The organism is Roseateles sp. PN1, assembly GCF_038419725.1.
GTDB lineage: Bacteria > Pseudomonadota > Gammaproteobacteria > Burkholderiales > Burkholderiaceae_C > Paucibacter_A.
In genome coordinates, this window is sequence record NZ_JBCARA010000007.1 from 1 (window position 1) to 57,012 (window position 57,012).

Sequence of the window (57,012 nt, forward strand, 5' to 3'; positions counted from 1 at the left end):
CGGAAGGCTTGGCTCGGCTGCCGAAGGACTTGCCGCGATACCAGCGGCAAGGCTGTCACCAACTGATTGAGCGGGTTGTGAGCGACAGACCGCCCGAGTGAGCACAGCGAGCGAATAGCTCTGAGGCTGCACAGCCAAGCCGGAAGACTTGGCTCGGCTGCTGAAGGACTTGCCGCGGTACCAGCGGCAAGGCGGTCACCAACTGATTGAGTGGCTTAAGCGCCCCCCACCACCCGCTGCGCCACCGCCGTGTACAGCGGAATCCCCAGCAAGATATTGAAGGGGAAGGTGATCCCCAGCGACATGCCGAAGTAAAGGCTGGGGTTGGCTTCCGGAATCGCGTGGCGAATCACCGCGGGCACGGCGATGTAAGAAGCACTCGCTACCAGCACCATCAGCAAGGCCGTGTTTCCTGCCGACACGCCGAACAGCAGCGCCAGGCCCAATGCCACGCTGGCATGCACCAGCGGCGCCCCCAGGGCATAGGCGATCAACCAGGGCGACTGCGCCTTGAGCCCGCCCATATTGCGCGCCGCCAGCAAGCCCATGTCCAGCAGGAAGAAGGCCAGCATGCCTTTGAACAGGTCGATGGAGAAGGGCTTCATCGCCGCCTCACCGGCCGAACCGCTGACCAAGCCCACCACCATGGCACCCATCAGCAGCAGCTGCGCACCGTCGGTCAAAGATTCATGCAGGATCTTGCCGAGGCTGGCGTCCTGAGTTTTGGCTGCACCCGCCACTGCGCCCGCGTCCTGGCTGCTGCGCTGCTTTTGCCTGACCCAGTTGGCCAGCAGCACGGCGATGATGATGGCAGGCGACTCCATCAAGGCCATGGCCGCCGCCATATGGCCGCCGTAGTCAATGTCGTGATTGTTCAGGTACTGCGTGGCGGTGATGAAACTCACCGCGCTGACCGAGCCGTAAGTGGCGGCGATGGCCGCGGCGTCGAAGCCCGAGAGAAAGCGCCGCAGGGTCAGATAGCCCATGGCCGGCACCAACACGGCCAGCAGAAGAGCCAGCCCCAGGCTGACGCTGACTTCCATCGTTAGCCCTGATTTGGCCAGCGCAAAGCCGCCCTTCAGGCCCAGGGCCATCAGCAGATACAAAGACAAAAACCTCGAGATCGGGGCGGGGATCTCGAGGTTGGATTTCAATGCTCCGGCGAGGATGCCAAAGATAAAGAAGAGGATGGCGGGGTCGAGGAAATTCTGCATCCTCAGATTATCCAGGCGCCCAAAGTCGTGGCCATGCTGGTCGCGCCAATGCCGGCGAGCAGATGCGCATCGCGGGTGTTTTTGGCGCGGTATTCGCAGACAGCGGCATAAAGAATGGCGACTGCAGTCACGCCAAAGCAAATCATCAAACTAGACATGGCAATCTTTGTATGGGTGTGTGGCGCTGGCCGCTGTGCCATCGCCGTCGTCATCGTCATAGCGGTTCTGGTCCGCTTGCGCCTTGAGTGCGGCGCAATGCGGCGGGTCGATGTGCTTGAGTTCGGACCAGCGCATCAATGCAGCGGCGGCCAGTTCATCGCCACTGCTGTCGAAGCTAAGGAGCTAGGCTTGCTCGCTCTGTCCGGCCAGACCGGTTTCGAATTCGCTGCGCATCTTGCTTGGGCTTGGTGTCAGGCTTGGGTGGTGACCTTGGCGCCGCGCTCAAGCCACAGGCCCGGCAGGGCCTGTGGTTCGCGCAGCTACGGTTTTGCTGGCATCAATCGTTCGAGCTGCCGAAGCCGAACAGGCTCAACAAGCTGGTGAACAAATTGAAGATCGAGACGAACAAGCTCACCGTGGCCAGCACATAGTTGCTCTCGCCACCGTTCACGATGCGGCTGGTCTCGAACATGATCAGGCCGGCCGACAGCAAGGCCACCATGGCGGACACGGCCAAGCTCAGCGCCGGGATTTGCAGGAACACGGCGGCCAGGCCGCACAGCATCGCAATCACCATGCCGGCGAACAGGAAGCCGCCCATGAAGCTGAGGTCGCGCTTGCTCGTCAACACCCAAGCCGACAGGGCCAGGAAGGTGGCGCCGGTGGCCGCCAAGGCCATCATCACCACTTCCGCGCCGTTAGGCAGTGACAAGCTGCGGGTCAGCAGCGGGCCCATGGTGTAACCCATGAAGCCGGTCAAGGCGAACACCACCGGCACTGCCCAGCCGCTGTTTTGCAGCTTGTGCACCGCGAACAGCAGGCCGAAATAGCCCACCAAGGTGATGATGATGCCCGGCGCCGGCAGCTTCATGGCCACGCTGGCGGCGGCGATGGCCGCGCTGAACAGCAGGGTCATGGACAGCAGGGCGTAGGTATTGCGCAGCACGCGGCTGGCGTTGGGCGCCAGGGCGGTCGTGTTGCTGCTGCTTTGGTACTGGCGGTCATCCAGCTCACCAAAGCCCATGTTCTGATTGATGGGGATGGCCCGGGCCGGCTGGCGTGGGTCAGATTGGTTGTTGTAGGAGTTCATGATGTTTGCTATTGCCTTTCGTGATCGGTGTTGGGGCTAAGTGCTTTCAGTCGCTGCTGGGCAGCGGCAGGCGCTTGTTGTTCTTGGGGTGACTGCGGCTTCTTTGCCAGGCCCGGGTCAGGGCGCGGCTGGCGCGGGCCAGGGCGTGCTCAAAAGCCTCGCGCCAGCGGGCGGCGGTGGCGCTGATCACCAGCGTGCCGGCGCCTTCGGTGCGCAGCTCCAGGGTGCAGCGCTTGTCGATGCCGCCGCGCGGGCCGTTGATGTCGGTCAGCTGAACCCGAGCCGTTGGCACATGCAGGGCCACCCGACGCATGGCGAAGCTCAGGCGCTGCAGCACCAAGTCTCGCAACTGAGCGCCGTGGAGATCGTGAGATTCGAAATGAACTTGCATGAACGAATACCTCCTGCTGGTGGGTTGGGCTGCCCCTGCTGGCATCAGCCATTGGGGAGTGCGTACAGCTTAGGGTGGCAAGGCTTTCTAAAAAAGCAGAGAATCGAGTACTAACACTTCCTGAAAACACGGTGAATCACCGGAGGCCCCCATGAGTCTTGAGTTCAGCTATCGCCATCTCTACTACTTCTGGGTGGTGGCCAAGGAGGGCGGCGTGTCCAAGGCCGCCGAGCGTCTGGGCATGGCGGTGCAGACCGTCAGCACCCAGGTGCGCGAGTTGGAAAAGTCGCTAGGCTTTGCCCTGCTCAAGCCTGCGGGGCGCGGTGTGGCGCTGACCGAGGCGGGTGAGGTGGCCTTGCGCCAGGCTGATCTGATTTTTCAGCTGGGTGAGCAATTGCCGGCCAATCTGCGCGAAGCGGTGGGTTCGCGGGTGGTGCGGCTGACGGTGGGGATTTCAGACGGTTTGTCCAAATTGGCGGTGCGCCATTTGCTGCAGCCCATCATCGAGGCCGAACCTGATCTGCGCCTTCTCTGCCACGAGGACCAGTTCGAAGGCCTGCTGGGCGAGTTGGCCCTGCACCGGCTGGACGTGGTGCTGGCCGACCGACCCGCCCCCACCAATCCCAATCTCAAGGTCTACAGCCATTCGCTCGGCTTTTCGGCCATGGCTTGGTATGCGCCCGAGGCGCTGTATGAGGCTGCGGCGGCTGACTTTCCGCGCTCGCTGGGCCAGGTGCCTATTCTGCTGCCCACCACGCAAACTGCGGTGCGCCTGCGCCTGGACCAATGGCTGGAGCGCCAAGGCGTCAAGCCGCGCATCGTCGGTGAGTTTGAGGACAGCGCTTTGCTGGCTACCTTTGGTGCGGGTGGTTTTGGCGTGTTCCCGGCCGCCGAGCTGATGCACGAGAAGCTCACCCATCGCTACGAGCTGCGCCGTGTCGGCCCCTGCGAAGGCGTGGAGGAGCATTTCTACGCCATCGGCACCGCCAAAAAGATCTCCCACCCGCTGGTGCGGCGCCTGCTGCCGGATCGGGTTTGAGGGATGCCAAGCGGCCCCAAGCTCAGCTTAGAATCTGCGCTTGATTGACGTTTACGTAAACGTCACTTGTGCCGCCCGCTGAAATTCCTGAAGCTAGGGGTCGCGAAGCCCTGCGCATGTTTTGTCATGAAGCTTAGGATGAAGCGAGGCGGTGGGCACATAAGAGCACTCGGCCCAAATTAATTGACTCTGACCCCATTATTGGAGACCCGCATCATGACCAACTTGCCCGGCCTGAATTTCCAACTCGGCGAAGACATCGACGCGCTGCGCGATGCGGTGCGCGACTTTGCGCAGGCCGAGATTGCGCCGCGTGCGGCCGAGATTGATCGCAGCGACCAGTTCCCCATGGACCTGTGGCGCAAGATGGGTGATCTGGGCGTGCTGGGCATCACCGTCGGCGAGGAGTACGGCGGCGCGAATATGGGCTATCTGGCCCACATGATCGCGATGGAAGAAATCAGCCGTGCCTCGGCTTCCGTGGGCCTGTCCTACGGCGCGCACAGCAATCTGTGCGTCAACCAGATCAAGCGCAACGGCAATGCCGCGCAAAAAGCCAAGTACCTGCCCAAGCTGATCAGCGGCGAGCATGTCGGCGCGCTGGCCATGAGCGAACCCGGTGCCGGCTCCGATGTGCTGAGCATGAAGTTGAAAGCCGAAGACAAGGGCGGCTACTACCTGCTCAACGGCAACAAGATGTGGATCACCAACGGCCCCGACGCCGACACCCTGGTGGTCTACGCCAAGAGCGAGCCCGAGCTGGGCGCGCGCGGCGTCACCGCTTTCCTGATCGAGAAGGGCATGCCGGGTTTCAGCATCGCGCAAAAGCTCGACAAGCTGGGCATGCGCGGCAGCCACACCGGCGAGCTGGTGTTCCAGAACGTGGAAGTGCCGGCCGAGAACGTGCTGGGTGCCGTCAACGGTGGCGCCAAGGTGTTGATGTCGGGCCTGGACTACGAGCGCGCCGTGCTCACCGGCGGCCCGCTGGGCATCATGCAAAGCGTGATGGACAACGTGATCCCCTACATCCACGACCGCAAGCAGTTCGGCCAAAGCATCGGCGAATTCCAGCTGATCCAGGGCAAGGTCGCGGACATGTACACCGTGCTGCAAGCCGGCCGCTCGTTTGCCTACACCGTGGCCAAGAACCTTGACCTGCTGGGCGCCGAACATGTGCGCCAGGTGCGTAAGGACTGCGCTTCGGTGATCCTTTGGACCGCCGAGAAGGCTACCTGGATGGCCGGCGAAGGCGTGCAGATTTTCGGTGGCAATGGCTATATCAACGAGTACCCGCTGGGCCGCCTCTGGCGCGATGCCAAGCTGTATGAGATCGGCGCCGGCACTTCGGAAATCCGCCGCATGCTGATCGGCCGCGAACTCTTCGCCGAGACCATGTAATGGGCGAGGGTACCGACAACAAGCCGCAGGGCGGCGCCGTTGCGGCGAAGACTCATATCCGCGTTGCGGATGTGAGTCGCAGCCAGACGATGTGATGCGTCTGGACGCGCTGCACCTGAATACCCCGCTGCTGCGCGCGGCGCCGGGTTTGTTTCCTCAGCCCGAGGTCTGGCTGAAGATGGACGCGCTGCAGCCCAGCGGCAGCTTCAAGCTGCGCGGCATCGGCCGGCTGGTGCAGCAAGCCGCCGCCGATGGCGCGCGCGAGATCGTCTGTGCCTCCGGCGGCAACGCTGGTTTTGCGGCTGCCCATGCCGCCGGCGCCCTGGGCCTGGCCTGCACCATCGTGCTGCCTGAGAGCAGCAGCGCGGCCGTGGCCGAGAAGATCGCCGCCCGCGGCGCCAGCGTGCTGCGCCACGGCGCGGTCTTTGATGAGGCGAATGCCTTCGCCCAGGCCCTGGCGGCCGAGCGCGGCGCCACCTACGTCCACCCCTTCGACCACCCGCTGCTCTGGCAGGGGCATTCGACCCTGATCGACGAGGTCCTCGAACAAGGCCTGGCCTTTGACGCCGTCATCACCGCCGTCGGCGGCGGCGGCCTGTTCTGCGGCATCGTTCAAGGCTTGCAGCGCCACGGTCTGCACCATGTGCCCGTGATCGCCGTTGAAACCCTGGGCGCCGACAGCCTCAGCCAGAGCTTGCAATCCGGTCACGCGGTGACCTTGCCCGCCATCACCTCCGTCGCCACCTCGCTGGGCGCACGCCGTGTGGCCGACGAGGCCTTGCGCCTGGCGCAAAGCCATCCGACGCTGAGCCTGACGGTCACAGACGCGCAAGCCACACAGGCCTGCGTGCGCTTCGCCGATGCCATGCGGGTGATGGTGGAGCCCGCCTGCGGCGCGGCCTTGGCCGCGCTCAGCGTGCATGCGCCGGCCTTGGCTGGGTTCAAGCGGCCGCTGGTCGAGGTCTGCGGCGGCATCGGTGTTTCCTTGGCCTTGCTGCAGTCTTGGGCATGAGCCGCAACTTGCCGACCCGCAAGCGGCGTGCCCGAGCAATTTCGGCGGACTAGCTTGAGCCTGCAAGCTCTCAGTCATCCGTTCACCCGACAATGCCGTCATGAGTACAGACCTTCAAGAACTTCTGGATAGCAATAAGCGCTGGGCCGCCGATACCGAAACGCGCCAGCCCGGTTTCTTCACCAGCTTGCTCAAGCAGCAAACGCCGCAGTATTTGTGGATTGGCTGCGCGGACAGCCGGGTGCCGGCTAATGACCTGGTCAACCTGCTGCCGGGCGAGTTGTTCGTGCACCGCAATGTGGCCAATGTGGTGGTGCACTCGGACTTGAATTGCCTGTCGGTGATGCAGTTCGCGGTGGATGCCTTGAAAGTCAAACACATCATCGTGGTGGGCCACAGCAACTGCGGCGGCGTGAAGTCGGCTTTGCTGGATGCGCGGGTTGGTCTGGTCGACAACTGGCTGCGCCATGTGCAAGACGTGCGCAACCATCATCAAGAGTGGCTCGATCAGCTGCAGCCCGATCAGCGCGTCAACGCCCTCTGCGAGCTCAATGTGCTGGAGCAGGCCCGCAACGCCTGCCAAACCACCGTGGTGCAAGACGCCTGGGCGCGTGGCCAAGAGGTGGTGGTGCATGGCTGGGTGTACGGCCTGCACAACGGCTTGCTGGAGGATCTGGCCATCACCGCCGCTGCGGCCGACCAAGTCGGGCCCGCATTTGCCAAGGCCTTGTCCGCCGTCAAGCAGCGCTATGAGCAGGCGCGCTTTACTCAGCTCAGCGCGCAGACCTGAGCCCCGGTTTTGTGAAGTCGATCCGCGCCGTCTAGCCTGGAGAGCCGATGTTCCCGCAAAAGCTGAACGACCCCCGCGCTTTCGAGATTGCCCAAGCCATGCTGGGCGGCTTCAACCGCCATTACCGGCTGTTTCGCGGTACCAGCGCCGGGGCCAAAAAGCGCTTCGAGCAAGCCGACTGGCATGGCCAGCAATTGGCCCAGCGCGAGCGCATCGAGTTCTATGACAAGCGGGTGGACGAGACGGTCGCCAGCCTGGAAGAACGCTTCCAGACCAGCCAGCTGGCGATGGAAGTTTGGCAGCAGGTCAAGCTGCACTACATCGGCTTGCTGGTCGATCACCACCAGCCCGAGCTGGCCGAGACCTTCTTCAACTCGGTCTGCACCCGCATCCTGCACCACAGCTACTTCAATAACGCTTTCATCTTTGTGCGCCCGGCGGTGTCCACCGAGTACATCGAAAACGACGAGCCCGCCGCCAAGCCCACCTTCCGCGCTTACTACCCCACGCGGCAGAACCTGCGCGAGACCCTGCGCCGCATCGTCACCAACTTCCAGCTCGACCTTGAGTTCGAAGACCTGGGCCGCGACATCGACCATGTGATGAACGCCATGCAGGGCCAGATCAGCGAAGGGCGCTGGCGCACCAATTTCCAGATTCAGGTGCTGTCCTCGCTGTTCTTCCGCAACAAGGGCGCCTACATCGTCGGCAAGATCATCAACGGCTTTCAGGAAACGGCTTTTGCTCTGCCCATCTTGCACGGCGAAACCGGCATGCTCTACATCGACGCGGTGCTGTTCGGCGAAGACGATTTGCTGATGCTGTTCAGCTTCGCCCGCGCCTACTTCATGGTCGACATGGAAGTGCCCAGCGCCTATGTGCAGTTCCTGCGCTCGATGATGCCGCGCAAGCCGCGCTCGGAAATCTATTCCGCCATCGGGCTGCAAAAACAGGGCAAGAACCTGTTCTACCGCGACTTCCTCTACCACCTGCGCCACTCCAGCGACAAGTTCCGCATCGCGCCCGGCATCAAGGGCATGGTGATGCTGGTGTTTGACCTGCCGTCCTTCCCCTTTGTGTTCAAGGTCATCAAAGACTTCTACCCGGCGCAAAAAGACACCTCGCGCGAGCTGATCAAAAGCAAGTATTTGCTGGTGAAGCAGCATGACCGCGTCGGCCGCATGGCCGACACGCTGGAATACAGCAACGTTGCCTTCCCGCGCTACCGCTTCGGGGAAGAGCTGCTGGCCGAGCTGCGCCACTTCTGCCCCAGCTTGCTGGACGAAAGCGGCACTGAGGACCTGGTGCTGCGCCATGTCTACATCGAGCGCCGCATGATCCCGCTGAACATCTACCTGCAAGAGGCCAGCCCCGAGCAGATGGAGCATGCCGTTATCGAGTACGGCAACGCCATCAAGGATCTGGTGGCCGCCAACATCTTCCCCGGCGACATGCTGTGGAAGAACTTTGGCATCACCCGCCACGGCAAGGTGGTGTTCTACGACTACGACGAAATCGAATACCTCACCGACTGCAACTTCCGCTACGTGCCCCAGCCGCGCAATGAAGAGGAAGAAATGTCCGCCGAGATTTGGTACAAGGTCGGCCCGCGCGATGTCTTCCCCGAGACTTTCGGCCCCTTCCTGCTGGGCCACCCCGGCGTGCGCGAGCTGTTCATGCGCCACCACGCCGATCTGCTGGACGCCGCCTTCTGGCAGCAGCACAAGGCGCGCATCCAAGCCGGCTATGTGCACGATGTTTTCCCCTACGAGCCGCACAAACGCTTCTATGCCCAGGCGGCGCCGCAGCCGCAGCAACCCATTCCCGCCGTGGATGGCGCGGCGCTGATCGCCGCCAGCCACCACGATCTTTCTGTTCAGTAGTCCTTCAACAAACCCCAAGGAGAGTTTCCATGTCGACCGATTCCATCGTCATCGTTTCCGCCGCCCGCACGCCCATCGGCGGCTTGCTGGGTGACTTCGCCGGCCTGCAAGCCTGGGAGCTGGCAGCCGTGGCCATCAAAGCTGCGGTTGAGCGCTCGGGCATCCCCGGCGACGCCATCAACGAAGCCTTCATCGGCAACTGCCTGATGGCCGGCCAAGGCCAGGCCCCCGCCCGCCAAGCCGTGCTGAAGGCTGGCCTGCCCCAGTCCGTGGGTGCCGTCACGCTGAGCAAGATGTGCGGCGCCGGCATGCGCGCCACCATGTTTGCCCACGACACGCTCAAGGCCGAAAGCGCCGACGTGCTGATCGCCGGTGGCATGGAGAGCATGACCAACGCGCCCCACCTGATGTTCGCCCGCAAAGGCGTGAAGTACGGCGCCACGCAAATGTTCGACCACATGGCCCTGGACGGCCTGGAAGACGCGTACCAGCGCGGCAAGGCCATGGGCGTGTTCGCTGAGCAATGCGTGGCCAAGTACGCCTTCAGCCGCGAAGCGCAAGACGCCTTCGCCGTGGCCTCCACCGAGCGCGCCAAGCGCGCCAATGAAGACGGCAGCTTCGCCTGGGAAATGGCCCCCGTCACCGTCACGAACCGCGGCGTGGACACCATCTTCAGCAAGGACGAACAGCCCTTCAAGGCCAAGCTGGACAAGATCGCCGGCCTCAAGCCCGCGTTCGTGAAGGACGGCACCATCACCGCCGCCACCTCCAGCTCCATCTCCGACGGCGCCGCCGCCCTGGTGCTGATGCGTGAAAGCACCGCCGCCAAGCTGGGCGTCAAGCCCGTGGCCCGCATCGTCGGCCACGCCGTGCATGCCAACGCGCCTGAATGGTTCACCACCGCCCCGGTCGGCGCCATCGAAAAGCTGCTGAAGAAAAACGGCTGGGACGCCAAGAGCGTGGACCTGTGGGAAGTCAACGAAGCCTTCGCTGCCGTCACCATGGCCGCCATGGCCGAGTTCAAGCTCCCGCATGAAATCGTCAACGTCAACGGCGGCGCTGTCGCCCTGGGCCACCCCATCGGCGCCTCCGGCGCCCGCATCTTGGTCACCCTGATCGGCGCCCTGAAGCACCGCGGCCTGAAGCGCGGCGTGGCAGCGCTGTGCATCGGTGGCGGCGAAGCGACGGCCATGGGCGTTGAGCTGATCTGAGCTGCTTGAGCTGCACCTACTCACGCGGCGGGCCGCGCGGGTAGGGCGATGAAGCAAGACGAAAGAGAAAACGGGGACTTGGCGCACGCAGCCAAGCCCCCGTTTTTGTTTGTGACTCGGGCACATCAAGCCGTTCAAGCTGCTTATCATCGGCCGGCCTGCCAAGACGGTCTTGGCATCAGAGCAAGAAGGCGCGCGGGTCCGATGAAGCAAACGATGGTGGGCATTTCCCGCAGGCTGATGATCTGGCTAACGCTCGGCTTGAGCGTCTTCGCTCCGTCCGCACGCAGCGAGCCTTTTCAATGGCCGGGCGGCGCCCGCGCCGCGGTCAGCTTGTCCTACGACGATGCGCTGCCGTCTCAGCTGGACAGCGCTCTTCCTGCACTGAATGCGCTGGGCTTGAAGGCCACGTTCTATCTGACCCTCTCCAGCCCCATCGTCAGCCAGCGCCTGCCCGAATGGCGCCGTGCCGCGGCTGCTGGCCATGAGCTGGGCAATCACACGCTATTCCACCCCTGTTCGCGCTCAGCGCCGGGGCGCGACTGGGTGGCCGCACACCGCGACCTGGATCGCATCAGCGTCACCCAGTTGCGTGAAGAGATCCTGCTCGCCAACGCCTATCTGCACGCCATCGACGGCCAGACCGAACGCACCTACACGGCGCCCTGCACCGACCCACAGGCCGCCGGCCAGCCCTATCTGCCGGCGATCAAGTCAGACTTCGTCGGCATCAAGTCCCGCATCGGCGGCGTGGCACCCGCGATGGCAACACTTGACCCCTTGGACGTTTCCACCGCCGGTCCGGTCGACGCCAGCGGCGCTGCGCTGATCGCCATCGTGCAAGACGCCGCCGCCAAAGGCACGCTGGCCAGCCTCACCTTCCACGGCATCGGCGGCGACTACTTGAGCGTTTCCAAAGAGGCCCACCAAGTGCTGCTGCAGCATCTGGCCGACAACCCCAAGCTGTATTGGGTGGACAGCTTTGTGAAGATTGCGGCGCATGTGCGCCAGCAGCGCGGGCGCGCTGAGGCAAGCGCTGCAGCAAGCGATGTTGAGGCCGCCACTCAGCCCCAGGCACAAGCCGGCGCGGGCCGCCTTGTGTCTTCGGGGCACTGAGACCCTGCCGCGCTGAGGCGCTGAGGCCCCGCGCAGGCCGTAACTTAGGCCTTGGCGCGACGCCGGCGCCCAGCCAGGCATGCCGTGCTCGCAGCCAGGCCAAAGAGGGCCAGTGACGCCGGCTCAGGCACCTTGTTGTTGTCATAGGTATAGGTCACGCGGGCACCGCATGAGCCTTGGTTCGCCTGCTTGGCGGCAATCTGTCCGCCACCGCCGATAACGGTCAGGCCGCTCTCTGATGTGCAGCTCAGCTTGAACTTCTGACCCTCATAGCCTTGGAAGCTGGCCAGCAGCGCGTCCATGCCGTTGGGCGACCAAGGGTCCGATTGGCCCTCCGCCGACTTGCTATCCACAAAGGTCGCTTTGGCGGCAATGCTGCCGTCCACGGGGCGGCTGTCCGTGCTCAAGGAGAGCACTGGATTGCGCGTGTCCAACAAAGCATCCAGCCCTGCGAGATCACTGTGGTAGAACAAATCCATCGTCGACTTGGCCGAGGCCCGTTGATTGGTGTTCGACAAGTTGGTCAGGCTGATCGTGGTCGTCATGGCGCCGTTGAAGATAAAGCTCACGCCCGTCAGGCGGCCCAGGGTCGTGTCGAACAGGTTCAAGCTGCCTGTTTGGGTGAACTCGGTGTCGGCCAAGGGGTTGTTGAAGTAATAGCTGATGGTCCCTGCTTGCGCAGCGGATGCCAGCGTCAGTGCCCCGATCAGGGTGGAAAAGGCGGAGAGTCGTTTCATGGTGGTCTCTTTTCAGATGGCTAGGGTTGATTGAATCGCTAACGCTTACGACCCTGGGGAGGGCAGGCCCGTACGCCCCTGAGATCCGAACAGTCCGCCAATCAATCAGTCAAGTGACCGCCCGTCCTCTTGCGCGCACCATTGCATGCTTGGTGAAGGCCGTTGATTTACCGTTGAATCGCCGGGTTATGTGAATATTCAATGACCCCGATATGAGGGGGGGCTCGGGCGAGCTGCGCAACGCTAGCCTGGTCCTTGGCGATCAGCACCATCACGCGAGCAGGCGAACCCCTTAGGATCAGCTGCCTTTTCAGGAGCTTCTCGCCATGACGACAGACAACCCGCTGCGCCAGCACCTGCTGCGCATGGCCTACAACAATGCTTGGGCTAACTACCGGCTCTTGGGCGCTTGCCTGCAGCTCAGCCCGGCTGATTTCGAGGCTCAGCGTTGCAGCTTCTTTCCCTCGATCAAGGCCACGCTGAATCACAGCCTGTGCGTGGACTGGTTCTATCTGGACGCGATGGAGCGCGAGTTGCAAGGCCTCGCGCCCCATCCCGATTGCTATGTGTTTTTCGAGCGGGAGCAGCCCTATGCGCAGTGCGCCGAACTGCGCGCTGAGCAAATGCGCGTCGATGAACGCCTGATCCGCTACTGCGAAGCGCAAACCGATGCGGACTTGCAGCGCACCGTCACCATTGCGCGGCCGGGTGGGCCACAGGTCGACACGCGCAGCCGGCTGCTGGCGCATCTGTTTCAGCATCAGATCCACCACCGTGGTCAGGTGCACGCCATGCTGGCGGGCACAACAGTCGCGCCGCCACAGCTCGATGAGTTCTTTTGCGCCGGTGAGGCCGAAGAGCGAGCCGCCGACTTTGCGGCGCTGGGCTGGACCGAAGCGCAGGTGTTTGCCTAGTCCGCAAGCGGGGCATAAAGAAAAACCGGCCCAGGGCCGGTTCTCTTGAACTGGACTCAGCAGCAAGTCGCCGCTGAGCGTCAGTGCGATTTGTGCGATCAGGCGCTCTTGCGGCGGCGCACCAAGGCCAAGGCGCCCAGGCCAGCCAGCAGCATGGCGTAGTTCGATGGCTCTGGCACGGCGGAGGTGGCTACGGCATGCAGCGCGGCCACACCGGTGTCGGTGAAGTCGGTGAAGATGCCGTCCACGCCCAGCTTCAAATAGGCTTCCATTTCCTTTTGCGGGTCGGCAAAGCCCAGCATCGAGGCGTCGTTGCGGAAGGTCCACGTGTGCACGAAGAGGCCATTGGCGTGGGCGTTCTCGATCACGCCGGTGGAACCGTCAACGCGGCGGTCTTTGCCGGTCAGTGCGCCGTCACCGTCACGGTCCACGCCGTCGGCCACGGTCTTCATGAGGTAGGGCTTCCAGGGGCCAATGCCGTCGGCATAGGTGGCCACGAAGGACAGGCCCACTTCGCTCACCAAGTCCGCGAAGCTCAGCTTGCCGCCACGGTTGGCCACGTCGAAAGGCTTGTCATACGGCGCCACCAGCGACATGGAGCCGTCGGCATTGACGTCATCGGCGTCCACCAGTTGCACCAGCTTGATGTCGGTCTTGGTGTTCAGGTATTGCAGGTTCGAGACTTCGAAGCTCTGAATGAACACCGGCGCATTGGCCACATTGCCGTAAGCCGCGTGCAGCGTGTCCACCAGCTTGTCTTCGAAGTAGGTCTTGCTGCGACCCTGCGCCAGCGACACGCCTTGCATATAGGTCGAGTGCTTCAGCTCGGGATAGATGCCGATGCTGCGGCCGGTCTCGATGCTCTTGGCCTTGGCCAGGTTGATCACCTCGTCCAGGGTCGGCACCTGGAACTTGCCGTCATAGGTGGTCGGGCGGCCGGCGCGGGTCTGCATCGCGCCCAGGGTCTTCAGCTCGGCCAAAGTGAAGTCTTCAACGAAGTACTGGTTCTTGTACGTGACGCCGTCGATGGTCTTGGTCGTCATGCGGTTGGCGAACTGGGCCAGCTGACGCACATTGGTGGAGTCGCCAATGATGGGCTCATGGCGAGCCACCAGAACGCCGTCCTTGGTCATGACCAGATCGGGCTCGATGTAGTTGGCGCCCATTTCGATGGCCTTGGCATAGCCTTCCAGGGTGTGTTCGGGCAGATAGCCGGAGGCACCGCGGTGCGCGATCACCAGCGGCGCATTGCCGTCCAGCGTATTCCAGGCCATGGCAGGGGCGGCGGCCAGCACCAAGGCGGCAGCAAGGGAAGAAAGAATGAACTTGGTTTGCATCAGGGCTCCTTGAGGATGCAAACATGCTGACAGCGCCTCATGACATTCTTGAGGCGTGGGTGAGCCGAATGGACTAGTGTGGGCGGGAAGGGTCAGGTCTTGCCCGCCTAAGACGGCGCGGGCGTGTGGGGTGAACGGCAAGATGGGCGACTGAGCTGTGACCCATTCACGGGAGGCACGTGGCCAGGGACCGACCCTCAGCCGCCCAGCCAAATACCTCCCCTGTCTCGCCCGATCAATCCTCCTGAAACGCCTCCTCGCGCTTCCTTGCCAGCGCCGGAGTCAGCACCACCAAGAGCGCGATCACGGCCATCGCCAGCATGACGGCGCTGATGGGCCGCTGCACAAACACCATCGGGTCGCTCTTGGAGAGGATCAAGGCGCGGCGCAGATACTCTTCCATCATCGGGCCGATGATGAAGCCCAAGAGCATCGGTGCGGGCTCGCAGTTCAGCTTGGCGCACACATAGCCAAAGAGGCCAAACAGCGCCATCAGATAGATATCGAACTGGCTGCTATTGAGGCTGAAAACGCCAATCGCGCAGAACATCAAGATCGCCGGATAGAGCCGGTGGTAGGGCACCATGATCATCTTGACCCACAAGCCGATCAAGGGCAGGTTGAGCACGACGAGAAAGAAGTTGCCAATCCACATCGAGGCAATCAGCCCCCAGAACAGCGCGGGCTGCTCGGTCATCACTGCCGGGCCGGGCTGAATGCCCTGAATGATCATGGCGCCAATCATCAAGGCCATTACCGGATTGGACGGTATGCCCAGGGTCAGCATCGGGATGAAGGAGGTCTGCGCGCCGGCGTTGTTGGCGGACTCCGGAGCGGCAACGCCCTCGATCGCACCTTTGCCGAACTGCTTTGAATTCTTGGAGACCTTTTTCTCGATCGAGTAGGCCGCAAACGAGGCCAGCATGGCGCCGCCGCCGGGCAGTATCCCGAGCGCCGAGCCCAAGAAGGTGCCGCGCAACACGGGGGCCACGATGCGCTTGAGATCGTCCTTGCTGAGCATCAGCCCGGAGACCTTCTTCATCAACAGATTGCGGCTTTGGTCATGCTCAAGATTGCGCACGATCTCGCCGATGCCGAACATGCCCATGGCGACGATCACGAAGTTGATGCCATCGGCCAACTCAGGCATGTCGAAGGTGTAGCGGGCCACGCCCGAGTTCACATCCGTGCCGGCGATGCCCAGCAAGAGGCCCAGCAAAACCATGCCAATCGCATGCAAGAGCGAGCCACTGGCCAAAACCACCGAAGCCACCAAACCCAGCACCATCAGAGAAAAGTACTCGGCCGGGCCGAACTTCAGTGCCAAGTCAGCCAGGGGCGGCGCAAACAAGGCCAGCAAGACGGTGGCCACCGTGCCCGCAAAAAATGAACCCAAGGCCGCCGTGGCCAAGGCCTTGCCCGCGTGGCCATTGCGGGCCATTTGGTAGCCGTCAATCGCTGTGACCACCGAGGACGCTTCCCCGGGCAGATTGACCAAAATCGCGGTGGTTGAGCCGCCGTACTGCGCACCGTAGTAGATGCCTGACAACATGATCAAAGACGACACCGGCGGCAAGCCGAAGGTGATGGGCAGCAGCATCGCGATCGTGGCCACTGGGCCAAGGCCCGGCAGCACGCCCACCGCCGTACCGACAAAAACCCCAATCAGGCAATACAGCAGATTGGTCAGCGTAAAAGCAGTTTCAAGGCCGAGGCCGAGGTTGCTAAGAATTTCCATGGTGCTTGCCTTGTTCAGAACTGGAGCCAAGGCCCAAAGACCTGCAGGGGTAAGCCCAGCAGCTTGACGAACACCAGCACCGCAAAGCCCGCCATGCCAATGGCCAAGAGCAGCGCTTCATGCCATTTGAATTGCGGGCTGGCATAGGCGCTGATCATGATCAACACCACGGCCGCCGGGCCCAGGCCCGCGCCCCGCATCAGCACGCCAAACAGCACCACCGCGGACAGCACGATGAACAATTCCTTCAGATGGAATTTCTCAATCGCCTCGCCCCGCCGTTTGAAGGAGCGGTAGACCGCGATGCTGCCTATCAAGGTCAAGAGCCCACCCAAGACGGTCGGAAAGTAGGCCGGCCCCATCTTGCCGGCCGTGCCCATCGGGTAGTCACGCCCGATGAACATGGCAGAAAGGCCAAAGGCTAGAAAAATGATGCCGGTCCAAAAATCCTTGGGATGTTTGATTGCGAGAGGCATGGGTGGGCTCCGGGTGATGCTGAAAAGTGCGCTTGGTGAGGTCAATCAGTCAGCGTACACACCGGCCTTCTTGATGATGGGCGACCACTTGTCAATTTCAGCCTTCAAATGGGCTTGCAGCGCCTCGGGCGTGGCGCGGCTCTCTGCCACAGGCTCGGTGCCCAGGTCCGCAAAGCGCTGCTTGACGGTGGCATCTTTCAAGGCAATCTTCAGTGCCTTGTTCAGCGACTCAATCACCGGCTTGGGCGTGCCCTTGGGCGCATACAGGCCATGCCACACCGCCACTTCAAAGCCCGGCAAACCTGCTTCATTCATCGTCGGAATGGCGGGCAGCGAGCCCAGGCGGGTCTTGGTGGTGACGGCGTAGGCCTTGACCTTGCCGCTCTTGATCTGGCTGGTGGTGTTGGTGCTTTGGTCGCACATCAAATCCACCTGCTTGCCCAACAAGTCGTTCATGGCGGGGCCGGTGCCCTTGTAGGGCACGGTGGTCAGGTCGGTTTCAATCGCCGACATGAAGAGCATGCCGCAGAGGTGCGAAGCGGAACCCAGGCCCGCATTGGCGTAGGTGATCTTGTCCTTATTGGCCTTCACATAGGCCAGCAGTTCTTTCAGGTCTTTGGCGGGGAAGTCATCCCGGGCGATCAAGGTCATTGGCACGTCGGTGATCAAGCCGACGGGCTCAAAGCTGTTGATCGCGTCATAGCTGAGCTTGCGGTACAGGGCCGGCGCGGTGGACTGGCCGATGTGATGCAAAAACAAGGTGTAGCCATCAGGGGCAGCCTTGGCCGCGCGCGCCGCGCCAATCGTGCCGCCGGCGCCGCCAACGTTCTCGATGATCAGCTGCTGCTTCAAGGTTGCGCCCATGGACTGAGCCACCAAGCGAGCCACGGTATCGGTGGGGCCGCCGGCCGCAAACGGCACGATGATGGTGACGGTCTTGTCCGGGTAAGCGTGGGCTGCGACTGAGGCGGACAGTGCGGCGGCGCTCAGCAGGGTTTTGAGGAAGCGAGTGTTCATGTTTGTCTCCGTTTTATGGATGGGGCTTTGACGCAGTCGAGCGCTGCTGAGTGCATCTTTTGCCAGACCGCGCACTTTGACAATTGTGGTTTCCCGATGGGTAGCGCGATCGGCGTGCACTACGGCCGCATCGCGCACACCCTGTCGCTATTGCCACACAGAACCCAGCTCACAAGGGCGTCCAGTTCGGGGCGCCATAACGGCGCCAGGCCCCGTAACTCAAGCCACAGCCCAGCGGTACCCGGCGTGCTTGTGCCCCGGGGCTTGCTGTGCCTCAGGGCTTTCAGCTGAAAAGCTTCAGTCGAAGCAATTGAACTGATCAGGCCGGTAGTGGCGCTGCAGCGTCGGACGGCTTAGTCAGGTAAGCCGTATCTCAGCTTTGTGCCATCCCGTTCGTAGATACCGTTAGCCTCGAGAATCTTCAGCAAGCGCTCCACCTCAAGCTCTCCCAGCTTGGGCTGAAAGATCGCTGACTTCCTGATCAGCCGGCTGACGCTTGTGACAGATAGGCCGAGTTCAGTCGCCGGCGCCGTCTTCTTGATGCCTGACCGGGGGGGCATCCACAGCGCCTTTCTCCGCCCTCATAAAATCCGCCCCTTCCCCTCCTTCCTCCGCCTGCCAATTCGCAGGCCCCGTCCCCTCTCGCCGCAGCAGTACCCCCTCATGCCCAAAACTACTCAAAAACCTTTCGTCATCGGTGTCGCAGGCGGCAGCGGCAGCGGCAAATCGACGGTGACGCGCCAGGTGGTGGCTGCCATTGGCTCGGAGAACGTGGCGGTGGTGATGCAAGACGACTACTACCGCGACCAATCCCATATGCAGCCGGAAGACCGGCGCAAACAGAACTATGACCACCCGGATGCCTTCGACTGGCCGCTGATGACCCAGCACCTGGCGGCGCTGCGCAAGGGCGAGGCCATCGCCATGCCGGTGTACGACTTCGCGGCCGACAACCGCTCCAGCGACACCATCACCGTGATGCCCGCACCGATCATCGTGGTGGAGGGACTGTTCGCCCTGTACGACAGCAAGCTGCGCAACATGATGTCGCTGAAGATTTATGTGGACACCGCCTCCGACGTGCGCTTCATCCGCCGCCTGCAGCGCGACATTTCGGAGCGGGGCCGCAGCACCGAGTCGGTGGTGACCCAGTACATGGACACCGTGCGCCCCATGCACAAGCAGTTCATCGAGCCCACCAAGCGCAACGCCGACGTGATCCTGCCCCACGGCGCCAACGGCCCGGCGGTGGACATCATCACCACCAAGGTGAGGAGCTTGTTGCAGGAGATGGGGCGGGGTTGAGTGGATGTGCCCAAGCGCGGGCTTCAAGCATCAATGCCCTTAGCTTTGGGCAGCTTCTGATGATCAAGTTGAACGCAGCGTTTCTCTCGACGGGCTTAGGCTCAATCAGGGCAAATTGAAGGCCTGACCCGCAGCTACTCGCCCTCGGCGCTTCGCCGACAATGGGCGGTTTTGGCGCTCAGCGTCCCGTCTGTGCTGAGTTGCGCTCTTTTCTGTTCTTGTTCCATGGTGTCCCCGAATTTTCTGATCCGCCCCATGCAGGCGGCTGACTTGCCTGAGGTGCTGCACATCCAGGCCGCTTGTTTCACCGAATTGCAGCCCGAGTCTCGGGCTTCCTTGGCCGCCAAATTGCAGGCTGCGCCAGCGCACTGCTGGGTCGGCGCGCATCAGGGCTCCGGCGGACTGGCCGCCTACCTATTTGCCCTGCCTTGGCAGGCCGAGGCGCCCCCCTTGCTGGACGCCGCTGATTGCGTGCTGCCCGCGCGGGCCGATTGCTTGTATCTGCACGACTTGTCGGTGCACCCCGTGGCCCGTGGCAGCGGCCTGGCCCAGGCGCTGGTGCAGCGTTTTCTGCATAGCCTAGAGGCCAGCGGCTTGGATCGCGCCTGCCTGATCGCGGTGCAAAACTCGGCCAGTTTCTGGGGCCGCTGGGGCTTTGCGCCCCGGCCGGTATCGCCCCAACTGCGCCATAAGCTGGCCAGCTACGGGCCGGACGCGCATTACCTGGAGCGGCGCGGCTGAGTGCCGGCAGGGGCTTTAGCTTTCAGCAAGACACGCAAGACACGGGGTCAGGCCTTAAATTCATAGGTGAGGTTCCTGGGGACTTCAAAATTTGGGCCTGACCCTCATGCCTGCTATCTCAGCATCGCCGTAGATAACGCATGAGTTAAGCGGGGTCTGGTTGTTGCAAATGTATAGTGATTTGGATGTTGGTCGGGCACTTTAAAGATACGAGGAATAAGGTATGGGCGACGAGCTGCACTTCGAGAAAATAGCCAATGGATATTGGCAGTGCGTCATGCCGGATTGGACCAGTTTCGTTTCTTACGTCTGCACAGATATGCAGTCATATCAGGCATTTGTTTGGCGTGGCCAGCGAATGAGTGCTTGGACGCTGGTGCCCACACTCACGCGCGCATTGAAGGGTGATCCTAGTGACCCTGCTGAATTTCTAAGGCATGCAGTATTGACTCAGGAACATTTGGATCGGTTCAAGTTGTCAACAAGAGGCCGACGTGGGAAGAGCCCTAGAGTGCTTGAATCAGATGATGACTGGTGGGCACTAGCGCAGCATCATGGCCTAGCGACGCCGCTACTTGATTGGACTACTTCTCCCTTTGTGGCCGCTTTCTTTGCCTTTATGAAGGAAGATCCAGATCAAACAGATCATCGTGCCGTTTTCGCTTTGCACTCTGAAACACTAATCAATGCGGCCAAGAGCAAAGCGCGGGCTCAGGATTTAGAGATTCGGCAAAGGTTTGAAGACGTCCGATCCGGAAAGGTGAAACCGGGGCTGCTGGATCTGTTTGCAGGCGGTAAACCCCCGCCAAAAACTGAGCCGGAACTGGCTTTTATCCATCCTTTGACGGATGAGAATGAGCGTTTGGTCAATCAAGGCGGGTTATTTACAAGGCTGGCGTCGCGTGTCGAAAACCCTTCTTTGGAAGCTTGGTTAGTTGATAGTGGCGATGAGGAAAACAGAGGGCTGGAATTGATTAAGTTCTTGATCCCGAACTCTGAGCGCGAGAAGTGTTTGATCTCATTGAACAGGATGAACATCAACCACTTGACGCTTTTCCCTGATCTTGGCGGCGCTTCTGCGCACTGCAATTTAGCTTTGGAAATTGAGGGCTATTGATCCCGTCGATCACATTTCGCAATGGAGCTATGGGTCAGATTGGCCTTTTTGCCTACTGGCATGGGCTCAGTTAGGGCAGGCAAGGGTATCGAGGGCTCGGCTCATGGCCTGGTCAAACATAGGCATGAGAGGACTGAGGGTCAAAGGACTGAGGGTCAGGCCTTAAATCTAGGCCTTAAATCTAAAGTGCCTGTAGACGAACTGTCGCATCCTAAAAAGGCGTGTCCGGGGCTCTCAATGATCAAAATGCAACCTCAACACCGCCTGCCCCGTCCCGAGGCTGGCGCTGCTGAGTTTGTCGGCCAAGTGGCGCATCAGTACGCCGGAGACGCGGGCCATGGCGGCGTCGAGCTGACGTTCCATTTCAGCGGCATCAGCGTCATCGTCGCTGCTGTTCATCAGCGCATCCAGATCCAGCGGCACGGCGGCCCCATTGCCCGCTGAGCCCTCGCCCGACTCAGCAGCCGCAGCGCCCACCCGCAGCGGCTCGCCTTCGTGCAGCAACTCCAGGTCGAAGTTGAATTCATCAAAGCTGCCGCGTATCACTAGCAGGCGGCCGCCGCCGGCGGCTTGAATGGCTTCGCTGGCTTCCAGCGCGGCCAGGGCGGCGCGGCGGACGATGTCCATGCGGGCGCCCCAGGCGCCGCCTTGGCGCTCAACAAAAGCGGTGAGCTGGTGGCTGATGGGCCCGAGGCGTGGGTCCAGCTCGCAGCTGGCGCGCAAGCGGGTGCCCAGGCGGAACAGCAGGTTCAGGCCCATCACGAAAACGCCGGTGACCACAAAGCCGTCGCCGGCCAGCATGGCCAGGCCATCGGGCAGGCCTTTACTCAAGCCTGGCATCAGCATGGTGGCCAGGCCGGCGCAGAGCGATAAACCGACCATGAAGATGCCGCGGCTGTCGAGCGCGCGGGTGGCGATCATCTCGATGCCGGAGACGATCAGGTACGCGGCGGCGTAGAGCGAGATGGCGCCCAGCACGGCTTGCGGGATGAGGGTGAGCGCCATGGTCAGCAGCGGGCTCAGCGCCACCAGCAGTAGCAGCGTTGCGCAGGCCAGGCCGATGTAGCGGCTGCTGGAACCGGTGGCGTGCACCAGGGCGATATTGGCCGAGCTGGGCGCGGTGGGGAAGCTGCCGAACAGGCCGCTCAAAAAGTCACTCGCGCCATTGGCGCGGATGCCGCGGCCCACCATTTGCATATCGGCGCGCTTCCAGTCGGCGTTGTCGGTCTTGTCCATCACGATCAGGCAGCCGATGTTGTCCAGCTGGTTGAGCGTGGCGATCAGCACGATGGCGAAGATGATCTCGGGGCCGAGGTTGAAGCTGGGCGCAATCGGCTGCGGCAGGGCCAGCCAGGGCGCGCTGTGCAGCCATTCCAGGCCCAGCAGGCGCTCGCTGAAGGCGGCAATGGCCAGGCCAATCAACAAGCCCACCAACACACCCAGCAGCTTGAAGCGCCGCCCGCCCCAGACCGAGAGCACCACGATGCTGGCCAGGGTGGCGCCCGAGATCAAGGCGCTGATGCCGTCGATCTGCAGGGCCGCAGTGCCCACCGTAGCCGCCGGGGCATGCACCACGCCCAGGGCATTGCGCATGGCCGGCTCCACCAGGCCTAAGCCCCCCATGCACACCACCGTGCCCACCACGGTGGGCGGGAACAGGGCGCGCAAGTGGCGCATCAGCGGCCCCACGCAGAGCGTGACGCCAGCGGCGATCAGGCTCACCTGCACCAGGGAGCCCAGGCCGTAGCTGGCTATTGCCGCGCCGGCCACGGTGATCATCATCGGGTCGGGCTGAAACACCAGCAGCGTGCCGCTGCCCCAGCGCCCGCCCCAGGCTTGCAAGGCCGTCCCCATGGCCATGCCCAGCAGGGTCATGGCGACGATGGAGTGGGTTTGCGGCAGGCTCAAGCCCGCGATCTTGGCGGCGGCCAGCACATGGGCAATCAAGGCCAGCACCGTGGCCGCGTGCTGCAAGGCCAGCAGCCCCAAGGCGCCACGCGGCGGGCATTCATCGGCCGCGTAGATCAGCTCGAAGGGCCGGCGCACCGGCTTGGACGGGGGCAGCCAGCGGCTGAGGGCTTGCAGCAGGGGCGGGCTCATGGGGTGTGCGGTATCAGTCAGGCCTTGGCGCGGGCCGGGGTCGTTGTCGGGAGCGGTGTTGTGGCGACTGGCTTGCCCGGCATGGCGGGCGCATCCAGCAGCAGCACATAGCGCCGCGCCAGCCAGACGCAGCGCTCAAACACCGTGGTGGCGCTGAACACGGCCTGGCGCAGGCTGGCTTCCAGCTCGCTGCCTTGCAGGCGGCGGCGGATGCCGTCCATCAGCTCCGAGCGGTCATGGGTGAGGCTGCGCAGCAGTTCCAGGTCTTCGGCATCGGGCTGGGCGCGGGCGGCGGTTTCGGCCAGGGCTTCCAACATCATGTGCAGGCTTTGCACCAGCTGGTCCAGCAATTGGGCGACGGTGGGGTCGCCCATCGCGGCTTGCGTGCTTTGGTGCAGCTCCACCAGCGACTCTTGCAGCGAGGCGAGCAGGCGGTTGCGGTCACGCAGCACCATGCTGCGCTCCAGCACATCGCGGCTGCGCTGGCGGTCGGCCAGCTCCACCAGGAACTGCTCGCAGAGCTGCAGCACCTGGCTTTCAGCGGCCTGGCGTTTGTCAGCTGACGCCAATGCAGCGGGCGCGTCTTGCCGCAGTGCGTCGAGATAAGCCGGTAGGCAGGCGAGCAGGCGTTGCTGCTCTTTGTCGGCCAGCAGGAGGGCGGTTTCGGCTTCGTCCAGGGCTTCGTCGTGCACAAAGTGCGGCTTGCTCAGGTTCTCTTGCAGCGAGGGCGCGGCCCAGGCTTCCAGCCAGCGCAGGCTGGGCTTTTCCAGCGCGCGGCTGGCTAGATCGCTGAGCAGTTGCACCACCATGTAGAAGGCGGCCAGGCGTGCGGGCAAGCCCATGTCGAAGTGATCGAGCAGGCGGCCGAAGGGGTCGTCCAAGAGCCAGCGGTTGCAGGCGTAGAAGATGAAGGTGAGCAGCAGGCCCTGCAGGCGCAGCAAGACCTGGAACAACACCAGCTGGCGGGCGCTGCCTTGCAAGCGGCCGGCCAGATTCCAGGCTGAGGCGGCGGAGCCCAGGCCGGCGCCCATCACCAACATGGCGCCGCCGTTCCAGCCAATCAGGCCGCCGGCCGCCAGGCTCATGGTGATGACCACCACCGTGGTCGAGGACTGCGCGGCCCAGGCCACCATCGCGCCCAGCGCAAAGCTGGGCAGCAGCCAAACGCCCAGCTCGGCGATCTGCTCGCGCAGCCAAGGCTCGGTGCGCAGCATGGCCGCGCCGGTCTTGATGAAATCGGTGCCCAGGAACAGCAGGCCTAAGCCCAGCAGGGCGCCCACGGCGTGGCGCCAGCGGGTGGACTGGTCGATCTGCTGGTAGTAGGCAATGCCGGTCAGGCCCACCAGGCACAGGGCCAGGGCATGCAAGTCAATGGCGGCTAACAAGGCCAGCATCGAGGTTCCCAGATTGGCCCAGCGGATGATGGGAAAGGCGCGCTTGCGGTCCATGGCCCCGGCGGTGACCAGGGCCACCAGCACATGGATGACGGCATTGACGCTTTGCATCACCGCCCCCGCCAGCAGGCCGAACAAGGCCAGCGAGCCCGCGCTGGTGACGGCGCGCGCAATCAGCTGGCGCAGGCGGCGGCCGATCACCTGACGCAGGTTGTTGCTGATCAGCCTCACGCCGATGAAGAACAGACCCAGCCCGGCGAAGAGGCTGAAAAAGATGCTCATGAGTCCGCGTAAATAAAAGGTCAGGCCGCCAGCTGGCGGAAGCCTTCGCTGCGATCAGTGACGCTGTCGATGATTTTGAGGAAGCCGCTGATCTCAAACACCTCGCGCACATGCTGGGGCAGGCTGCACAGCAGCAAGCGGCCTTGCGCTTGCTTGGCGCGCTTGGCGGCCATCAGCACCACGCGCAGGCCGGCGCTGGAGATGTAGTCCACCGCAGCAAAGTCCAGCAGGGCGCGGGCGCCGGGGGTGGCGAACAGGTCTTGTACGGCTTGCTCAAAGGCGCTGGCGGTGGCGCTGTCGATGCGGCCTTTGAGGCTGACCAGGCGGGCGCCTTGTTCATCGCTGCTGTAGTGTTCGAAGCTCATGGTGTTGTCTTTCTTGGGTCGAATTCGGGAAGGGCGTTGGCAGGACGCTGGAAGGCCGCGTTAGCGTTTCAGGGTTTTGAGCAGCACGATCAAGTTGCCGCTGCCGTCGTAGAAGGCGCGCACCTCGTCCATCATGGTTTTGACCATGTGCACGCCCAGGCCGCCCACGGCGCGTTCTTCCACGCTGGCGTCCAGGCTGGGTTCGGGGGCTTCCACAAAGGGGTCGAATGGCGGGGCGTCGTCTTTGAGGATGATTTCCAGCCACTCATCCGAGCGCGAGAGCCGCACATGGATGCTGCGGTCGGGCGCGCCGTGCAGGCCGTGCTGGATGGTGTTGGTGATCAACTCTTCCAGGCAGAGGTTGACGGCAAAAGCCACGTCCGGCCGCTCGGCCAGGGCCTCGTTCACCGCCTCGGCCAGCGGGGCGATTTCTTCGACACGGCTGTGCAGGCGATGCTCCAGCAACAAGGTTTTGTTCTTCAGTTCCAGGGGGGCGTGGCTCACGGTCAGAGCTCCTCGGGCTTGTGGGCTGGCGGACGGGTCGGGGGATTGGGTGCTGGTGGCGACGGTGTCGATAGGGACATCCACACGCGGCTTGCGGCACAGCAGCAGGGCGGTCAGGTCGTCGCTGGGTTCGGCACCGCCAACGAAGTCGGCCACATCGCGCACCAGGCTGGCCAGCTTGGCGGCGGCGTGCGGTTCGTGGCTGGCTTGCAGCCAGGAAGTCAGCCGTTCTTCGCCATAGGCGTTTTCGGCGGCGTCAAAGGCTTCGGTGATGCCGTCGGTGTAAAGCAAAAGGGTGTCGCCGCAAGCCATGTGGGCATGGCGGCGGCTGTAGCTCATGCCGGGCATCACGCCCAGGGCGATGTCGCACGCACTGTCCAGGGCCAGCGCCTCGCCTTGGGCGGTGCGCTGCAGCGGCGCGGGGTGGCCGGCGCTGGCGTAGGCGAGGCTGCCATCGCGCGGGTCATAGATGCAGTAGCAGGCGGTGACGAATAGCTCCATCGGGTTGCGCCCGCTGAGCACATCGTTGGCGCGGGCCAGCACTTCCTCGGGGCCCAATTCGTCTTGTGCCAGGTCTTGCAGCACGGTGCGCGACACGGCCATGAAGAAGGCCGCGCCCACGCCCTTGCCGGCCACATCGGCCACCAGAAAACCCCAGCGGCCGTCTGAGAGCGCAAAGCAGTCATAGAAGTCACCACCCAGCTCGCGCGCCGGGTGCATGCAGGCCTGCATGGAGAAGTCCGCCGTGTCGGGGAAGTGCTGGGGCAGGATGGCCTGCTGCATATCGCGGGCCGATTCCAGCTCCTCTTGCACCCGCAGGGCCGCCAGATGCAGCTGGTCGTTCTTGTCGGCCAGCTCCAGCGTGCGCTGTTGCACCAGGCGCTCCAGCTCGCGCTGGCGCGATTCGTTTTGCTCGCGGATCACATCGAGCAAGCGACCGACCTCCGACGCCACGGTATTGAAATTGCCCGCCACCAGGACCAACTCGTCTTGCGTGTCGATGCGGATGCGGGTGTCCAGCCGGCCGGCGCAGAAGTCTTGCGTGCCTTGCGAGAGCCGGCGCAGCGAGCGCAGGGTGGACACATAGATACCGGCAAACAGATAGGCAATCGCTGCCATCGCACCCACCAGCAAGGCGCCCACTTGCCACTGGCTGCGGCGCAGCTGGGTCAGGCGTTCTTGCAGCAAGGCATCGGCCTGCGTGGTGGCGGCCACCAGCAAGGCCTGGGCTTGGGCCAGATTGGCGCTGGCGATGGGGCGCAGCTCGGCCAGGGCTTCGGGCGCGTCCAGCACCTTGTCGACCGCGTCTTGCTGGCGCTCGATGCGGGTCAGCAACTCGTCCAGCTGGGCTTGCAGGCCGGCGGGGTCGCCCTGGGACAGCAGCTGCCTCATGCCGGCGCGCAGGGCGGGTGTGGCTTCACTCAGCACCACCTGGGCGGCCACGGCGTAGCTGGCCATGCTGTCGCTGGACAGAGCCAGCGCATCTTGCTGCTTGGCCAGCGTTTCCATCAGCAGGGGCAGGCGGTGGCTGAGCATCTCGAACGCCGCGTCCAGCTTGGGGTCCACGTTCAGGCGGTGGGCGCGGGCGCTCTCGCGCATCAGGGCCAGCAAGGCGTTGATGGTGCCGGTGTGGGCGGCGAAGCGGCGCTGGGCGTCATCGTCTTGCGCGCCCAGCTCTTGCAACTGTTGCCACTGCTGCTGCAGGCGTTGGCCCAGGGCGGGCAAGGTGTTGGGCGGGGCGCTGGGCGGGAGCTGCGGCGCGGCAACCCAGGCCTGTAGGGCTTGCAGTTGGACTTGGGCTGCCTGGATGGCCTGGGCATTGCCGCGCTCGTCTTTGAGTGCACCGCGTTGACGCACCAAGGTGTCGAGCACGGCGGCTTGCTGGGCCAGTGCGGTCAGGCCGCGGCGTTCCAGCTCGGCGCTTTGTGCGTCTTGCCCGGCTGTGCGCAGCAGCGGCCAGCTCAGCAAGGTCAGGGCCACCAGCATCACCGCGCCGACCAGCAGGAATTTGCGCGAAAAGCTCAGCCGCCCCGACAGCCAGCTGGCCGGCGCCAGCAGGCGCAGCCAGTGGGCTTGCGCCCGGCCGAGGTCGGTGGCAGCACTCGTCATAAGCGTCAGTCGAGATTGGCGGTCAGCAGCACCTTGACGGCGGCGCCGCTGGGCTTGCGTGAGACATAGCCAATGGCGCCGGGCGTGCTTTGCACCAGGCGGGTGACTTCCTCATCACTGTCCACCTGGCGTGGCGGCAAGCCCATGCCGGTGAAGCTCTGGCGGGCCCAGAAGGCGCGCAGCTGGCCGGGGCTGCGGCCGGTGACTTGGTCGTAGAAGGCGCGGCGTAGGCCGCTGCCTTCACGCAGGTCGATGGGCTGGATGGCCTGGCCGTCGGGCCAGTTCTGTTGCTGGCGCAGATAGATCTGCGTCATGCGCTCGGGGCTGATTTTGTCCAGCGCCACATCTTTGTGGGCGATGACGATCAGCTCAGTGCCGGCCAGCGCGGCTTGTGGTGCGCTGAAGCACAGCAAGCTCAGCAGCGCGGGTAGCGAGAGCAGGGCCAGGCGAGCGCGGTGGAGGATGCGGAGGCGGTGTTGATGGTGTTTCATGACCGGCCCCTCCTCAGAACACCAGGTCCAGCGTGACGCTGAACAGCTGGAGCTTGTTGTCGAAGGGCAGCGCGGGCACAGCCAGTGGGCCGGGCGTGTTGGCGGTGGGCGTACTCACGAGGTCGAGCTGGGTTTTGATGGCCATGTTCTCGCGCCAGTCCCAGCGCAGGCCGAGGCTGACCGAGCGGCTGCTGATGTCGGCGAACTGCTGGGCGCGGTCAAAGCCTTGTTTGAGCTGGTTCAGCCCCGCGTCGAGTTGCGGGTCCATGCCGGTGGGCGCCAGAGCGCTGGTGTTGAGCTTGGCGCTGGAGCGCTTGAGCTGGGCCAGGCTCAGATAGGGCGTGAAGTCGCCGAAGCTGCGTGCCAGCGTGACGCTATAGCCCGTGCCGCGGCCGACCAGATCGTTGCGCGGGTCCATCCAGGTCAGCTCGGCCAGCAAGCGCCATTGCTGCCAGTTGCCGTCCATGCCGAGGCTGGTGTAGGTGGGACGGTTGTCAAAGGGGTTGCGCAGGGCATCCAGGCCTTGGGCCTTGGCTTGCAAGGCGGCCAGCATGGCAGGAGGCAGTTGCGGGTTCTGCGCGATTTGCTGCAGCGCGCCGCTGAGCTGAGTCAGGCCGTTATTGATTTGGTCCACCTGCTCGGAGCGCAGCACATAGCGGTCAATGTCGGTGCGCGAAACGCGCAGGGTCAGGCCTTGCAGATTGGCGCTCAAGCTGAAGCCCAGCAGGCCGCGCAAGCTGGCGTCAGCGGAGATGGCGGGGGAAAAGTTGTTGAAGCGGTGGGTGTAGTCGTAACGCCCGCCAAACACTTGCGCCAGCACGCTGGCATCGCCGAAGTTGAGGCGCCAGTGCAGGTCGGCCCCGTCCAGGCCCGCCACGCTATTGGTGAGGGCGTAGATGGCTGGCGCCGGGCGCACGGTCAGATTGGCATAGCCGATCTCGGCAATGCTGGAGTCAAAGAACAGCGGGCTACGGATACGGCCCAGGTTCAGGCTCAGACCGTGGCCCAGCTGCTGGCGCAAGGCGGCGATGCGCAGGCGCGGCTGCATATCTTCACCGGCGCGGGCCACGCCTTGCACTTGAAATGTGGTGCCGCTCAGCGGCTGCCATTCCAACTGCAGGCCCAGCACCGTGTCCATATTGGCCGACCAGCCTTGCTGCACCGGCTTGAGCTGGGAGAAGGAGGTGACGGCGCCGGCCGTGGCGTTGTCGTTATGCGCCAGGCCCAGGGTGGCGAAGCCGGAGAAGCGCAATGAACTCCCCCGGCCCTCGCCAGTTTCCTCGGCCGCCTGTGCGCTGGCGCCGGCCAGCAGGCCCAGGCCCGCCAGCGCCCAGGCCGCGGCGTGTCTCTTGCGTTGTCTTGCTCTTGTTGGCATCAAAGCATCCCCTCGCTATGACCCGCGTCTTGATTGGCGGGCCTGAAATTGAGCGAGAGCTTGCCGGCCTAGCGTTGAATTTGCGTTGAATTGCCGTTGATGAGTGCCAGGGCTTGGACAGCGCTGCGTTGCAAGAGCAGTTCGGCACCCATGGCGCGGCCGGTCTGCACGGCCTGATCTAGCGCCTGTTCAATCTCGCTGCGCGGTGCGTCTTGGGCTGCCAGGGCCTGGGCACGCATGCGCCAGAGTTCGGGCAGCAGGTAGAACTCCTGGCGTTCATGTGCCTTGGGCAGGCAGGCGTCGATCTGGCTCAGGGCTTCTTCGGCCTGGCCGAGGGTCAGCAAGCCTTCGATCAGGAAGGAGAGAAAAGTCGCCTCGGTGCTGGGCATGGCCACGGCCGAGGCGCTGGCGGCTTGGCGGATGGGCAGCAGGCCGGCCGGGTCGCCGCCGGCCGCCTGGCTCCAGCCCAGCACCAGCGCGCCCACCGCCTGCCACAGGGCCAGGCCGTGGCGCTGGGCCAGGGCCAGCAGTTCCATGCTCAGGGGCAGGGCGGCGTCGGGGCGGCGCAGATGGCGCTGCAGCACGCCCGCCATGGTCAAGGCAAAGCCGAGGGTCTGGGCATGGCCCAGCTCGCGCGCTTGCTGCAGGCCGAGCTTGGTTTGCTCCAGGGCTTCATCAATGCGGCCCTGCAAGGCCAGCGGCCAGCCCAGCATGGCGCGGGCGGCAATGCCGCCATGTTCGCCAAAACGCTGGGTCAGCTGGGCCCGCTGTCGCGGTGGCAGGCGATCCCCGGCTGCTGCCGCCTCGGCCAGGGCCTCGCAAGAGGCTTGCAACTGGCCCAGGAAGAAGAGGTTGTTGCCCAGGGCATAACGCGCTTGCACAGCGGCTGCGGCGTCACCGGTGTCGGCGGCCACGGTCAGCAGTTCTTGCACCAGATTCAGCACCGGGCCTTCGTCCGGGCCGCTGCGGCTGCCCAGCCACAAACCCCAGAGTGCCTGGAAGCGCTGGCCCGGGCCGCTGGCGGCGCCGGCTTCATCACAGGCTTGCAGCGCCTGGCGGTAGCACTGGCGTGCGGCCGGCGAACCATAGCCCTCCAGGGCCAGCAGGCCGTGCCCCAGGCCCAGCAGCAGGGGCAGGCGCAGGCGTTGCACCAGGGCGGGCGGGGCCTCGGGCAGTTGCAAGGCGGCCAGGCCTTGCTCGAAGCCGTGGCGCGCTTCTTGGTGGGCCGATTGGGCGGCGGCGCGTTCGGCCGCCTGCAGCCAGTAATGCGCGGCTGCCGGGTCGCCAGCGGCGTGCAGATGTTGGGCCAGGGCCTCGGGCGCGTCGGCGGCCTGGGCGGCGAAGGGGCCCATCAGCGCCTGGGCGGCGCGCCGGTGCAGGGCGCGGCGCTCGCTGGCGCTGAGCGTTTCTAGCGCGGCGTCGCGAATCAAGGCGTGGCGGAACTGCCAGTGCTGCGGCTCAATGGCTTGCAGCAGGTCGAGCCGCTGCAACTGAGCCAGCTGCTGGGCCAAAGGCCCGGCCGGCAGCTGCAGCAGTTCTTGCAGCAGGGCGGGCGAGCAGGTGCTGCCCAGCAGGGCCGCGCCCTGGGCCAGGCGCTTGGCCTCGGGCGGCAGGCGGTCCAGGCTGGCGGCCAGCAAATCCCAGAGCGTGGCCGGCACTTTGTCGGCCGGGCGCAGGCGTAGCGAGCGCGCCAGTTCTTCGGCAAACAGGGGCACGCCGCCGGCGCGCTGCAGCACTTGCTGGCGCTGGGCGGGTGACGCCGGGGCGCTGTCGAGTTGATCGATCAAGCGGCCCATCTCTTCGGGGGGCAAGGGCTGTAGATTCAGACACAGGTCCAGGCTGGCGCGCACATCGTCGGGCGGCGCCTCGCGTGAGCTGAGCAGCAGCAGGCCGGGGGCCCGCTGCGCAGCGGGGCGCTGGCTTTGGCGTTGTAGATGCAGCTGCATCAGCTCCAGCGTGGACGGGTCGGCCCAGTGCAGGTCTTCCAGCAGCATCAGCTGCGGCCGGCCCTGGGCCAGGCCTTCGAAGAGATCGCACAGCAGGCTGTGCAGCTCGCGCTTGAGCAGAGGCTCGGCCGGGGGCGAGTGCTGCTGGCTTTGCAGCAGCAGCGGGCGCAGCAGGGCTCGCGCTGCTTCATGGCCGGCCGGTGGCAGGCCGGCTTGCTGCAGCAACGTGCTGAGGCCGGCCTCGGCCTGCGCTTCATCACCCTTCAGTGCGGCGCCCATGCGCCGGCGCAGCGTGGCCCGCACGGGTTCGAGCGGGGTGTGGCGATATTCGGGGCGGCATTGCAGCTGGGAGATCGGTGTTGGCGTGGCGCCCGCAGCAGCGGTGACGTGCTGGCGCAGGGCCTGCAGCAGCCGGGTCTTGCCCAGGCCGGGTTCGCCTTGTACCCAGACCGTGCGAGCGCTGCCTTGCGCGTGGGCCCATTCCTGTTGCAACTGGGTCAGCTCGGCGCTGCGGCCGACCATGGGCTTGAGCGCGTCGCTCCGGCTATTGGCTTGTGCGGGGCGGGCGCCCAGCAGGCTGACGCTGCCGCCGGGTTCCTCCGTGCTTGTAAAGCGGTGATGGCGCTCACTTTGCTGTTGCAGCTCGGCGCTGACGCGGATGCTGCCCGCTTCCGCTTGCAGGGCGAGCTTGCGCGCCTGACGGGAGAGTGCGCCTACGCTGTCGGGCGAGGCCAGCTCGGGGTCGGCATGCACCCAGCCCACATGCAGGCCTTGGCGCAGGGCCCAGCCCTCAGCTTTTGCCTCGTGGGTGGCTGCCAGTTCCAGCGCGGCATCCAGAGCCAGGCGAGGTGCATGCTCTTGCGCGCGCGGGTGGCCAAAGAAGGCCAGCAGCTCGCCGCCCTCGGCCCGCTGCACATGGGCGCCGCGCGCTTGCAGCAAGTGGCGGGTTTGGTTCAGACGGGCTTGCAGGGCGCCGGCCAGGGTTTCGGCCTCCCAGCCTGCGCCGTTCTCAGCGTTGCTCTCTTCGGTCGGGGCTTCCCAGTCGCAAGCCAGGGCGACAACGCGGCGGCGTTCGGCGCGTGGCGTCTGCGGGCTGCCGGCGCTGGATGACGCGCCGCGCAGGGTTTCGGCCAGGGCCAGGGTGGTGGCCTGTGGCTGTAGTTGCAACTCTGCCTGCAGCAGCTTGCGGAAATGTTCGAACAAGGCCAGGGCCTCGCCTGCAGCGGTGGGCGCCAGCATGCGCATGCAGCGGCGCAGGGCCGTTTCGCACCAGGGGTCCTGGGCCAGGGCGCGGCGGGCGCAGGCCAGGGCGGCTTCGGGCTCGCCCGCGTCTTCATGCAGCTGGCCCAGGGTCTCCAGTAGTTGCTGGGCCTGGCGCAGCAAGGCCTCGCGGCGCGGCTGCAGCCAGGCTTCGAAGCCGGGCGCTTCGGGCAGTTGCAGGCCATCCAGCAGCGGGCCGCGGTAGAGGTTCAGGGCTTGTTGCAAAGCCTGGCGGTGCGCCTCGGGCTGCGGTGTGGCGGCGTCTAGCTGAGCCAGGGCGAAGTCGCGGCAGTCCAGCTGCCAGGCCAGGTCTTCGCGCAGTTGCAGATGTTTTTTGTCGCCCTGCAGCGGATCCAACTCTGCCTGTTCCGGCCAGAGTTGGCCCAGCACCCGGCGCAGGTCGAACAGGGCGCGGCGCAGATTGGCGCGCGCCTGGTCCAACGTGGAATCGGGCCAAAGGGTTTCGGCCAGCAACTCGCGCGGCAGTGGCCCGCTTTGCAGGGCAAGCATGGCCAGCAAGGCGCGCACCTTGTCGTAGGGCAGGGCCAACAATCGGCCCGCGGCATCGCGCAGCTCGAAGCCGCCCAGCAGGCGCAGCTGGGCTTGGGCTGGAATTGCCGAGGTGGCAGCGGCGTCGGCAGAGGAAAGGGGCACTGGGCTCGTTAAAAACATGAGGCGAAAGAATCTGGGGCGCAGTATGCCTGGGTGACGTTACGGGACGTTCATGGTGAATAGTGACCGGCGCAGGGGCAGAATCGGGGCGCTTTCAGGGCGCGGGCGTGACGGCGAAGTGCTGCCGCGTCGTGCCTAGGCTCCACCTTCTTCTCTCGCAGGAATTTTCACAATATGGCCACAGTCTTGATCGTCGGCGCTTCGCGCGGCATTGGTTTGGAATGGGTGCGGCAAGCGCGTGCAGCGGGCGACCGTGTCGTGGCCACGGCGCGTGATGAGGTCGGGCTGCAGCGCCTGCGTGATTTGGGCGCGGTGGCGCTGAAATTGGACGTCATGGACACGGCCAGTGCTTCGGGCCTGGCCTGGCAGATCGACGGCTATGCCTTTGATCAGGTGGCCCTGGTGGCGGGTGTGTATGGCTCCCGCATCAGCGGGCTGCAAACGCCGACCGAGGCGGAGTTCAATACCGTCATGCAAACCAATGTCTTGGGCCCCATGCGAGTACTGCCGCAGTTGCAGGATGCGCTGGCGCCGGGCGCGCGCCTGGCCATCATTTCCTCCCGCATGGGCTCGATCAGCCTGCGCAGCGATAGCCAGGGCTGGCTCTACCGGGCCTCGAAAGCGGCGGTGAATTCGGTGCTCAAAGATGCCTCCTTGATGCTGCAGGACAAGGCCATCTGCATCAGTGTCCACCCCGGCTGGGTGCGCACCGAGATGGGCGGCGAAGGGGCCGATATTGATGTGCAGACCAGCGTGGCGGGCCTGCGCGCGGTGATGGCGGGCCTGAGCGCGGCCGACAACGGTAGCTTCATCAACTACAACGGAGAGCGTTTGAGCTGGTGAGCCTTGTGGCGAAAGTGCCGGAGCCGACCCCCTGAGCAAGGGGGTAACGAATGTACCGGCTCTTTTGATTGCGCAAGGCCTGGATGCCTCGGAACCCCTTTGTTTACGGCGATCTCTGCCCGCTGGCGGCGGAAACAGCTGGCGTTTCAATCTGACTGGCCGAGGCTGACGCCGCAACTTGGGGGGAATGCCGGGGCTGGCGCGCTCACATAATCCCGCCGCCGGTCATGCCGGCGACTAAGCCGACGAGGCTTGGCCAAGTCTCGACAAAATTTTTGATGGAATAAGCGGGGGATCCCATGACGCAAAACAAAACAGCAGTTTCTCAACTGAGCTTCGGCGCCTTGGCCGTGACCTTGGCCGCGCTGGTATCGCCGGCACAGGCTGGGGTGGTAGTGGGTTGGGATTTCGAGAACGCGGCCATTGGTCAGATCAGCGGCATCGATGCTTCCACGACCTCAGCGGGTGTGAGCAATGCAAAGTTCAACACCGGCAATAACGGTGTGGAAAACTTCGGCGCCATCCAAGACAAGGTGTCGGTGACGCGCTTCTTCAATAGCACCAACAACACGCCTTCGCTGACCTTCACCTTGGCCAACGCGATGGATGATCTGTCCATCTCATTCGCACACATCCACAATCACAACGGCGGCTTCCCGACTTCGCCGCAGTACAAGTTTGCCGTGCAGATCAATAGCGGCAATGGCTGGACGAACCTGGCTTCTGACTTGATCGCGTCGAACGCAAGCAGCGGGTCCACGATGAGCTTTGACCTGACTTCCGGCTTGGCTGCGGGCACCCATTCGCTGCGTTGGATCGGCTACGGTTACCGGTCGGGCGACAACTCCGGTTCCGAGTTCTTCGCATTGAACAATGTGGCCCTGAGCAACCATGTGCCTGAGCCGGCTTCTTTGGCTCTGGTGGGCTTGGCTTTGGCGGGCATGGCTGCAGCGCGTCGACGCAAGCAGGCCTGATCCCGGCAGCGGCGCCTGTCGGCGCGGGGAAATCCAGCAGTAGGAATCGGGCCCGGCTTTTGCCTAGCGCAAAGGCCGGTTTCGCCGGACGCGTTATCGTTCAGGCTTGGCCGCGCGTTTGTTGATGAGCGCGCGGCTCCCGCATTCCAATTCGAGACATACGACATGCTGCTTTCCGACGACCACCGCGCCATTCAGGACGCGATCCGTGCCTATGTGCAAGCCGAAATCGCCCCCAAGGCGGCTGAGTGGGACAAGAACCATCATTTCCCTGCCGCCGAGCTCAAGGGCCTGGCCGAGCTGGGCTGCTACGGCGTGGCCGTGCCCACCGAGTACGACGGCGCCGGCCTGGACTATCTGGCGCTGAGCATCATCTTGGAAGAAATTGGCGCGGGTGACGGGGCCACGTCCACCGTGGTCAGCGTCAACAACTGCCCGGTCTGCTCCATCTTGATGGCCTTCGCCAACGAGGCGCAGAAGCAGCAATTCCTCAAGCCCTTGGCCCGCGGCGAGATGCTGGGTGCTTTTTGCCTGACCGAGCCGCATGTGGGCTCCGAGGCCGGTGGCCTCAAAACCAGCGCGGTGCGTGAGGGCGACGAGTACGTGCTCAACGGCGTCAAGCAATTCATCACCAGCGGCAAGAACGGCGATGTCGCCATCGTCATGGCCGTGACCGACAAGGCTGCGGGCAAGAAGGGCATCAGCGCCTTCATCGTGCCCACCAACACGCCCGGCTATGTTGTGGCCCGCGTCGAGGAAAAAATGGGCCAGCACGCCAGCGACACGGCGCAGATCTTGTTCGACAACTGCCGCATTCCGGCCAGCTATTTGCTGGGCGCGGAAGGCCAGGGCTTGAAGATCGCGCTGTCGGGCCTGGAGGGCGGGCGCATCGGCATCGCCTCGCAGGCGGTGGGCATGGCGCGCGCCGCGTTTGAGGCCGCGCTGAAATACAGCAAGGACCGCGTCACCTTCGGCCAGCCCATCTTCAACCACCAGGCGGTGCAGTTCAAGCTGGCCGATATGGCCACGCAGATCGAGGCCGCGCGCCAGCTGATCTGGCACGCCGCTGCGCTGAAAGATGCCGGCCAGCCTTGCCTGAAGGAAGCGGCCATGGCCAAGCTCTTTGCCACCGAAATGGCCGAGCGCGTCTGCTCAGATGCGATTCAGGTGCATGGCGGCTATGGCTATTTGAGTGACTTCCCGGTCGAGCGCATCTACCGCGATGTGCGGGTTTGCCAGATCTACGAAGGCACATCCGAGGTGCAGAAGATCTTGATCGGCCGCGCGCTGGCTTGATCGCTTCGGGGCTTGGTGCTTCGGATTTGTTAGACGGGGCGGTGTGCAGCGCCGCCCCTCGGTCGGGGCAAACCCGGAGATGGTGAAAATTCCGGTCATGACTTGCGCTTATAGGTCTAAAACCTAGGCGCGACGTGCGAACATCGCTCAGCCTTTGAACAGCATGAGCGCACCCGTGCCCGACACCCCCGTCATCCCCGTCCTCCCACCTTCGACAGACAAACCCACCCAGCGCCGCCGGCGCGGCGCGGCGCAAGATGAGCTGCGCGAGCAGATCCGCCTGGCGGTCAAAACGCAGCACAACCAAGGCGGCTACGGGGCGGTGACCATGCGCGGCGTGGCCCAGGCGGTGGGGATTTCAGCGATGTCGCTGTACCGCTATTTCCCGAATAAGTCGGCCATGTTGGAAAGCATCTGGGCGGAGGCCTTGGAGGCTTCTTTGCAGAGCGCCATCCAGGGCAGCGCTGCGGCCAGCGAGCCTTGGGCGCGCCTGCGGCAGCTCTACGAGGCTTATGCGAATTTCTGGCTGACCCATCCCGACGACTTCAAGCTGGTGTTCGACCCCTGCAATGAGGTGTCCGACAATTTTCTGGCCAGTGGCCCGGCCGCAGGTTTCAGGCATCAGTACGAATCGATGATTGATACCTGCCTGGGCGAAGGCATCGGCCTGGCCCAACGCCAGCAATGTCACGACTTGTGCCGGCTCAAGATCGTCGGCTTCTTGTTCACCACCGTGGGTCTGGCGACCAAACCGGCCACGCCTGTGGCCGCGCTGCTACAGCTCACCTTGGACGATATTGAGCAGCAATTGATGCGCATCAAGAACGGCCGCTGAGCCTCGGCCGCCGGGCATTCTGCTTGTCTGAAAATACGACAAATGCCTCGGGTTAACCCGATAAATATACGTGTAGCGTACAGGTTACTCTAAGACTGAGGCAGCCAGAAGAGCTGATCTTTGGGTCGAGGGGGAGTTTTTCCATGCGCGCCAATTTTCCCGTTACTGAGCGGGAGTACGTCCTGCCTGAGCAGGTCACTCTGATGTCCACCACGGACCCCCAAGGTCGCATCCGCTATGCCAATGCGGCATTTGTGGAGGCCAGTGGTTTCAGCCGTGAAGAGCTGATCGGTCAGCCCCACAATCTGGTGCGCCACCCGGATATGCCGGAAGAGGCTTTTGCCGATATGTGGGCCACGCTCAAGTCCGGCCACAGCTGGAGTGCGTTGGTGAAGAACCGGCGCAAAGATGGCGACTATTACTGGGTGCGCGCCAATGCCACAGTGCTGCAGCGCGAGGGCCAGATCGTCGGCTTTGTGTCGGTGCGCACCAAGCCTGAAGCCGAAGAGGTACGGGCCGCCGAAGCCCTCTATGCCCGCATGCGTGCCGGGCGCAATACCGGCTGGCGCATGCGCCACGGCTTGCTATTGCGGCAAGGACTTTGGGCCTGGACCTCGGCCCTGCGTTTGCTGTCAGCCCGCGCTCGTTTGCGCGGCGCCTTTGGTGTGCAGATCTTGGCCCTGGGTGCCCTGGCCTATGCCTGTGGTCTCAGCCCCCAGTCTTGGCTGGTTTTCGTTGGCGCCGCGGCCTTGTTGGCATGGAGCGCTTGCGCCTGGCTGGAGTTGCAACTGAGCCGCCCCTTGCAGCGCTTGCTTGAGCAAGCCCGTGCCTTGGCCGCCGGTCAAAGCGCAGCCGGCGCCAGGTTTGAGCGCGTCGATGAAATTGGCTTGATTCAGCAGGCAATCAATCAGTCGGGGCTCAATCTGCGCTCTTTGGTGGACGACGTTGCCGAGCAGTTGGGCAGTTTGCAAGCCGCCAGTGGGTCGATCCGTAGCGGCCACAGCGAGCTCAACGCCCGCACCGAGCAGACGGCGGCCAATTTGCAGCAGACCGCTGCGGCCATGGAAGAAATGACGGCCACCGTTCAGCAAAATGCCGAGTCGGCCCAGCGCGCCACCGAATTGGCCCAAACCACCCGGCATGCAGCAGCCGCCGGCGGCGGTTTGATGCAGCAAGTGGTGCAGACCATGGGAGAAATCCACGGCGCCAGCAGCAAGATCAGTGACATTGTGGCCTTGATCGACAGCCTGGCGTTTCAGACCAATATCCTGGCGCTGAATGCCGCGGTCGAAGCGGCACGCGCCGGCCATCAGGGCCGAGGCTTTGCGGTGGTGGCGGCCGAGGTGCGCGCCCTGGCTCAGCGCAGCGCGCAGGCCGCGCAACAAATCAAACAGCAATTGGCGCACAGCAGCAGCACGGTGACGCAAGGCCATCAGCTGGTGGGGCAGGCGGCGGAATCCATCGGCCATATCGTCGAGCAGGTGCACCGGGTCGGCGAGTTGATCGACGGCATTAGCGCCGCCACGCGGGATCAGAGCGAGGGCATCGGCCAGGTCAATCTGGCCGTCAACCAGCTCGATCGCATGACGCAGCAGAACGCCGGCTTGGTCGTTCAAGGCAGTACTTCGGCGCTGCATTTGACTCAGCTGGCCAAACGTTTGCTGGAAGCGATTGCGCTCTACCGCGATGACGCAGCGCCCAGCCACGGGGAGCGCCAAGCGCGCGCTTTGCGTCCGCCCGGGGCCTCACCCACGTCGTCGCCATTGCTTGCCCACGGCCCCAACTAAAGTGTCTCAAGTCAATTCATTCAAGCTCGGTCTCTTGCTTCCCCTCAGCGGGGTCGCATCGATTTATGGCCAAGAGATCCTGCGTGCCGTCAGCTTGGCGGTGGCTCAAGTCAATGCTGCAGGCGGCGTGGCAGGGCGGTCCCTGGAGTTGCTGGCTCAGGATGACGGCAGCCAGCCGGCCACCGCCGTTGCCGCAGCCCTGACGCTGATTGATGTGCAGGGCTGCCGCGCCCTGATCGGGCCGCTGCTGTCCAATGCCCGGCATGCGGTGGTGGGCGAGGTGATGGCCATGCGCGGCCTGCCCATGCTCAATTTCTCCTGCCAGGAAGGCAGCATCCGCGAACATGGTTTCTTCAGCTTTGCGGCCCTGCCCAATCAGCAGATCGAGCCTTTGATGCGGGAGCTCGTGCAGCGCTTTGGCCCCAAGGTCTTTTTCGCCGGCAGCAATTACGAATGGCCGCGCGGCTCCATCGAGGCGGCGCGCCGCGCGCTGGCGCTGCACGGCGGCGAATCGGTGGGCGAGCAATACCTGCCGCTGGGCCTGACGGCGCGCGAGTTGCCGGCCTTGATGGAGGCCTTGCGCTACTCGGGCGCCGATGTCTTCGTGCCTTTCTTTGCCGGGCGCGATCAGATCCAGGTGCTGCAGGCCTTTGCCCACGCCGGCTTGAAGGCACGCATGGCGGTGGTCAGCTGCCAGTTCGACGAAGTCATGGCCAGCCAGTTGAAGCCGGAAGAGCGCGAGGGCGTCTACTCCTGCAACACCTACTTCATGAGCCTGAGCAACCCCGAGAACCAGGACATGCTGGCGCAGCTGCGCCAATGGCCGGGCGTGAGCGGGCTGTGGCCGCATGGCGATGGGCTGATCAGCAACTTCGGCGCCGGTGCCTATCTCTGCGTGATGGCTTTGGCGCAAGCGGCGGCGGCATGCCAAAGCTGGGAGACCACCAACCTGATCGCTGCGCTCAAGCAGGTGGACCTGCTGGCGCCTCAGGGCCGGGTGCGCATGGACCCGGCGAGCCAGCATGTCAGCGTGGACATCTATCTGAGCTGCTGCGAGGCGCAAGGCGACTTCCGCATCATCGATCACTTCCCCGCGCAGGCGCCCAATGCGCCGGCCCGCTACACCTTGCCGCCACCGCCTTTGGCCGAGTTGCAAGCCCCAGCGCCGCAGTGGCATGCAGAGCCTGGCGCCTCCGGCCTGCCCATGCCGGAAGCGCCTCGGCCAGAGACGCTCAAAAGTGCCGAGCATGTTGAGCGCACCGAACGTGCTGAATTGATGGCCTTTGCCGACACCCCCATCGTCGCCACCGATGGTCAGGGCTGGATCCGGCGCGCCAACTTCAGTGCGGCCGAGCTGTTCGGCTACAGCGTTGAGGAGATGCACAGCCTGTCCGTGCACAGCTTGCTGCCGCCGCATTTGCGGGAGCGGCATGTGATGTTGTTCCAGCGCTTTCTGGACGGTGATGAGCAGCTGCGCCGCATGTCCGGGCGTGGCGACATCGTGGGTTATCGCAAGGATGGCAGCTTCTTCCCGCTTGAGGCCTCGATTGCTAAGTTCCGCCAGGATGATGGCTGGTCACTGGTCGTCACCCTGCGGGACATCAGCGAGCGCAAACAGGCCGAGGCTCAGCTGCTGTGGCGGGCCACGCACGACGACTTAACCCGCTTGCCCAACCGCGCCTTGTTCACCGAGCGTTTGCAGAACGCGCTGGAGCGCTCGCGCCGCCTCGATTTGAGCGTGGCCGTGCTCTTCATCGATCTGGACGGCTTCAAGCTCATCAACGACAGCCACGGCCACGAAGCGGGCGATCTCTTGCTGAAGGAAGTGGCGCGGCGATTGGGCAGCTGCGTGCGCCCTGGCGACACGGTGGCGCGCTTGGCGGGCGATGAGTTCGTGGTGCTGTGCGAACAGCTGCAGCAGCCCGAGAGCATTTCCATCTTGGCCGAGCGCATCAATGTGGCGCTGCGTCAGCCCGTGCATCTGGATGGCATCACGGTGCGTGTGTCCGCCAGCATCGGTGTGGCCGTTGGCCATGGCATGACGCATGCGGCGCAAGAGATTTTGCAAGGCGCGGATATGGCCATGTACGCCGCCAAAGAGCGCGGCCGCGACGGCTGGCGCTTTTTCAACGAAGGCTTGCAGGCCCAGGCCCGTGACCGCATGTGCATCAGCCAGGGCCTGCCCCTGGCGTTGGCGCGTCATGAGATGAAGGTGGTGTTCCAGCCGATTGTGGATGCCATGCAGGGCCAGGTCATCGGCAGCGAGCTGCTGCTGCGCTGGCACCCGCCGGCCGGCCCCGTGCCGCCGGACCGATTCATTCCCTTGGCCGAAGCCAGTGGCGCCATCGTGCCCATCGGCCTGTGGGTGTTCCGTCAGGCCTGCCTGGCCGAGCAGCGCTGGCGCGGCCGCTGGGGGCAGGGCGCGCCTCATGTGTCCGTCAATGTGTCGGCGCGCCAACTGGATGCGCCTGGCTTTGTGGCCCAGCTGCAAGCCGAGTTGGCGCAAACCGGGGCTGAGCCCGGGCGCATGATTCTGGAGCTGACCGAGTCGGCGCTGATGTCCGATATGGACGAGATTGTGGAAAAGCTGCGCGCCCTGGCCGCCCTGGGCTTGCGCATCGCGGTGGACGACTTCGGCACCGGCTACTCCTGCCTCTCACGGCTGACCCGGCTGCCGGTGAGTATTCTCAAAATTGATCGCAGCTTCATTGCCAACGTCCCCGACAAAACCGAGGACATGGCGGTGGCACGCGCCGTGGTCGGCTTGGGCAAGTCCCTGGGCCTGACCTTGGTGGCTGAGGGCGTGGAGACGGACATCCAGGCCGAAGAAATGCGCAAACTCGGTTGCCATATGCTGCAGGGCTATTTGTGCGGCAAGCCGGTCGATGAAGCTGATTTCATGCGGCGAGTGGATGAGGATGCACGAGCCGAGCGGCCCAAGCGTCTGGCCAAGGCCGAGCGGACTGGCGCCGAGCAGGCGCTGGAAGCGGCCATCTGTTGCTTATGCTTGAAGCCGGTTGAGGCTTGAGCCGTGAACGCTGATCCCAAAGGCTTTGCCATCAAAGCCTTGGCTGCTGCGCATCAGCCCGCAGCTAGTCCCGGCCAGCTCTTACCGCCCTAACCCTCATTTCGGTGGACCATCCGGCAAAGCCCTGCTGCGGCGCGGCGTGATTTCGGCTAAGGTCAGGGAATGATCATCGAGCCTCCCTTCCCCGAACGCGCCGGCGCAGTGGCGCCGCGCAATCCTGTGCACTTCTATTTCGATTTCTCCTCGCCGTATTCCTATATCGCTTCGGAGTGGATTGAGGCCGTGGCCGCCCGAAATGGCCGGCCGGTGCAGTGGCATGCCATTTTGCTGGGCGTGACCTTTCAGGCCGCTGAGTTGAAGCCGCCCGTGGCTTATCCGCTCAAGCGCGACTATGTGCTGCGGGACTTTGCCCGCTCGGCCCAGTTTGCCGGCCTGCCCTACAAGCAGCCGAGCGCATTTCCGATCGCCAGCCAGAATGCTGCGCGGGTGTTCTGGTGGCTGCAGGCGCAAGACCCTGCGCGCGCCGTGGCTTGGGCCAGAGCCGGCTTGCGGGCTTACTTCACCCGGGATGTGGCGCTCAATGACGAGGCGCAATTGAAGGCATTGGCGGCTGAGTGCGGGTTGGACCCGGAGGCAGCGCAGGCGGCTTGGCAGGATCCGCAGTGGAAGGAGCGGCTAAAAAACGAGAACCAAGCGGCCATCGCTGCGGGCGTTTTTGGCGCGCCCTTTTTCATCATCGACGGCGAAGGTTTCTGGGGCAATGACCGCCAGGCCCAGATCGAACGCTGGCTCAGCAGCGGCCCGTTCAGAGGCTTGGTTTAAGGCTTTCCGGGCTTGCGCTTTCGGCGGCCTCCGCGCTGCTCAGCTCGCGCAGGCAGCCCAGGCATAGGCAGCGCGTGTATTGCTCGCTCAAGCGCTGCCGCAGGGCCGGGCTGAGTTGCAAGTCAAAGCAGTCGCAGCGCGTGTCTTGTGCGCCGCAGTGGAAGCCGGCGCCGCAGCGCGGGCAGCAGTCTGAGTTGGCGGCAACATCCGGCGGCGTCACGCGAACAAACCCTGGTGTTGCTGGCGCAGCAGATTCTTTTGCACCTTGCCCATGGCATTGCGCGGCAACTCGCTCAGCACAAACACCTGCTTGGGCACTTTGAAGTTGGCGATCTGCCGCTTCAGGGTGGCGATCAAGGCCTCGCCGTCCAGCGTGGCCTCAGGGCGGGCGACCACGGCCGCGACCACCGCCTCGCCAAAATCGGGGTGCGGCACCCCGACCACGGCGGATTCGAGCACGCCTTCCATTTCGTTGAGATAACTCTCAATTTCAGCGGGGTAGACGTTGTAACCGCCGCTGATGATCAGGTCCTTGGCGCGACCGACGATGCTCAGATAGTTGTTGCTGTCCAGGCGGCCCACATCGCCGGTCTTGAACCAGCCATCGGGCGTGAACTCTTGCTGGGTCTTCTCAGGCATGCGCCAGTAGCCTGAAAAAACATTCGGGCCGCGCACCTCGATATGGCCGATCTCGTCCGTTGCGCAGGGCTGGCCATCGTCCTTGTGCACCCGCAGGCTCACGCCGGGCAGGGCGGGGCCGACGGTGCCGCCGATGCGCTCGCCGTCGAGCCCGCGGCAGGGGTTGGAGCTGAGCATCAAGGTCTCGCTCATGCCGTAGCGTTCCAGAATGGTGTGGCCACTGCGCGCCTCCCATTCTTCAAAGGTTTCCAGCAGCAGCGGTGCCGATCCGCTGATGAAAAGCCGCATCGTTGCGCAGGCCTGCGGCGTCAGCGCGGCCTCGGCCAACATGCGCACATACAGGGTCGGCACGCCCATGAAGACCGTCGCTTCACTGAACTTGGCGATGACGGCGCGCGGCTCGAACTTGGCGAACCAGATCATCTTGCTGCCGTTCAGCAGCGCGCCATGCGAGGCGACGAAGAGGCCGTGCACATGAAAAATCGGCAGGGCGTGGATCAGCACATCGCCTGCCTTCCAGTCCCACAAATCCTTGAGCGTCAGCGCATTGCTGAGCAGATTGCCGTGGCTGAGCATGGCGCCCTTGCTGCGCCCTGTTGTGCCGCTGGTGTAGAGAATGGCGGCCAGATCATCGGCCTGCTTGTCGGCCGGCTCATGCTGATCGCTCATGCTGGCCGCTCGGTCCAGCAAGCTGCCGCTGCGGTCATCGTTGAGGGTGAACACATACTGCGTGCCGGCCTGGAAGGCCAGCTTGGAAACCCAGCCGAAATGCGCGCCCGCGCACACCAGCAAGGCAGGCTCGGCATCGCGGATGAAGTAGTCCAGCTCGGCGGCCTGGTAGGCCTGGTTCAGCGGCAAGTAGACGAAGCCGGCGCGCAGCACGGCCAGGTAAAGCATCAGCGCCTCGACGCTTTTCTCGGTGTGGGCGGCGATGCGGCTGCCGGCGGGCAGGTCCAGCGAGAGCAGTAAATTGGCCAGCATGGCCGTGCCACGCTCCAGATCGCGCCAGCTGTAGCGCAGCGGGCCGCCGTCGCTGGCGATTTGATCCGCGCATTCGATCGCGATGGCGTCAAGGTCGGTGGGGAATGCGTCGCGCAGGGCGGTAAAGAGGTTGGCGTGGCTCATCGGCGCATTGTCGCCAAAGCTGAGGGTACGCGAACGGGTTTTCCCCGCATCTTGTACCCACTGTTACAGGCGGCGCGGCTGCTACATTGTGGCGGCCCCATTGCCGAGGAATTCGCTTGCCCGCCTCCCAGCTTCCGCTTGATCTTGACGCCGTGCTGCGCCTGGCGGCGCAAGCCATGTTCCAGGCCCTGGAAAGCACGGTGCAGGGCATGATGGTGCTGGACGCCGAGCACCGCATCGTCTGGATCAGCGAGGGCTACAAACGCTTTTTGCCGGCGCTGGGCTTTGGCGGTGAGAACGAGTTCATCGGCCGCCGCGTTGAAGACGTGGTGCCCAACACCTTGCTGCCACAGGTGATTGACAGCGGCCAACCCATCTTGATCGATTTGCTCACCAACAAGGCCGGCAGTTTTCTGGTCAGCCGCCTGCCGCTGCGCAATGATGCGGGCGAGGTGATTGGGGCGGTGGGCTTGGTGCTGCTGGATCACCCCGAGGCCACCATGCAGCCCTTGATGGCCAAGCTGAGCCAGTTGCAGCAGCAACTCAGCGAGGCGCGCCGCCAGCTCGCCGATCAGCATGGCCGCAGCAGCCGCCGGCCCAAGCACACGATTGCCAGCTTTGTGGGCAGCAGCCCGGCCGCGATGGAGGTCAAGCGCCAGGCCCGCCGTGTGGCGCTGAGCGACGCCACCGTGCTGCTGCTGGGCGAAACGGGCACCGGCAAGGAACTGTTGGCTCATGCCATCCACGCCGCTTCGCGCCGCGCCGACAAACCCCTGGTCAGCGTCAATATCGCTGCCGTGCCCGACACGCTGCTGGAGGCCGAGTTTTTCGGCGTGGCCCCGGGCGCCTACACCGGTGCCGACCGCAAGGGGCGAGACGGCAAGTTCAAGCTGGCCGACGGCGGCACGCTGTTCCTGGATGAGATCGGCGATATGCCGCTGGCCTTGCAGAGCAAGCTGCTGCGCGTATTGCAGGAGCAAGAGCTGGAGCCCTTGGGCAGCAATACAGTGGTTCAGGTGGATGTGCGGGTGATTGCCGCGACCAGCCGCGATCTGGCCGCCATGGTGGCGGCCGGGCAATTCCGGGCCGACTTGTATTACCGGCTCAGCGTGGTGCCCATCCAGGTGCCGGCGCTGCGGGAGCGGGTGCAGGACATCGAGGTTTTGGTCGACGCCCTGGGTGAAGACATTGCCCAGCGCAGCCGCCTGCCGCATAAATTGCTGAGCCCTTGTGCGCTGCATTGGTTGGCTGCCCAGCCTTGGCCCGGCAATATCCGCGAGTTGCGCAATGCGCTGGAGCAGGTCAGCCTGATGAGCGATGAGATGGAGCTGACGGCGCCATGTTTTGCTCGCCATGTGGGCGGGCTGAGGCCGGCGGCGGAAATCGCGACGCGAAGTGGGGCACTTGGCTCGGCCCAAAGCCCCGCATTCAGCGCGGCGCAAAGCCCGGCGGATGATGTGGCGGAAGGTGCTGCACCGCCAGCGCCTGAAAGCGAGGCCTTGCGCCCGCTGCCCGAATTGATCGAGCGGGTGGAGCGCGCCGCCATCGGCCAGGCCTTGCGCTTGTCGGCGGGCAATCGCATGGCGGCGGCCCGCTTGCTGCAGATCTCGCGGGCCTCGCTTTACGAGCGCCTGGCTCGCTGGCCGGAACTCGGCTGATGGCCTTGGCCTGAAAGTCGAGGCGCATTCTGGTCGCTCCGGCCAGGAATAACGCGCAAAGCCCCTGCTGTTCGTGCATTGATGCGCTTGCTATGGCGCTGGGCCTCGGCCATAGTCAGAGCAGATAGTTGCGCCTGAGTCTGTGGAGTCATGGTCGACAGCGCACCAAGGAGACGAGCTGATGGGATCGATGCTTGTGGCGACACGCTTGCGCGTGGCGGTGGTGCTGGCGGTAGTGGGTTTCTTGCTGCTGGTGTTCTTGCTGTCAGAGCGCGAAGCGCGCAGCCTGATGAGCATCAAGATGATCACCACGGTGGAGCAAGTCAAACAGGCCGAGAAGATCGCCAGCGGCTATCTCGACAAGTCCAAAGCCGGCGCGATGAGCGAGGCGGAAGCCAAGGCCGCCGCAGCCGCTGAGATCGGCAAGATTCGCTACTCCGGCAGTGAGTACATCTGGATCAACGACATGACCCCACGCATGGTCATGCACCCGATCAAGCCCGATCTCAATGGCAAGGACTTGAACGAGAACAAAGATCCCAAGGGCAAGCCGCTGTTTGTGGAGTTCGTCAAAGTGGTCAAGGCCAGTGGCTCCGGCTATGTGGACTATCTCTGGCCCAAACCCGGCGCCACGGAACCCGTCGGTAAGCGCAGTTATGTGCAGGGCTTCGCGCCTTGGGGCTGGGTGATTGGCTCGGGCGTTTACGTGGATGATGTGGATGCGGTGGCCCGCAGCGATGCCTCGGTCGGCTGGCTGCTCGCCTTGATCGGCGGCGCTGTGGCCTTGATCACCGTGGAGGTCTTTGTTCGTAATCTGCGCCGCCGCCTGGGTGCCATGCAGCAGGTCATGCAGGCGGTGGCTGAAGGGGATTTGCGCGGCGAGATCCATGTGGGTCAGCGCGACGAAATTGGCCTGGTGATGGAGCAAGTGGTGGCCATGCAGCAGCGCCTGGGTGAGTTGGTGCTGGCGATTCGCGGGGCGACGGATTCCATGGGCCATGCTTCCAGCGAGGTGGCGCTAGGCAGCCAAGACTTGTCCATGCGCACCGAGCAGGCGGCATCGAGCTTGCAGCAGACCGCAGCGGCCATGCAGGGCCTGACCGAGCAGGTGCAGCACACTGCCCAAGCGGCGCGCCAGACCAACCAGCTAGCCGACAGCGCCGCCGACCGGGCCCGTGCGGGCGCGGCGGTGATGAGCGAGGTGGTGGGCACCATGGAAGGCATCTCGGCAGCCAGCCGCAAGATCTCGGACATCATTGCGGTGATCGACGGCGTGGCCTTCCAAACCAATATCCTGGCGCTCAATGCCGCCGTGGAAGCCGCCCGCGCTGGCGAGCAGGGGCGTGGCTTTGCGGTGGTGGCGTCGGAGGTGCGCACGCTGGCGCAGCGCTCCGCTCAAGCGGCCAAGGAGATCAAGACCCTGATTCTGGATTCGGTCGAGCGCGTCAATGCCGGCACTCAGCAAGTCAGCCGTGCCGGTGCCTCGATGGACGAGATCTTGAGTGCGGTGCAGCGCGTCACCACCACGGTCAACGAGATCACGCAAGCGAGTGCCGGCCAATCCGACGGCATTGGCCAGATCAATCAGGCCGTGACCCAGCTCGACAGCATGACGCAGCAGAACGCCGCGCTGGTGGAGCAGACCGCGGCGGCGGCGGAATCCTTGAAGCAGCAAGCGCAAGGGCTTAACGACACGGTGTCGGTGTTCCGGACCCGGGGCTGAGCTGCCGGGCCGCTATTGCCGCTCGGCCGCCCGGCCTATCCGGCGCAAAGGGGTTGGTGGCGGAAATTCAGACTGTGTCTGAAAAATAGACAAGCGATGACGCCGCCTGTCTAATTTTCAGACGATCTGAGCGTGTCGCGCTGGCTGGGGATGCGCACGGTGCCCCAATCCAAAGGCGTGGCCTCGCAGATCAAATGTCCCGGCCTGAATGCTCAGGCGCCTGCATTCCAGGCTTGAATCGGGGTGCCTCGGCTCAATCGTGCGCCAGCTGTTGCTCAGCGGCCAAACCCACCTATGCGCGCTTCGAGTGCATGGCCTCAGTGTTTGCACCAGGGTGGGGATTTCCGGCACGCGGCTTGCATCAATAGGCTCACAGTGCCTGCGCCGCTTGGTGTGAACTCGGTTTGAAAGGCACGCAAGCATGTATGTACGCCCGATTGAACCAGGAGACACCCCGCATGAAGACGTTCAAGACGCAGATGATGTTGGCGACCACCCCGCAGCCTAGCCCCGCCTTGCAGCGCCCCGCAGCGCGCCGTCGTGGCTACTGCCTGCTGATGCTCGCCGCACTGACCGGTGCGGGCGGCTTGAGCGGCGTGGCCATGGCGCAGGGCGCAGCCGCCAAGGGTGAAGTCCGCATCGCCCACGTTTACAGCAAGACGGGTCCGCTGGAAGCCTACGGCAAGCAAACCCAGACCGGCTTCATGATGGGCTTGGACTACGCCACCGGCGGCAGCATGATGGTGGCCGGCAAGAAGATTGTGGTGATCGAGAAGGACGACCAAGGCAAGCCCGATATCGGCAAGAGCCAACTCGCTACCGCCTACGGTGACGACAAGGCCGACCTCGCCGTGGGCCCCTCGTCCTCCGGCGTAGCGCTGGCGCTCTTGCCGGTGGCGGAGGAGTACAAAAAGATCTTGCTGGTGGAGCCGGCCGTGGCAGATTCCATCACCGGCGATAAGTGGAACAAATACATCTTCCGCACTGGCCGCAACTCCAGCCAAGATGCGATTGCCAATGCGGTGGCGCTGGACAAAGCCGGCGTCAGCATCGCCACCCTGGCGCAAGACTATGCCTTTGGCCGCGACGGCGTGAAGGCTTTCAAGGACGCGGTCAAGAAGGCCAAGATCGTTCATGAAGAGTATTTGCCCGTCAGCACCACCGACTTCACCGCCGGTGCGCAGCGCCTGATCGACAAGCTCAAAGATCAGCCCGGCCGCAAGATCATTTTTGTGATCTGGGCCGGCGCCGGCAACCCCTTCAAGATTGCCGATTTGGACTTGAAACGCTACGGCATCGAGATCGCCACCGGCGGCAATATCTTGCCCGCCATGGCCGCGTACAAGCAGTTCCCTGGTATGGAAGGTGCCAGTTACTACTACTTCGGCATGCCCAAGAATCCGGTCAATGAATGGCTGGTGGCCAACCACTACAAGCAGTTCAAAGCACCGCCCGATTTCTTCACCGCCGGCGGCATGAGTGCCGCGATTGCGGTGGTGGAGGCTTTGAAGAAGACAGCCGGCGAGACCGGCACGAACAAGCTGATCAAGGCGATGGAGGGGATGTCGTTTGAAACGCCCAAGGGCAAGATGACGTTCCGCCCGGAAGACCATCAGGCGATGCAGGCTATGTATCACTTCAAGATCAAGGTGGATCCGGCGTTTGCGTGGGGTGTTCCAGAGTTGGTGAGAGAGATCAAGCCAGAAGAGATGGCGGTGCCGATTCGGAATAAGCGTTGAGTTGGTTTGCTCTTGTCGTCTGTGCTGTTTGAGTTGCAAGGTTAGCTAGAGCGCTGAATCCTCGGCTACTGCGCGGCCCTTGGCCGTCGTTGCGGGACCTCCCCCAGATCCTCACGTAGCGCTGCTACGTTCCGGTCTGCGGGTCCCCCCGCGCCTAGCCCAAGAACCGCTCGCTACGCCTCGGGCGCTTTCATGGGCCGATGAAGCCAAGCATAGGCAGAGAAGAATGCCGACACCATCAACCCTGGTCACAAGGCCGCATCGCCAGCGCCCGAGGCGTAGCGAGCGGCTTCAGGACTAGGCGCGGGAGGACCCGGGAACCGGAACGTAGCAGCGCTACGTGAGGATTCACGGGGGGACCCGCAACGACGGACTGGAGTCGCGCAGTAGCCGAGCATTCGGCGCTCACATTTCAAAGGCCGTTCGCCTTTTCAAGAAGTTCCGCATCAAACAAGCCATGCTGGAAACAAAAAACTTAACGATTAAGTTCGGCGGCCACACCGCGGTCGACAACGTCTCTTGCGCGTTCGCGCCGGGCTCCCTCACCGCCATCGTCGGCCCCAACGGCGCGGGCAAAACCACCTACTTCAATCTGATCTCCGGCCAGCTCCGCGCAACCGCCGGCCAAGTGCTGCTCAACGGGCAAGACCTGACCCCCTTGTCGGCGCCAATGCGCACCCAAGCGGGCTTGGGCCGAGCCTTTCAGCTGACCCAGCTGTTTCCCAACCTGAGCGTGCTGGAAAACGTCCGCCTCGCGGTGCAGGCCCGCGCCGGGCGCGGACTGGCGATGTTGTCGGTGTGGTTGCAGCATCGCGACCTGCTGGACCAAGCCATGGCCATCGTCGAGCGGGTGCATCTGCATGCCCGCGCCCATGTGCCGGCCGCCAGCTTGCCGCATGGCGATCAGCGCAAGCTTGAAGTGGCGATGTTGATGGCCCTGCAACCCCAGGTCTATTTGTTTGATGAACCCACGGCCGGCATGAGCGTGGACGAGGTGCCGGTGATTCTGGATCTGATTCGCGAACTCAAAGCCCAGGGTCAGCACACGATTTTGTTGGTGGAGCACAAGATGGATGTGGTGCGTGAATTGGCCGACCGCATCGTCGTCCTTCACATGGGCCAATTGGTGGCCGATGGCGCGCCGGCCGAGGTGATTGCCTCGCCCATCGTGCAGCAAGCCTATTTGGGGATGGCGGCATGATGATGAGTCACTTGCCTGTCGAACCATTCAACTCCGCCGCGGCCGCACCCCTGCATTCAAGCCAGCTGGCGCTGAGCTTGCGCGGGGTGCACACCCATATCGGCGCGTATCACATCCTCCACGGCGTCGATCTGGACGTGCCCACGGGCCAGCTGACCATGCTGCTGGGCCGCAACGGCGCGGGCAAGACGACCACCTTGCGCACCATCATGGGCTTGTGGCCAGCCTCCCAGGGTCAGGTCTTGCTGGACGGGCAGCCGATTCACAAGCTCAGCACGCCCGAGATCGCCCAACGCGATATCGCCTACGTGCCCGAGAACATGGGCATCTTCGGCGACCTGACGGTGGCCGAGAACCTGCTGTTGGCGGCGCGCCAGGCGCGGTCCTTGAAAGAACTGGACACGCAGCGCCTGGACTGGTTGTTCGGCCTGTTTCCGGCGCTGAAGAAGTTTTGGCTTTATCCCGCCGGCAAGCTCAGCGGCGGGCAAAAACAGATGTTGGCGATTGCGCGCGCCATGATCGAGCCGCGCCGCCTGCTGCTGATTGACGAGCCCAGCAAGGGCTTGGCGCCGGCCATCATCCTCAACCTGGTCGAGGCCTTGAAGGAACTCCGGCGCAGCAGCCACACCACCATCTTGCTGGTGGAGCAGAACTTCATGGTCGCCAAAGCCCTGGGTGAGCGGGTGGCGGTGATGGACGACGGCCGCGTGGTGCACAGCGGCGCCATGGCCGATTTGATTGAGGACGAAAGCTTGCAGCAACGCTTTCTTGGCCTATCCCTGGGGGCGCACCAATGAGTCAGCCACAAGACACCCAATTGCCCAAATCCCAGTTCGATTTCATCCCCTTGCTGGGCCTGGCCGTGCTGATGCTGCTGGCCTTGCCCTTGATCGGCAGCCCCAGCAGCTGGGCCACGCTGACCCTGGCGGGCCTGGCCATGGGGCTGATCATCTTCATCATCGCCTCCGGCCTGACCCTGGTGTTCGGGTTGATGGATGTTCTGAACTTCGGCCACGGCGTTTTCATCGCCCTGGGCGCCTTCATGGCCACCACCGTGCTGGGGGCCATGAGCGGCTGGACGCAAAGCCCCAGCCTGATCAGTAATCTGCTCGCCGTTGGGCTGGCCTGCGCGGTGGGCATGGGCGTGGCCGCGGCGGTGGGCCTGGTGTTTGAGCGTGTGCTGGTGCGGCCGGTCTACGGCATGCATCTGAAGCAGATCCTCATCACCATGGGCGGCATGATCATTGGCGAGGAGTTGATCAAGCTGATCTGGGGTGCGCAAATGATCCCGCTGCCCCTGCCAGAGGCGCTGCGCGGCGCTGTGCTGTTCGGCGATGTGGCGGTGGAAAAATTCCGCTTGCTGGCGGTGCTGGCCGGCTTGGCGGTGTTCGTCTTGCTGCTATGGCTGCTCAACCGCACCAAGTTAGGCCTTTTGATCCGCGCCGGTGTGCAAGACCGCGAGATGGTGGAAAGCCTGGGTTACCGCATCCGCCGCTTGTTTGTGGGCGTGTTCGTCGGCGGTTCGGCGCTGGCCGGCCTGGGTGGGGTGATGTGGGGCTTGTATCAGCAGGGCGTGACGGCGCAGATCGGCTCACAGGTCAACACCCTCATCTTCATCGTCATCATCATCGGCGGCCTGGGTTCCACCTTGGGCTGTTTTGTGGGTGCCCTGGCCGTGGGCTTGATGGCGAACTACACCGGCTTTCTGGCGCCCAAGCTGGCGCTGTTCTCCAACATCGGTTTGATGGTCGCCATCCTTTTGTGGCGCCCGCAAGGCCTTTATCCGGTAACGAACCGGTGATGAAGATGATCAAGTCCTTGTTATCCCATGACCTGCCGCGCAGCCGCTTGCTGGGCGCGCTGCTGCTCCTCATCGTGCTGGGCCTGGCGCTCACGCCTTTCATCTTTCCCTCGACCCGGGCGCTCAATGTCGCGGCCAAGATGATGATCTTCATCGTGCTGGTGGCCAGCTACGACTTGCTGCTGGGCTATACCGGCATCGTCAGCTTTGCCCACACCATGTTCTTCGGCATCGGTGCTTACGGCATTGCCATTGCCAGCTCGCGGCTTGAGCCGGGCTGGGGCGCGGTGGCGCTGGGCCTGGGTGCCAGCTTGCTGGTGTCGCTGCTGCTGTCGCTGCTGATCGGCTTGTTCAGCCTGCGCGTCAAGGCCATCTTCTTCGCCATGATCACGCTGGCTGTGGCCTCGGCCTTTTTGACCCTGGCCTCGCAGCTGTCTGACTTCACCGGCGGCGAAGATGGCCTCAGCTTCAAAGTGCCGCAGGCCTTGCAGCCGTCCACCGAGTATCTAGAAGAGCCCTTCCTCGGCGCGATGGTTGATGGCCGACTGGCCAGCTACTACCTGCTGTTCTTCGTCGTGCTGGCGGCGGTGCTGCTCTTGCTGCGCATCGTCAATTCGCCCTTTGGCCGGGTGCTGCAAGCCATCCGCGAGAACGACTTTCGGGCCGAGGCCATCGGCTACCGCACGGTGGTCTACCGCAGCTGCTCGAGCGTGCTGGCCGCTTTGTTCGCCACCGTGGCCGGCGCCATGCTGGCGCTTTGGCTGCGCTACAACGGGCCGGACACCTCGCTGTCCTTCGAGATCATGTTGGACGTGCTTTTGATCCTGGTGATCGGCGGCATGGGCACGATTTACGGTGCGGTGGTCGGCAGCGTGCTCTTCGTGCTGGCGCAAAGCTATTTGCAGGACTTGATGAAGCTGGGCGCCACGGCGCTGGACGGCGTGCCGGTGCTGTCGCAGCTGATCGCGCCGGAGCGCTGGCTGCTCTGGCTTGGCGTTTTGTTTGTGTTGGCGGTCTATCACTTTCCCAGTGGCATCGTCGGGCGCTTGCGTGCCGGTCTTGTCACACCTTCCTCGAAGCATGACTAGGAGACTTCTCTGATGAAGACGATGCATTTGATGACTGTGTTGGCAGCCGCTGCGGCTGGGCTTTGCGCCTGCGGCGAAGGGGGCAGCGTGCAGGAGCCACGCGTGGTGAACAAGCTGCCCGACTTTGTCGTGGGCCTCAAGTCCGCCAGCTATGACGGCGTGGCTGATGACTTGCTCACCGCTGGCTTAGGAAAAACCGGCCTGGCCTCCGCCACGTTGGCCGCCTATGCCGACCCGCTCAAGCCCACCGCCGCTGAGCTGCGCCGCGCGGCCATTTACACCAACTACCGCGCCATCGTGGACATGGCAGCCAACGGCGGCTATGGCACCCTGTACGGCCCCAATGTGGCGGCCGATGGCTCGGTCGGCACCGGCGAAGGCAAGGTTGCCGGCACCGAATACCTTGCTTATAGCGACGATGGCACGGGTGAGCGCAACGTCAGCCTGATGGTGCAGGTGCCCGCCAATTTCAACCCCAGCCAGCCTTGCATCATCACGGCCACGTCTTCGGGTTCGCGCAGCATTTACGGCGCCATTTCCACCGGCGAGTGGGGCCTGAAAAAGGGCTGTGCGGTGGCCTACACCGACAAGGGCACGCATTCCGCCGGCCATGATCTGGCGACCGACACCGTGCCTTTGCTGGACGGCACGCGGGACAGCGCCGCGGCTGCCGGCAAAGGGGCGGCTTTCAAGGCCAAATTGACGGCTGCCGAGTTGGCCAGCTTCAATGCCGCCAGCCCCAACCGCCTGGCCTTCAAGCACGCGCATTCGCAGCGCAACCCCGAGAAGGACTGGGGCTTGTTCACCCTGCAAGCGGTGCAGCTGGCCTTCTATGTGCTGAATGAGCGCTACGGCGAAGACAGCGGCAACGGCTTCAAATGGACGACCATCACCCCGGCCAATACCTTGGTGATTGCGTCCAGCTTGTCCAACGGCGGCGGCGCAGCCGTGGCAGCGGCCGAGCAAGATAGCGCCGGCCTGATCGACGGCGTGGCGGTGTCGGAGCCTGCTGTCGAGCTACCCGCCAATTTGAGCGTGTCCATCCAGCGCGGCAGCACCACGCCGCTGAGCTTTGGCAAACCGCTGTACGACTACATCACCCAGGCCAATTTGCTGCAGAACTGCGCCTCCTTGGCCAGCGCGGCGGCGGGCTCCCCCGGCGCGGTAGCCTTCTACGCCAGTTTCAATGCCAAGCGCTGTCAGAGCCTGGCCAACAAGGGCATCATCAGCGGCGCCACCACCCTGGATCAAGCTAATGCCGCGCTGCAAAAGCTGCGCGACAGCGGCTGGGAGGCCGAGTCCGACTTGCTGCACGCCTCGCATGCCGACTACGAAGTGCCCGAGGCCGTGGCTGCCACCTATGCCAACGCCTATGCGCGCGCCAGCGTGAAGGACAAGCTCTGCGGCTATAGCTTCGCTGCCACCACGGCGGCTGGTGCGCCCACCGTGATGGGCGCGGCCGCCTTGGCCGATATGTTTGCCAAGGGCAATGGCGTGCCACCTTCGGCCGGCGTCAATGTGATCAATGAGCTGAGCGTGGGCGGGCCGGTGCGCAATGTGTTCTCGGTCTCGCCCAGCAGCGGCACGACCGATATCAACGCCGATGGCGCCGAATGCCTGCGCAAGCTGCTCACCGGCAGCGACCCGCAAGCGCTGGCGGTGCAGGCGGGCATCAAGGAAACCTACCGCAACGGCAATCTGAAGGGCCGCCCGGCGGTCATCGTCCATGGCCGTAACGACGCCTTGCTGCCGGTCAACCACACCTCGCGGCCCTATACCGCGCTGAATAAACAGGTGGAGGGGGCGGCCAGCCAGCTGAGTTATATCGAGGTCACCAATGCCCAGCATTTCGACACCTTCATCGACAACCCCTTCCTGCCCGGCTATGACTCGCGCTTCATTCCCTTGCATGTCTACCTGAATCGCGCGCTGGACGCTGTTTACGACAAGCTGCGCAGCGGCAAGGCCTTGCCGCCCAGCCAGGTGGTGCGCACCGTGCCACGCGGCGGCGTGGCGGGCGCGGCGCCGGCTATCTCAGCGGCCAATGTGCCGGCCATCTCGGCGGCGCCGGCGGCGACGGACCTGATCACCATGAATGGCAACACCTTGCGCATTCCTGATTGATTCATTGATTGATTGATGCGCTAAGCCGGGGTCAGGCCTTGCCTGGCCCCGCTTTTGACCCCTTTGTTTGCTTTGCTTTCCCGCCCGATTGGAGGCCTTTGCCATGAGTCACAGCTCCCACTACCTGAACTGCCTGGGCCGTGAGCTGCATTACACCGATTGGGGTGACAGCGCCAACCCCGAGGTGGTAATTGCCTGGCATGGCCTGGCCCGCACCTGCCGCGATATGGATGAGCTGGCCCAGCATCTGTCCGCCCGCTACCGGGTGATCTGCCCGGACACGTTGGGCCGCGGCTTGTCGCAATGGAGCCCCGAACCTGACGCCGAGTACTGCCTGGACTTCTACACCCGCCAGGCCACCGCGCTGGTGGATCAACTCGGCTTGAGTGAGTTCCACTGGGTCGGCACCTCGATGGGCGGCGCCATCGGCACCCTGGCGGCGGCCGGCCGCTTGCGCGGGCGCATCCGTCGCCTGGTGCTGAACGACAACGGGCCGCAGCTGGCGGCGACTGCGATTGAGCGCATCCGCAGCTATGCCGGCAGCCCGGCTGCGTTCGCGACCGTCAGCGAGTTGGAGCAGTACTTTCGCACGGTCTACAAACCCTATGGCTGGCTGTCGGACGCCCAATGGCGGCGCCTGACCGAAAGCTCGGTGCGGCGCCTGCCCGATGGCCGTGTCACCCCGCATTACGACCCGGCCATGGTGCGGCAGTTCATCAACTACCCGCAGGACTACGACTTGTGGGCCGCCTGGGACAGCCTGACGCTGCCGGTGCTGTGCCTGCGCGGGGCCGAGTCTGATTTGCTGCTGGCCGACACCGCCGAGGCGATGCGCCAACGCGGCCCTCAAGCAGCCGTGGTGGAGATTGCGGGCTGCGGCCACGCGCCGGCGCTCAATGTGCCGGATCAATTGGGGCTGGTGGAGCGTTTTCTGAACGGGGCGTGACTGAAGGTCAATGCGCTTGGTTCATGCTCGGGTTTTGGGGCGCCAGCTTTGTTGCGGCGCTTGGCGACTGACGGCGATGCGTCAGCCGAGTCCATCAGTCCGGCAGCTTGACCCAGCGGCCCAGGTGATGGCGCAGGGACTTGAAGTCCAACGGCTTGGTCAGGTGCTCGTCCATGCCGGCTTCCAGGCTGGCCTTGATG

General features: G+C 64.0%; 46 protein-coding genes and 3 pseudogenes (1 of these 49 only partly in view). 29 read left to right on the forward strand and 20 right to left on the reverse strand.

All coding sequences use genetic code 11. The features are described from left to right. Positions 1-215: 215 nt before the first annotated feature. The 5 genes from AABB87_RS12210 to AABB87_RS12230 form a co-directional block, all read right to left on the reverse strand. On the reverse strand, positions 216-1,214 hold the full coding sequence (locus AABB87_RS12210; protein ID WP_341971507.1) for a sodium-dependent bicarbonate transport family permease: 999 nt from the start codon (positions 1,212-1,214) through the stop codon (positions 216-218). Positions 1,215-1,216: 2 nt separating this feature from the next. Continuing rightward, positions 1,217-1,372, reverse strand: coding sequence for a hypothetical protein (locus tag AABB87_RS12215; protein WP_341971508.1), 156 nt, complete (start codon positions 1,370-1,372; stop codon positions 1,217-1,219). After that, positions 1,365-1,508, reverse strand: a complete 144-nt coding sequence (locus tag AABB87_RS12220; protein ID WP_341971509.1) for a hypothetical protein — start codon at positions 1,506-1,508, stop codon at positions 1,365-1,367. Before AABB87_RS12220 ends, AABB87_RS12215 begins: the two co-directional genes overlap by 8 nt. Positions 1,509-1,710: 202 nt before the next feature. Continuing rightward, entirely contained in the window at positions 1,711-2,463 is a 753-nt protein-coding gene (locus AABB87_RS12225) for a Bax inhibitor-1/YccA family protein (RefSeq protein ID WP_341971510.1), read from the reverse strand. 46 nt (positions 2,464-2,509) lie between these two features. Continuing rightward, positions 2,510-2,854 carry an HPF/RaiA family ribosome-associated protein gene (locus tag AABB87_RS12230; protein ID WP_341971511.1) on the reverse strand — a complete coding sequence of 115 codons (345 nt, stop codon included), beginning with the start codon at positions 2,852-2,854 and terminating at the stop codon, positions 2,510-2,512. 151 nt (positions 2,855-3,005) lie between these two features. Here AABB87_RS12230 and AABB87_RS12235 point away from each other — a divergent pair, with 151 nt between their 5' ends. The 7 genes from AABB87_RS12235 (at position 3,006) to AABB87_RS12265 (ending at position 11,303) form a co-directional block, all read left to right on the forward strand. Continuing rightward, positions 3,006-3,893, forward strand: coding sequence for a LysR family transcriptional regulator (locus AABB87_RS12235; protein ID WP_295083574.1), 888 nt, complete (start codon positions 3,006-3,008; stop codon positions 3,891-3,893). Positions 3,894-4,109: 216 nt separating this feature from the next. After that, the gene (locus AABB87_RS12240) at positions 4,110-5,291 is read left to right on the forward strand and encodes an isovaleryl-CoA dehydrogenase (RefSeq protein ID WP_341971512.1); all 1,182 of its coding nucleotides are present in this window, start codon (positions 4,110-4,112) and stop codon (positions 5,289-5,291) included. A gap of 94 nt (positions 5,292-5,385) precedes the next feature. Beyond that, positions 5,386-6,303, forward strand: coding sequence for a pyridoxal-phosphate dependent enzyme (locus AABB87_RS12245; protein ID WP_341971513.1), 918 nt, complete (start codon positions 5,386-5,388; stop codon positions 6,301-6,303). 100 nt (positions 6,304-6,403) lie between these two features. Continuing rightward, positions 6,404-7,093, forward strand: coding sequence for a carbonate dehydratase (gene can / locus AABB87_RS12250; RefSeq protein ID WP_341971514.1), 690 nt, complete (start codon positions 6,404-6,406; stop codon positions 7,091-7,093). A gap of 47 nt (positions 7,094-7,140) precedes the next feature. After that, positions 7,141-8,976 (forward strand): bifunctional isocitrate dehydrogenase kinase/phosphatase, encoded by a 1,836-nt coding sequence (gene aceK, locus AABB87_RS12255; RefSeq protein WP_341971515.1) that lies wholly within the window; start codon positions 7,141-7,143, stop codon positions 8,974-8,976. 29 nt (positions 8,977-9,005) lie between these two features. Continuing rightward, on the forward strand, positions 9,006-10,187 hold the full coding sequence (locus AABB87_RS12260; RefSeq protein ID WP_058718517.1) for an acetyl-CoA C-acyltransferase: 1,182 nt from the start codon (positions 9,006-9,008) through the stop codon (positions 10,185-10,187). A gap of 204 nt (positions 10,188-10,391) precedes the next feature. Continuing rightward, positions 10,392-11,303 (forward strand): polysaccharide deacetylase family protein, encoded by a 912-nt coding sequence (locus tag AABB87_RS12265; protein WP_341971516.1) that lies wholly within the window; start codon positions 10,392-10,394, stop codon positions 11,301-11,303. Between the two features lie 44 nt (positions 11,304-11,347). On the opposite strand, the gene AABB87_RS12270 is transcribed toward AABB87_RS12265, so the two are convergent. Continuing rightward, entirely contained in the window at positions 11,348-12,040 is a 693-nt protein-coding gene (locus tag AABB87_RS12270) for a PEP-CTERM sorting domain-containing protein (protein ID WP_341971517.1), read from the reverse strand. 326 nt (positions 12,041-12,366) lie between these two features. On the opposite strand from AABB87_RS12270, the gene AABB87_RS12275 reads away from it, so the two are divergent. Continuing rightward, on the forward strand, positions 12,367-12,954 hold the full coding sequence (locus AABB87_RS12275) for a DinB family protein (protein WP_341971518.1): 588 nt from the start codon (positions 12,367-12,369) through the stop codon (positions 12,952-12,954). 98 nt (positions 12,955-13,052) lie between these two features. Here AABB87_RS12275 and AABB87_RS12280 read toward each other — a convergent pair whose 3' ends face one another. The 4 genes from AABB87_RS12280 to AABB87_RS12295 all read right to left on the reverse strand — a co-directional run bounded on the left by AABB87_RS12280 (position 13,053) and on the right by AABB87_RS12295 (position 17,522). Then, complete coding sequence (locus tag AABB87_RS12280) at positions 13,053-14,291, reverse strand: glycerophosphodiester phosphodiesterase (RefSeq protein WP_341971519.1); 1,239 nt, start codon at positions 14,289-14,291, stop codon at positions 13,053-13,055. Between the two features lie 235 nt (positions 14,292-14,526). Further along, entirely contained in the window at positions 14,527-16,029 is a 1,503-nt protein-coding gene (locus AABB87_RS12285) for a tripartite tricarboxylate transporter permease (protein ID WP_341971520.1), read from the reverse strand. A gap of 14 nt (positions 16,030-16,043) precedes the next feature. Further along, positions 16,044-16,505 (reverse strand): tripartite tricarboxylate transporter TctB family protein, encoded by a 462-nt coding sequence (locus tag AABB87_RS12290; protein WP_341971521.1) that lies wholly within the window; start codon positions 16,503-16,505, stop codon positions 16,044-16,046. A 45-nt stretch (positions 16,506-16,550) separates the two neighbouring features. Beyond that, a complete protein-coding gene (locus tag AABB87_RS12295) occupies positions 16,551-17,522 on the reverse strand; it encodes a tripartite tricarboxylate transporter substrate binding protein BugD (RefSeq protein WP_341971522.1) in 972 nt (323 codons plus the stop codon). Between the two features lie 663 nt (positions 17,523-18,185). On the opposite strand from AABB87_RS12295, the gene udk reads away from it, so the two are divergent. The 3 genes from udk to AABB87_RS12310 all read left to right on the forward strand — a co-directional run bounded on the left by udk (position 18,186) and on the right by AABB87_RS12310 (position 20,685). Continuing rightward, positions 18,186-18,827: a uridine kinase gene (gene udk, locus AABB87_RS12300; protein WP_341971523.1), complete on the forward strand. Its 642-nt coding sequence runs from the start codon at positions 18,186-18,188 to the stop codon at positions 18,825-18,827. A 225-nt stretch (positions 18,828-19,052) separates the two neighbouring features. Beyond that, entirely contained in the window at positions 19,053-19,568 is a 516-nt protein-coding gene (locus AABB87_RS12305) for a GNAT family N-acetyltransferase (protein ID WP_341971524.1), read from the forward strand. A 223-nt stretch (positions 19,569-19,791) separates the two neighbouring features. After that, complete coding sequence (locus AABB87_RS12310; protein WP_341971525.1) at positions 19,792-20,685, forward strand: FRG domain-containing protein; 894 nt, start codon at positions 19,792-19,794, stop codon at positions 20,683-20,685. Between the two features lie 234 nt (positions 20,686-20,919). Here the strand turns inward: AABB87_RS12310 and AABB87_RS12315 are convergent, their stop codons facing one another. The 7 genes from AABB87_RS12315 to AABB87_RS12345 form a co-directional block, all read right to left on the reverse strand. Then, positions 20,920-22,785: a uracil-xanthine permease family protein gene (locus AABB87_RS12315; RefSeq protein WP_341971526.1), complete on the reverse strand. Its 1,866-nt coding sequence runs from the start codon at positions 22,783-22,785 to the stop codon at positions 20,920-20,922. Positions 22,786-22,802: 17 nt separating this feature from the next. Then, positions 22,803-24,461 (reverse strand): Na/Pi cotransporter family protein, encoded by a 1,659-nt coding sequence (locus AABB87_RS12320; protein ID WP_341971527.1) that lies wholly within the window; start codon positions 24,459-24,461, stop codon positions 22,803-22,805. A 20-nt stretch (positions 24,462-24,481) separates the two neighbouring features. Further along, on the reverse strand, positions 24,482-24,826 hold the full coding sequence (locus AABB87_RS12325) for an STAS domain-containing protein (RefSeq protein WP_341971528.1): 345 nt from the start codon (positions 24,824-24,826) through the stop codon (positions 24,482-24,484). 60 nt (positions 24,827-24,886) lie between these two features. Next, positions 24,887-27,439, reverse strand: coding sequence for an ATP-binding SpoIIE family protein phosphatase (locus AABB87_RS12330; RefSeq protein WP_341971529.1), 2,553 nt, complete (start codon positions 27,437-27,439; stop codon positions 24,887-24,889). Between the two features lie 5 nt (positions 27,440-27,444). Then, positions 27,445-27,930: a hypothetical protein gene (locus tag AABB87_RS12335; RefSeq protein ID WP_341971530.1), complete on the reverse strand. Its 486-nt coding sequence runs from the start codon at positions 27,928-27,930 to the stop codon at positions 27,445-27,447. Between the two features lie 13 nt (positions 27,931-27,943). Next, positions 27,944-29,305 (reverse strand): hypothetical protein, encoded by a 1,362-nt coding sequence (locus AABB87_RS12340; protein ID WP_341971531.1) that lies wholly within the window; start codon positions 29,303-29,305, stop codon positions 27,944-27,946. Between the two features lie 68 nt (positions 29,306-29,373). Further along, a complete protein-coding gene (locus tag AABB87_RS12345; RefSeq protein ID WP_341971532.1) occupies positions 29,374-33,165 on the reverse strand; it encodes an AAA family ATPase in 3,792 nt (1,263 codons plus the stop codon). A 192-nt stretch (positions 33,166-33,357) separates the two neighbouring features. Here AABB87_RS12345 and AABB87_RS12350 point away from each other — a divergent pair, with 192 nt between their 5' ends. From AABB87_RS12350 to AABB87_RS12380, 9 genes and pseudogenes are all read left to right on the forward strand, one after another. After that, positions 33,358-34,026, forward strand: a complete 669-nt coding sequence (locus tag AABB87_RS12350; protein WP_341971533.1) for an SDR family oxidoreductase — start codon at positions 33,358-33,360, stop codon at positions 34,024-34,026. Positions 34,027-34,325: 299 nt separating this feature from the next. After that, complete coding sequence (locus AABB87_RS12355) at positions 34,326-35,000, forward strand: PEP-CTERM sorting domain-containing protein (protein WP_341971534.1); 675 nt, start codon at positions 34,326-34,328, stop codon at positions 34,998-35,000. A 165-nt stretch (positions 35,001-35,165) separates the two neighbouring features. Next, positions 35,166-36,296, forward strand: coding sequence for an acyl-CoA dehydrogenase family protein (locus tag AABB87_RS12360; protein WP_341971535.1), 1,131 nt, complete (start codon positions 35,166-35,168; stop codon positions 36,294-36,296). 163 nt (positions 36,297-36,459) lie between these two features. Further along, on the forward strand, positions 36,460-37,131 hold the full coding sequence (locus AABB87_RS12365; protein ID WP_341971536.1) for a TetR/AcrR family transcriptional regulator: 672 nt from the start codon (positions 36,460-36,462) through the stop codon (positions 37,129-37,131). Positions 37,132-37,274: 143 nt separating this feature from the next. Continuing rightward, positions 37,275-38,918 carry a methyl-accepting chemotaxis protein gene (locus AABB87_RS12370; RefSeq protein ID WP_341971537.1) on the forward strand — a complete coding sequence of 548 codons (1,644 nt, stop codon included), beginning with the start codon at positions 37,275-37,277 and terminating at the stop codon, positions 38,916-38,918. Continuing rightward, positions 38,818-40,539: pseudogene (locus AABB87_RS23075) on the forward strand (ABC transporter substrate-binding protein); the annotation flags it as partial. The gene AABB87_RS12370 and the pseudogene AABB87_RS23075, both read left to right, overlap by 101 nt. 75 nt (positions 40,540-40,614) lie before the next feature. Then, positions 40,615-40,977 (forward strand): annotated as a pseudogene (locus AABB87_RS23080) (diguanylate cyclase domain-containing protein); the annotation flags it as partial. 132 nt (positions 40,978-41,109) lie between these two features. After that, positions 41,110-41,946: pseudogene (locus AABB87_RS23085) on the forward strand (putative bifunctional diguanylate cyclase/phosphodiesterase); the annotation flags it as partial. A 162-nt stretch (positions 41,947-42,108) separates the two neighbouring features. Beyond that, positions 42,109-42,768, forward strand: a complete 660-nt coding sequence (locus AABB87_RS12380) for a 2-hydroxychromene-2-carboxylate isomerase (protein ID WP_341971539.1) — start codon at positions 42,109-42,111, stop codon at positions 42,766-42,768. Here AABB87_RS12380 and AABB87_RS12385 read toward each other — a convergent pair. Beyond that, positions 42,752-42,988 carry a cysteine-rich CWC family protein gene (locus AABB87_RS12385; RefSeq protein WP_341971540.1) on the reverse strand — a complete coding sequence of 79 codons (237 nt, stop codon included), beginning with the start codon at positions 42,986-42,988 and terminating at the stop codon, positions 42,752-42,754. The genes AABB87_RS12380 and AABB87_RS12385 overlap by 17 nt on opposite strands. Further along, positions 42,985-44,532 (reverse strand): malonate--CoA ligase, encoded by a 1,548-nt coding sequence (locus AABB87_RS12390; protein ID WP_341971541.1) that lies wholly within the window; start codon positions 44,530-44,532, stop codon positions 42,985-42,987. Before AABB87_RS12390 ends, AABB87_RS12385 begins: the two co-directional genes overlap by 4 nt. 176 nt (positions 44,533-44,708) lie before the next feature. Here AABB87_RS12390 and AABB87_RS12395 point away from each other — a divergent pair, with 176 nt between their 5' ends. The 9 genes from AABB87_RS12395 (at position 44,709) to AABB87_RS12435 (ending at position 56,812) form a co-directional block, all read left to right on the forward strand. Next, the gene (locus tag AABB87_RS12395) at positions 44,709-46,190 is read left to right on the forward strand and encodes a sigma-54 interaction domain-containing protein (protein WP_341971689.1); all 1,482 of its coding nucleotides are present in this window, start codon (positions 44,709-44,711) and stop codon (positions 46,188-46,190) included. A 181-nt stretch (positions 46,191-46,371) separates the two neighbouring features. Beyond that, positions 46,372-47,913, forward strand: a complete 1,542-nt coding sequence (locus AABB87_RS12400; RefSeq protein WP_341971542.1) for a methyl-accepting chemotaxis protein — start codon at positions 46,372-46,374, stop codon at positions 47,911-47,913. Positions 47,914-48,515: 602 nt separating this feature from the next. Next, positions 48,516-49,652 carry a substrate-binding domain-containing protein gene (locus AABB87_RS12405; RefSeq protein WP_341971690.1) on the forward strand — a complete coding sequence of 379 codons (1,137 nt, stop codon included), beginning with the start codon at positions 48,516-48,518 and terminating at the stop codon, positions 49,650-49,652. Positions 49,653-50,109: 457 nt separating this feature from the next. After that, positions 50,110-50,853 (forward strand): ABC transporter ATP-binding protein, encoded by a 744-nt coding sequence (locus AABB87_RS12410; protein WP_341971543.1) that lies wholly within the window; start codon positions 50,110-50,112, stop codon positions 50,851-50,853. Continuing rightward, the gene (locus tag AABB87_RS12415) at positions 50,853-51,650 is read left to right on the forward strand and encodes an ABC transporter ATP-binding protein (protein WP_341971691.1); all 798 of its coding nucleotides are present in this window, start codon (positions 50,853-50,855) and stop codon (positions 51,648-51,650) included. Before AABB87_RS12410 ends, AABB87_RS12415 begins: the two co-directional genes overlap by 1 nt. Next, positions 51,647-52,654: a branched-chain amino acid ABC transporter permease gene (locus AABB87_RS12420; RefSeq protein ID WP_341971544.1), complete on the forward strand. Its 1,008-nt coding sequence runs from the start codon at positions 51,647-51,649 to the stop codon at positions 52,652-52,654. The genes AABB87_RS12415 and AABB87_RS12420 overlap by 4 nt, the downstream gene beginning before the upstream one ends. Positions 52,655-52,659: 5 nt before the next feature. Then, complete coding sequence (locus tag AABB87_RS12425; RefSeq protein WP_341971692.1) at positions 52,660-53,742, forward strand: branched-chain amino acid ABC transporter permease; 1,083 nt, start codon at positions 52,660-52,662, stop codon at positions 53,740-53,742. A 12-nt stretch (positions 53,743-53,754) separates the two neighbouring features. Further along, positions 53,755-55,866, forward strand: coding sequence for a 3-hydroxybutyrate oligomer hydrolase family protein (locus tag AABB87_RS12430; protein WP_341971545.1), 2,112 nt, complete (start codon positions 53,755-53,757; stop codon positions 55,864-55,866). 103 nt (positions 55,867-55,969) lie between these two features. Continuing rightward, a complete protein-coding gene (locus tag AABB87_RS12435) occupies positions 55,970-56,812 on the forward strand; it encodes an alpha/beta fold hydrolase (RefSeq protein ID WP_341971546.1) in 843 nt (280 codons plus the stop codon). A 94-nt stretch (positions 56,813-56,906) separates the two neighbouring features. Here AABB87_RS12435 and AABB87_RS12440 read toward each other — a convergent pair whose 3' ends face one another. Further along, positions 56,907-57,012 carry the 3' end of a response regulator gene (locus AABB87_RS12440; protein ID WP_341971547.1) on the reverse strand. 455 nt of this gene lie beyond the right edge of the window, so the window shows 106 of its 561 coding nt (coding positions 456-561); its start codon lies beyond the right edge, outside the window — the gene reads right to left on this strand; the stop codon is at positions 56,907-56,909.

Bases quoted from the DNA above. Each gene is read 5' to 3' on its own strand.
- AABB87_RS12210 (WP_341971507.1), bottom strand. From the start codon at position 1,214: ATGCAGAATTTCCTCGACCCCGCCATCCTCTTCTTTATCTTTGGCATC.
- AABB87_RS12215 (WP_341971508.1), bottom strand. From the start codon at position 1,372: ATGTCTAGTTTGATGATTTGCTTTGGCGTGACTGCAGTCGCCATTCTT.
- AABB87_RS12220 (WP_341971509.1), bottom strand. From the start codon at position 1,508: ATGCGCTGGTCCGAACTCAAGCACATCGACCCGCCGCATTGCGCCGCA.
- AABB87_RS12225 (WP_341971510.1), bottom strand. From the start codon at position 2,463: ATGAACTCCTACAACAACCAATCTGACCCACGCCAGCCGGCCCGGGCC.
- AABB87_RS12230 (WP_341971511.1), bottom strand. From the start codon at position 2,854: ATGCAAGTTCATTTCGAATCTCACGATCTCCACGGCGCTCAGTTGCGA.
- AABB87_RS12235 (WP_295083574.1), top strand. From the start codon at position 3,006: ATGAGTCTTGAGTTCAGCTATCGCCATCTCTACTACTTCTGGGTGGTG.
- AABB87_RS12240 (WP_341971512.1), top strand. From the start codon at position 4,110: ATGACCAACTTGCCCGGCCTGAATTTCCAACTCGGCGAAGACATCGAC.
- AABB87_RS12245 (WP_341971513.1), top strand. From the start codon at position 5,386: ATGCGTCTGGACGCGCTGCACCTGAATACCCCGCTGCTGCGCGCGGCG.
- can (WP_341971514.1), top strand. From the start codon at position 6,404: ATGAGTACAGACCTTCAAGAACTTCTGGATAGCAATAAGCGCTGGGCC.
- aceK (WP_341971515.1), top strand. From the start codon at position 7,141: ATGTTCCCGCAAAAGCTGAACGACCCCCGCGCTTTCGAGATTGCCCAA.
- AABB87_RS12260 (WP_058718517.1), top strand. From the start codon at position 9,006: ATGTCGACCGATTCCATCGTCATCGTTTCCGCCGCCCGCACGCCCATC.
- AABB87_RS12265 (WP_341971516.1), top strand. From the start codon at position 10,392: ATGAAGCAAACGATGGTGGGCATTTCCCGCAGGCTGATGATCTGGCTA.
- AABB87_RS12270 (WP_341971517.1), bottom strand. From the start codon at position 12,040: ATGAAACGACTCTCCGCCTTTTCCACCCTGATCGGGGCACTGACGCTG.
- AABB87_RS12275 (WP_341971518.1), top strand. From the start codon at position 12,367: ATGACGACAGACAACCCGCTGCGCCAGCACCTGCTGCGCATGGCCTAC.
- AABB87_RS12280 (WP_341971519.1), bottom strand. From the start codon at position 14,291: ATGCAAACCAAGTTCATTCTTTCTTCCCTTGCTGCCGCCTTGGTGCTG.
- AABB87_RS12285 (WP_341971520.1), bottom strand. From the start codon at position 16,029: ATGGAAATTCTTAGCAACCTCGGCCTCGGCCTTGAAACTGCTTTTACG.
- AABB87_RS12290 (WP_341971521.1), bottom strand. From the start codon at position 16,505: ATGCCTCTCGCAATCAAACATCCCAAGGATTTTTGGACCGGCATCATT.
- AABB87_RS12295 (WP_341971522.1), bottom strand. From the start codon at position 17,522: ATGAACACTCGCTTCCTCAAAACCCTGCTGAGCGCCGCCGCACTGTCC.
- udk (WP_341971523.1), top strand. From the start codon at position 18,186: ATGCCCAAAACTACTCAAAAACCTTTCGTCATCGGTGTCGCAGGCGGC.
- AABB87_RS12305 (WP_341971524.1), top strand. From the start codon at position 19,053: ATGGTGTCCCCGAATTTTCTGATCCGCCCCATGCAGGCGGCTGACTTG.
- AABB87_RS12310 (WP_341971525.1), top strand. From the start codon at position 19,792: ATGGGCGACGAGCTGCACTTCGAGAAAATAGCCAATGGATATTGGCAG.
- AABB87_RS12315 (WP_341971526.1), bottom strand. From the start codon at position 22,785: ATGAGCCCGCCCCTGCTGCAAGCCCTCAGCCGCTGGCTGCCCCCGTCC.
- AABB87_RS12320 (WP_341971527.1), bottom strand. From the start codon at position 24,461: ATGAGCATCTTTTTCAGCCTCTTCGCCGGGCTGGGTCTGTTCTTCATC.
- AABB87_RS12325 (WP_341971528.1), bottom strand. From the start codon at position 24,826: ATGAGCTTCGAACACTACAGCAGCGATGAACAAGGCGCCCGCCTGGTC.
- AABB87_RS12330 (WP_341971529.1), bottom strand. From the start codon at position 27,439: ATGACGAGTGCTGCCACCGACCTCGGCCGGGCGCAAGCCCACTGGCTG.
- AABB87_RS12335 (WP_341971530.1), bottom strand. From the start codon at position 27,930: ATGAAACACCATCAACACCGCCTCCGCATCCTCCACCGCGCTCGCCTG.
- AABB87_RS12340 (WP_341971531.1), bottom strand. From the start codon at position 29,305: ATGCCAACAAGAGCAAGACAACGCAAGAGACACGCCGCGGCCTGGGCG.
- AABB87_RS12350 (WP_341971533.1), top strand. From the start codon at position 33,358: ATGGCCACAGTCTTGATCGTCGGCGCTTCGCGCGGCATTGGTTTGGAA.
- AABB87_RS12355 (WP_341971534.1), top strand. From the start codon at position 34,326: ATGACGCAAAACAAAACAGCAGTTTCTCAACTGAGCTTCGGCGCCTTG.
- AABB87_RS12360 (WP_341971535.1), top strand. From the start codon at position 35,166: ATGCTGCTTTCCGACGACCACCGCGCCATTCAGGACGCGATCCGTGCC.
- AABB87_RS12365 (WP_341971536.1), top strand. From the start codon at position 36,460: ATGAGCGCACCCGTGCCCGACACCCCCGTCATCCCCGTCCTCCCACCT.
- AABB87_RS12370 (WP_341971537.1), top strand. From the start codon at position 37,275: ATGCGCGCCAATTTTCCCGTTACTGAGCGGGAGTACGTCCTGCCTGAG.
- AABB87_RS12380 (WP_341971539.1), top strand. From the start codon at position 42,109: ATGATCATCGAGCCTCCCTTCCCCGAACGCGCCGGCGCAGTGGCGCCG.
- AABB87_RS12390 (WP_341971541.1), bottom strand. From the start codon at position 44,532: ATGAGCCACGCCAACCTCTTTACCGCCCTGCGCGACGCATTCCCCACC.
- AABB87_RS12395 (WP_341971689.1), top strand. From the start codon at position 44,709: ATGTTCCAGGCCCTGGAAAGCACGGTGCAGGGCATGATGGTGCTGGAC.
- AABB87_RS12400 (WP_341971542.1), top strand. From the start codon at position 46,372: ATGGGATCGATGCTTGTGGCGACACGCTTGCGCGTGGCGGTGGTGCTG.
- AABB87_RS12405 (WP_341971690.1), top strand. From the start codon at position 48,516: ATGGCGCAGGGCGCAGCCGCCAAGGGTGAAGTCCGCATCGCCCACGTT.
- AABB87_RS12410 (WP_341971543.1), top strand. From the start codon at position 50,110: ATGCTGGAAACAAAAAACTTAACGATTAAGTTCGGCGGCCACACCGCG.
- AABB87_RS12415 (WP_341971691.1), top strand. From the start codon at position 50,853: ATGATGAGTCACTTGCCTGTCGAACCATTCAACTCCGCCGCGGCCGCA.
- AABB87_RS12420 (WP_341971544.1), top strand. From the start codon at position 51,647: ATGAGTCAGCCACAAGACACCCAATTGCCCAAATCCCAGTTCGATTTC.
- AABB87_RS12425 (WP_341971692.1), top strand. From the start codon at position 52,660: ATGATCAAGTCCTTGTTATCCCATGACCTGCCGCGCAGCCGCTTGCTG.
- AABB87_RS12430 (WP_341971545.1), top strand. From the start codon at position 53,755: ATGAAGACGATGCATTTGATGACTGTGTTGGCAGCCGCTGCGGCTGGG.
- AABB87_RS12435 (WP_341971546.1), top strand. From the start codon at position 55,970: ATGAGTCACAGCTCCCACTACCTGAACTGCCTGGGCCGTGAGCTGCAT.